Source organism: Hyphobacterium vulgare (assembly GCF_042643335.1).
Classification (GTDB): domain Bacteria; phylum Pseudomonadota; class Alphaproteobacteria; order Caulobacterales; family Maricaulaceae; genus Hyphobacterium; species Hyphobacterium vulgare.
This window is the reverse complement of sequence record NZ_JBHRSV010000006.1, coordinates 1-48,805: the sequence shown is the minus strand read 5'-3', so window position 1 is coordinate 48,805 and position 48,805 is coordinate 1. Positions and strand designations below refer to the sequence as shown.

Here is a 48,805-nt window from a genome sequence, read left to right as displayed (position 1 = left end):
GACAGTCGCTCTCCCCTCGGGGGAGAGGGCCGGGGTGAGGGGTGGTTTTGAAGATAACCCCTCAACCGCCCTGCGGGCACCTTCTCCCCCGAGGGGAGAAGGAAATGCCTGATATGCGCTGAACGCTTCAGGTCCCCATTTTCATGGGGACCCCAGCCGAACGACGAGACCCCGGTCTTCGCTTCGCGAAACCGGGGAGCGTCGGAGTCCGTTTTCCTCCCCCGTTCACGGGGGAGGTGTCAGCGCAGCTGACGGAGGGGGGAATCCCCCCCTCGCCCCCGAGCAAGTCCGGGGCACTCCCCCCGCAAGCGGGGGGAGAAAACGAAGATTGCGGCCTAAGCGCCCTTCTCCAGATCCTTCGACCACTGACCCAGAGCGGCGAGGCCGTTCATTCGGGCGCGGTGGTTGAAGGCGGCCTGACCGGCCTTCACGTCGCCGGTCTTGCCCCACGCCTTCAGCGGCGCGGCCTGCAACGCGCGGCCATAGGAGAAGGTCAGCGGCCAGGGCAGGTCGTAGGCGGCGTTCATGGCGTTGAGGTGCGCGGTCGCCTGTTCGTCGGACTGGCCGCCCGAGAGGAAGGCGATGCCCGGCACGGCGGCCGGCACGCAATTCGACAGGCATTGCACCGTCATGTCGGCGACTTCCTCGACCGTGGCCTGGTCGGCGGATTTCTGGCCGGAAATGATCATGTTCGGCTTCAGGATCGTGCCTTCGAGCACGACGCCTTGCGCGAACAGCTCCTCATAGAGGCGCTTCAGCGTGTATTCGGTGACTTCGTAGCAGCGCTCGATCGTGTGGTCGCCGTCCATCAGGACTTCCGGCTCGACGATCGGGACGATGTTCGCTTCCTGGCACAGCGCGGCATAGCGGGCGAGCGCGTGCATGTTGACGTTGATGCCGTATTGCGACGGGATGGAGTCATCGCCCTCGCGGCCGATATCGATCACGGCGCGCCATTTCGCGAAGCGCGCACCCAGCTCGTAATATTCGTTGAGACGGTCGCGCAAACCGTCGAGGCCCTCGGTGATGGTCTCGCCCGGCGCGCCGGCCAGCGGCTTGGCGCCGGTATCGACCTTGATCCCCGGAATCGAACCGGCATCGGTGATCAGCTTGACCAGCGGCGTGCCGTCCGCGGCGTTCTGGCGGATCGTCTCGTCATAGAGGATGACGCCGGAAATGTGCTGCGACATGGCCGGCTCGGTGCGGAACAGCATTTCGCGCCAGTCGCGGCGCTTTTCGGCGCTGGATTCCAGACCGATGGAATCGAAGCGCTTCTTGATCGTGCCGGTCGATTCGTCGGCGGCGAGAATGCCCTTGCCCGGGGCGACCATGCCCAGAGCGGTTTCGTTCAGCTGATCGAGATCCATGCCCGTTCCCCCGGTTTGAAGTGCGCCGTTTGTGGCGGCTCTATTCCGTTTCGTAAAGCACCACGACGCCCGGCAGCGTCTTGCCTTCCATCCATTCGAGGAAGGCGCCGCCCGCGGTGGAGATGAAGGTGAAATCGCGCGACACGCCCGCGGCGTTGAGCGCGGCGACCGTGTCACCGCCGCCGGCCACGGCGATGAGGCCGTTTTCCTTGACCCGCTTGGCGACATAGCGCGCGGCCTCGACCGTCGCGGTGTCGAAGGGTTTCGTTTCGAACGCGCCCAGCGGACCATTCCAGATGACGGTTTTGGAGGCATCCACCGAATCGGCGAGCGCATCCACGGTTTCCGGACCCGCATCGAGAATCATCCAGCCGGCGGGAACCTCGCCTGACGGGACGGTGCGGCTGTCGGCGTTCTCGGCGAATTCCTGCGCGATGACGACATCGACCGGCAGGATGATCTCGCAGCCCGCCTCTTCCGCGCCGCGCAGGATGGAGCGCGCGGTGTCGGCGAAGTCCGGTTCGTAAAGGCTCTTGCCGACGCCGTGACCTTGCGCGGCGAGGAAGGTGTTGGCCATGGCACCGCCGATGAAGAGGCGGTCGACCTTCTTCACCAGATTGGCAAGCAATTCGATCTTGGTGGAGACCTTCGCCCCGCCGACCACGGCGAGCACCGGGCGTTTCGGGTCTTCCAGCGCCTGAACCAGATGGTCGATCTCGCGCTCCATCGCCAGACCGGCATAGGCGGGCAGGTATTCCGCGACACCGGCCGTCGAGGCGTGGGCACGGTGCGCGGCGGAAAAGGCGTCGTTGACGTAGAGATCGCCCAGTTCGGCGAGCGCCTTCGCGAAGTTCGGGTCGCCCGTCTTGCCGCCATCGGGGCGGCGTTCCTCGCCCTTGTGGAAGCGGGTGTTCTCCAGAAGCAGAACCTGGCCCGGCTCCATCGCGGCGATGGCCGCGGCGGCATCCTCGCCGGTGCAGTCATTGCAGAAGCCGACCGGGGCGCCCATCAGCTCGGCGAGCGCGTCGGCGACCGGGGCAAGGCTCTCTTCCGGCACGACCTTGCCTTCCGGGCGGCCGAAATGCGCCAGCAGGATCACTTTCGCCTTGCGGCGCTTGAGGTGTTCGATGGTCGGCAGGGCGGCCGAGAGCCGGGTCGTGTCGGTGACCTGTCCGGCCTTCATCGGCACGTTGAAGTCGACGCGCACAAGGACACGCCTGTTCTCGACGTCGGTTTCCTCGATGCGGCGGAGCTTGCCCGGAACGGCCATGTCGAACCTCGTCGGTGTCGCTTAAAGGAAACGTCCCATCGCCGCCGCCGTGTCGATCATGCGGCAGGCGAAGCCCCACTCATTGTCATACCAGGTCATGACGCGGGCGAGACGGCCGCCGATGACATTGGTCTTGTCGATCGCGCAGATCGAGGAGCGCGGGTCGTGATTGTAGTCGATCGAAACGAGCGGGATCGAATCATAGCCGAGAATGCCCTTCATCGGGCCGTCAGCGGCGGCGCGGATCGCAGCGTTGATTTCCTCGGCGCTGGTGTCGCGGGCGGTCGCGACCACCATGTCGATCAGCGAGACATTCGGGGTGGGGACGCGCACGGCGGCGCCGTCGAGCTTGCCCTTCAGTTCCGGCAGGACGTCGCCGACGGCCTTGGCCGCGCCGGTCGTGGTCGGGATCATCGACATGGCGGCCGCGCGGGCGCGGTGCAAATCCTTGTGATTGCGGTCCAGCGTCGGCTGGTCGCCGGTATAGGCGTGGATCGTGGTGACGTGGCCGCGCTCGATGCCGACGGCGTCATTGACGACCTTGGCCACCGGGGCGAGGCCGTTGGTGGTGCAGGACGCGTTCGACACAACGATGTCGTCCGCCGTCAGCGTGTGGTGATTGACGCCGTAGACGATGGTCTTGTCGGCATTCTTGGCCGGGGCGGAGACGAGGACGCGTTTGGCGCCCGACTTCTCGATATGCGCCATCGACTCGGCCTTGGAATTGAACTTGCCGGTGCATTCCAGGACGATGTCGATGCCGAGATCGCCCCAGGGCAGCTGGGACGGGTCGCGGTTGGAGACTTTCTGGATCCGGCCGAAGCCGCAATCGATCCAGTCGTCGCCGACCGTGATTTCGCCCGGGAAACGGCCATGAACACTGTCGTATTTCAGCAGGTGCGCGTTGGTTTCCGGGGTCGAGGAGTCGTTGATCGCGACGACTTCGACATCACCGGAACGCTGTTCCTCGTAAACCGCACGCAGTGCCAGACGGCCAATGCGGCCAAACCCCGTGATTGCGACGCGAACGGCCATGCCCGGACTCCTTCAAAGGCTAGCAGCGGTGTTTCGCGGCGCCGTTTAGCCGCTATCGTTCCCGGCGTCCACCGGCGCCCATTGCCGCGAGGCAGCGCTCCAGCGACTCCTGCCAGTGCGGCAGGACGACACCATATTCCTGCCGCGCGCGGGCGAGGTCCAGCCGCGTATCGGCCGGGCGCGGAGCGCGGGTCGGGAAGTCGGCGGTGGTGATCGCGTCGACCGGCGTCGACAGACCGGCACCGCGGAGCACCGCCACCGCGAAGCCGTGCCAGCTGGTATCGCCCTCGGCCGCAACATGAAGCAGACCGCCCGGTGCGCCGGACCGCAGCGCCTGACCCAGCGCCAGAAGTGCGTCGGCCAGCGCCCCCGCCTCGGTCGGGCGGCCGAACTGGTCGGCGACGACGGTCAGACGGTCGCGTTCGGTCCCAAGACGAAGCATGGTGCGTACGAAATTCGAGCCTTCGGGCGCGTAGACCCAGGACGTCCGCGCCACCAGCGCGCCGGGATGGGCGGCGCGCACGGCGGCCTCGCCCTCGGCCTTGGTCTGTCCGTAGACATTGACCGGGCAGACCGCATCGGTCTCGGTGTAGAGCGCGCCCTTCTTCCCGTCGAAGACATAGTCCGTGGACACATGGATGAAGGGGATGTTCGCGGCCGCCGCGGCCCGGGCCAGCGCCGCCGGTCCGCTCACATTGACCGCTCGGGCGGCCTCCGGCTCGTCCTCGGCGCGGTCGACGGCGGTGTAGGCGGCGGCATTGATCACCAGATCTGGACGCATACCGCCAACGAGATCGCCGAGACCCGTCGGGTTTGCGAGATCGATCTGCGGCCGTCCGGCAGCGACCATCGTTATACCCGACCGGTCTCCGCGTTCGAGCAGGGCACGGGCCAGCTGGCCCTTGAGGCCGATGACGAGAATCTTCATGCCCCGTCCCGTTCGAAATCGGCCGGGGCGTCGGCCAGCGCGGGATGTTTCAGATCCTTGCCCGCCAGCAGAGCCTCGCCTTCCGTCACCGGCCAGTCGATGCCCAGCGCCGGGTCATTCCACTTGATGCCGGCATCGCATTCCGGGGAATAGGGAGCGTCGACCTTGTAGGCGATCTGGGTGCCCGGCTCGAGCGCGCAGAAGCCGTGCGCAAAGCCGCGCGGCACCCAGAGCTGCAGCCCGTTTTCGACCGACAGGACGATGCTGGCCGAGCGGCCATAGGTCGGCGAGCCGTGGCGGATATCGACGATGGCATCGAACAGGGAGCCGGCCGAACAGCGCACCAGCTTGCCCTGGGCAGCCGGCGGGCGCTGGTAATGCAGGCCGCGGACGACGCCGCGCACGAGCGAGCGCGACGCATTGTCCTGCACGAATATTGTGTCAACGCCGGTGTGTTCGCGAAATCGTTTCGCCGACCAGGTTTCCTCAAACCAGCCGCGATCGTCGTGAAACCGGTGCGGTTTCAGAATGTAAGCGTCGGAAAACGGCGCGAGCGGCTGGGCGAGGACAGGCGTGTTCATGCCCTTTCGCTAGCGCTCCGGGCCTGCGCTGTCGAGACTTCGCAGCGGCGCGAGAGACTTGTCACGCGGGACCCGGGCTGTCAGAACCGCCTTAACACACTGGTGAACGCTGTAATCGGGTTTCAGGCATGAAGGTTCTTGTACTCGGCGGTGACGGCTTCTGTGGTTGGCCGACCGCGCTCCACCTGTCCAATCAGGGTCATGACGTCGTCATCGTGGACAATCTGTCCCGCCGCAAGATCGATATCGAGCTTGAGGTCGAGTCGCTGACTCCGATCCAGCCGATGTCGAAACGCCTTGAGGCCTGGAAGGAGGCGTCGGGCAAGGAGATCCGCTTTGTCGATCTCAATATCGGCAAGGACTACCAGGAACTGGTCGATCTGATCGTGGCGGAAGCGCCTGATTCCATCGTCCACTTCGCCGAGCAGCGCGCCGCGCCCTATTCGATGAAGTCGGCGCGCCACAAGCGCTACACGGTCGACAACAATCTCAACGCCACGAATGACGTGCTGGCCGCGATCGTGGAAACCGGCCGCGACATCCATCTCGTCCATCTCGGCACGATGGGCGTCTACGGATACGGCACGGCGGGGATGAAAATCCCGGAAGGCTATCTGAAGGTGAAGGTCGACACGTCGGAAGGCCCGAAGGAACAGGAAATCCTGTACCCGGCCAATCCCGGCTCGATCTATCACATGACGAAGACGCAGGATCAGCTCTTCTTCCATTTCTACAACAAGAATGACGGTGTGAAGATCACCGACCTGCACCAGGGGATCGTGTGGGGTACGCAGACCGAGGAAACCCGCAGGGACGAGCGGTTGATCAACCGGTTCGACTATGACGGCGATTACGGCACGGTGCTGAACCGCTTCCTGATGCAGGCCGCCGTCGGCCACCCGCTGACCGTACACGGCACGGGCGGGCAGACCCGCGCCTTCATCCACATCCAGGACACGGTGCGCTGCATCCAGCTGGCGGTCGAAAACCCGCCGAAGCGCGGCGAGAAGGTCCGCATCATGAACCAGATGACCGAGACGCACCGCGTCCGCGACCTGGCGAAGATGATCGCCGACATGACCGGTGCGGAGATCGCCAACCTGCCCAATCCGCGCAACGAGGCCGATGAAAACGACCTTCACGTGGAAAACGACACCTTCCTGTCGATGGGTCTGAAGCCGATCACGCTGGAGGCCGGCCTGATGGAAGAGGTCACCGAGATCGCGCGCAAATACGCCGACCGCTGCGACCGCTCGAAGGTTCCGTGCGTGTCCTACTGGAACGAGACCCGCAAGGCGGACCAGACGCCGCCGCCGCTGAAAGCGGTCTCCTGACGCTTGGAAAGGCCGGTCCCGCGACCGGCCTTTTTCGTCAGAGCGCACCCTCTCTGGGCCAGCCGGGCGAATGCGGATCGCCATGTCCGCGTTCCGGGCTGATGAAGGCCACGGCCTCGCGGATCTGTTCGGCCGACGGTTCCAGATGGCAGAAGAAGGCGAGCTGTTCGATAAAGCGCTCCGGACGCACCAGCGCCTTTTCGTAGCTCGCCATCGCCAGCGGTGCCGGCGGCCGGGCGATCAGCTCTTGCGCCTTTCCATAGAGCCACAACACGTCATTCAGGGCTTCGGCCACCAACTGGCCGGTCAGCATGTGGATGCGCGCCGCCGCTGCGGCGGGATCGCGGAAGACGGAGATCAGGCGCGGCGAGGGAAGGGTTTCGAGGACATCGCGGGCATAGAGCGCGCCATGCGGGTCTTTCCAGCCCCAGGGCCGGCCCTCGGCGGCACGCGCCGCGATAACCGGACGCATGCGCTCGAGGGCGGCGGCGTAATCGGGGTGATTCACATCGCCGAGATAGGCGATATTGCCGCGTGCGGCCTGGATGTCGAGGTCCTCGTTATTTCCCCGCCCCTGACGCGCGCCCATGTCCATGCCGATGATGCGCAGCACGCCGGCCACCATCGAGGTGCCGCCGCGTGGTGCGCCGAAGACCAGCACGCCGGAGGCCGGTTCGTCAGCCGCCGGGGTCAGAATGTCGAGCGGTTCGGAGCGTTCATACATCAGTTCGCCTCCCGCAGGCGGTCACCGAGCCGGTTCATGAAATCGAGACAGGCGGCGAGCTGGTCGATGGCGAGGAATTCGTCGGGCTGGTGCGCCTGGGTGATCGAACCGGGACCACAGACGACGGTGGGAATACCGGCGTGCTGGAACTGGCCGGCCTCGGAGCCGAAGGAGACGGTGCGCGTCGCGTTGTCGCCGGTGAGCTGGCGGGCCAGACGTTCGGCCGGGCTGTCGGCGTCGGGGCGAAGCGCGGGAACGTCGCTGCGCTGATGAACGTGGACGCAGGCACCCGGCGCATGGCGGCGCATCTCGGCCTCGACCACCTTCGCCCGTTCGCGCAGGGCACGGCCGACCGCGTGGGCATCGTCCCAGGGCGCGGGGCGCATCAGGCTTTCAAACCAGGCTTCGCGCGCGAGGATATTCGTGGCGGTGCCACCGCCCATCTGACCGATCGTGATCGTGCCGTAGGGCGGGTCGAAGGGTGAATCCGCCGGGGCGGCATCGCGCCAGCGCGCTGCTTCGTCGTGGAGAAATTGCATCAGCGGAACGGCGTGCGTGACCGCGCAGGCGCCATCCTCGACCCGCGAGGAATGCGCTTCCTTGCCGGTGATCTCGACCCGGACCGAATAGAGTCCCTTGTGCCCGGTCACGACTTTCATTTCCGTCGGCTCGCCGACAATGCAGGCTGACGGCTTCGGTCCGTTCGCGACGATCCGGTCGATCATTGCCGGCGCGCCGAGACAGCCGACCTCCTCGTCATAGGAGAAGGCGAAGTGAACGGGGCGCTTCAGATCGCCCTTCGCGAAGTCTTCCGCCGCGACGAGGGCGCAGGCGATGAAGCCCTTCATGTCGCAGGTGCCGCGCCCGTAAAGCAGGCCGGAACGCTCTTCCATGGCAAAGGGATCGCTCGACCAGTTCTGGCCGTCCACCGGCACGACGTCGGTATGGCCGGACAGAACGACGCCGCCGTCGACATCGGGCCCGAGAATGGCGTGGAGGTTGGCCTTGGAGCCGTCGGCATTGGAGACGCGCTCGCATCGCGCGCCGAGCGCGATCAGCCGGGCCTCGACATCGGCGATGAAGGTGAGGTTGGAATTGCGCGATGTCGTGTCGTGCGCGATCAGTTCGCCGAGCAGTCGTCGTGCGGCGTCGATCTTGTCCGTGGCTGCCATTGGCCTGTCTCCTTCACCAAAGCGCATGGCATGGCGGCCCGATGCTGACAACCGCGGCCGTGCGTTAGCAATCGGGAAACCGTGCTTGCTCACGCGGAATTAAACCGCCGAGGCGTAAAGGCGTCGATGGTGAACGGAGTCCTTCGGGCGTCATGGGCATTTTGCGAAAATTGTCGGCTTTTGTGCGCAGCCGGTCCGGCAATGTCGCGACCGCCTTCTGCATCCTGCTGGCGCCATTGACGGTACTGGCCGGAGGGGCCGTCGACTTCAACCAGGCCATGAATGCCCGCGCGCGCCTGTCCGAGGCGCTCGATGCCGCCGGCCTGGCCGTCGCTACGCGGCCCGAACTGAGTGCCGCGGAAGCCGAACGGGTCGCGCTCGACTTCATCCGGGCGAATTATCCGGTGCGCGATGTCGGCGAGGTGCAGAACCTTTCCGTCTCCCTCGACAACGTCACCGGAACGGTCCGGATATCGGGTGAATCGGAAATCGAGACGGCGCTGCTCGGCCTGATCGGCATGAACACGATCACCGTTGGGTGGGAAACCGAAATCCAGCAGGCGCGCCAGAATCTCGAACTCGTCATGGTGCTCGACAATACCGGCTCGATGTCCGGCCAGAAACTGGCCTCGCTTCGCAGCGCCGCCCTGACCCTGACCGATGCCCTGCACGCCAGCGCGGTGGAGCCTGACCGTCTTCGTATCGGCCTTGTTCCGTTCGCGGCAACAGTGAATGTCGGCACCGTGAACGCTCGCGCATGGTGGCTGGATCCGGATGGCCGCTCGCCCGTGCACGGCGAATGGATGGGACCGGATCCGCATCCGTCGCACTGGGAATTGTTCGACGAGATGAGAAACACGAGCTGGGGCGGCTGCGTCGAGGCGCGTCCGATCCCGTTCGATGTCGACGATACCGAACCGAACAGCGCCGACCCGGCGACCCTCTTCGTGCCCTATCTGGCACCGGACGAACCCGATATCGGGGGATACCGCAACGATTATCTCTCCGACGACCGGGGGCTGACGGGCGTGATCGAACGCCTGAGAGGTCTGCTCAAATATGAAGGCGGCCGGCCTTCGGACGGCTCCCCCAACCGGAGCTGCACCTCCCGCCCGATCACGCCGCTGACTTCGTCCCGCCGCACGATCGACACGGCGCTGAATGCGATGCAGGCAAATGGCAACACGAATGTCGCGATGGGGATCGGCTGGGGCGTGCGCGTGCTGTCGCCGCAGGCTCCGTTCACCGAGGGGCGGGCCTATGGCGACCGCGACACGATCAAGGCGATGATCATCCTGACCGACGGCGAAAACGTCATGTCGGGCGGCAATGGCGCGATGATGAGTGAATACGCCGCCTATGGTTACGCCGCCGACGGACGCCTTGGGGTACGCTCGGCCTCCGGCACGGTGCTGAGCCGGGCGGTGGACGAGCGGACGGCCGAAGCCTGCCGCGTCGCCCGCGAAAGCGGCATCCGGGTCTACGCGATCACCTTTCAGGTACGCGACAACCGGACGCGCGATCTGATGCGCGGCTGCGCCAGCAATCCGGCGCTGTATTTCGACAGCCCTGACAATGAAACGCTGCAAGACGTCTTCGAACTGATCGCAGGCGATCTGACCAATCTGCGTATCGCGCGATAACGTTTCAGGCACATCTAAAATTAACTTCCAATAAACTGCGTTTCCACACCCGGTTTTAACTGGCTGCACCTAGCATGCAGGCCGAAAAGGTAAATTTTTTCCTGAGGCCGACATGCGTGGATTTGATAAAATTCGAACCTTCCTTGCAGATGCCAGCGGGAATGTTGCGACGATTTTCTCGATCGCGCTGGCACCGCTGACGCTGATGGCGGGCGGCGCTGTGGACTTCAACCAGGCGATGGGCGCCCGTGCGCGTCTCGCCGAGGCGCTGGATTCTGCCGCGCTGGCGGTTGGCAGTCAGCCCGGTCTCGACGAGGACAGGGCCGAAGCAATGGTGATGGATTACATCACCGCAAACTACCCGGATCGCGATCCCGGTTCGGTGCAGAATGTCCAGGTGTCGATCGATGAACGCAACGGCATCGTCCGGGTTTCGGGTGAATCCCAGGTCCAGACCACGATGCTCGGCCTGATGGGCATGGACGCGATCACCGTCGACTGGATGAGCGAAGTTATGCGCGCGCGCATGAATCTCGAACTCGTCATGGTGCTCGACAATACCGGTTCGATGTCCGGCTCGAAAATCCGGGCCCTGCGCGATGCCGCCGAGGTGCTGACCGAAACCCTGTTCGACAATGCGTCCGACAGGGATGCCCTGAGCATCGGCCTCGTACCCTTCGCTGCAACCGTGAATGTCGGCACCCAGTTCGCGCGGGCCTGGTGGCTCGATCCCGAGGGCGAGGCGCCGCATCACGGCTCATGGATGGCCGGCGAGGCCGGAGACCGCAACAACGGTCACGGCAATGACGCCGATGGCTGCGATGACGGCAATCCGGGTCTCGGACAGGGCCGCGGCCGGGGCGGCGGTCAGCGCGACCCGGACAGCGACGCGTGCAACAACGAGGCGCTGCCGACGCATTGGGATCTGTTCGACGATCTGCGCAACACGAGCTGGGCCGGCTGTGTCGAAGCCCGCCCGATGCCCTACGACATCGAGGACGAAGCGCCCTCCGCCAACAATCCCGAGACGCTGTTCGTGCCCTATTTCGCGCCGGACGAGCCGGACGGGTACTGGAATGACTATCTCGACGACGGCCTGTCTCGGCGCGACCTGCGTGACATGGACGTATGGGACGTGCTGGGTCAGACGAGCCATTACAGCAATGGCCGGCCGTCGGGCGGCAATCCGAACCGGGCCTGCACGACCCAGCCGGTCACGCCGATGACGAATGACGAACGCACGATCCTCAATGCGATCCGTTCGATGGGTGCCAGCGGCAACACGAATATCCCGAACGGGATTGCCTGGGGCACGCGTCTGTTGTCGCCGCAGGAACCCTTCACCGAGGGCGCGCCCTTCGGCGACCGCGAGACGATCAAGGCGATGGTCATCCTGACCGACGGCGAGAACGTGATCTCGGGCGGCAATGGCGAGCTGATGAGCGATTACAATGCCTATGGCTATGCCGCCCAGGGCCGCCTTGGCGTTCGCACCTCCTCGGGCCGCCGCCTGTCGGAAGCGCTGGACGACCGCACGCTCGCCGCCTGCGCCTATGCCCGCCAGCAAGGCATAAGGGTCTATACGATCACCTTCCAGGTGAATTCGTCCTCGACCCGCCAGATGATGGAAGAATGCGCCAGCCATCCGAGCCTCTATTTCGACAGCCCGTCGAGCGAGGCGTTGCGCAATGCATTCGAACTGATCGCCGGCGACCTCAGCAATCTGCGCATTTCGCGCTGACCGCTTAGACGCCCGTTAGGGACATCCCGAAGAACCGCGTGCGGAACCCCCGTACGCGGTTCTTTCATGCCCGGCCGGAGGAGGCGGGGCATGGTCGGAACCTTTGTGAACCGGTTTGCGGCGCGCACGCATGGCAATGTCGCCATGGTGTTCGCACTGATGCTGCTTCCGATGACGCTGTTGTCGGGTGCGGCGGTCGATTTCCATCAGGCGATGAATGCCCGTGCCCGGCTGGCCGAGGCGCTGGATGCCGCCGCGCTGGCGGTCGGGGCCTCGCCCTACATCTCCGAGACGACGGCCGAACAGCTCGCCGCGGATTTCATCACGGCGAATTTCCCGGCACGGACGATCGGCCGCGTGGGATCGATCCAGGTCGTGTTCGATACGGCAGCGGACGCGGTCCGGGTTTCCGGCGAGGCGATCGTCGATACCGGTTTTCTCCGCCTGATGGGGATCAAGACGCTCACGGTCGACTGGGAAAGCGAGGTGGTACGGGCAAGGCAGAACCTCGAACTCGTCATGGTGCTCGACAATACCGGCTCGATGTCGGGGTCGAAGATCACGGCGCTGCGCGACGCGGCACGGCTGATGACGTCGATCCTGTTCGAAAACGCATCGGATTCCGACCGGCTCGCCATCGGGTTGGTGCCGTTTTCCTCGACGGTGAATGTCGGCACCCAGTTCGCGCGCGACTGGTGGCTTGATCCCGATGCTCAGAACCCCGATCACGCGGCGCACTTCTCCCCCGCAGCCAATCGGTGGGATCTGTTTGACACGCTGCAGGGGGCGAGCTGGCGGGGCTGTGTCGAAGCACGCCGGGTGCCGCTCGACATCGAGGATGCCGAACCCGACCCGGCCGATCCGGCGACGCTCTTCCTGCCCTATTTCGCGCCGGACGAACCAAGCGGATATTCGAACTTCGCCAACAGCTATCTGTCGGACCAGACCTCGTCGACGAATCTGCTCTACCGGCAGACCAATACCGCGAAATACTGGGGCCGCGATCCGAGCGGCGACGGACCGAACTGGGGGTGCACGGCGCGGCCGATCACGCCGCTGACCTCCCAGCGCTCGACGATCGACACCGCGATCAACGCGATGATCGCGAGCGGCACGACAAACATTCCGATCGGTGTGTCCTGGGGAGTGCGGGTGCTGTCGCCGCAGGCTCCGTTTACCGAGGGCGCCCCGTTCAGCGATCGCGACACGATCAAGGCGATGGTGATCCTGACCGATGGCGAGAACGTGTTGAACGGCCGGTCGAACATCAATTATTCGGATTATTCCGGATACGGATTTGTCCGCGAGGGCCGTCTGGGCGTCGTCACGTCAAGCGACAGCGCGCTGTCGAACGCGCTCGACGATCGTACGGCGGCGGCGTGTGCCTATGCCCGCGAACAAGGCATACGGGTCTATACCATCACCTTCCAGGTCAGTTCGACCTCGACGCGCGACATGATGCGGGATTGCGCCACGCATCCGAGCCTGTATTTCGACAGCCCGTCGAACGAGGCGCTGCGCAACGCCTTCGAACTGATTGCCGGCGATCTGACCAATCTGCGCCTGTCACAATAAAGCTCCTGTTTCCTCCCCCGTTTACGGGGGAGGTGTCGGCGCAGCCGACGGAGGGGGGAATAGCCCCCCCTCACCCCTTCGGGGCACTCCCCCCGCAAGCGGGGGAGAAACACAATTGCGGAACTTGCGGCGCCTCAGCCTTCCGGGCAGTTCGCGTCTTCGCGCGTGGGCAGGCACAGCAGTTCCATGCGGAAATAGAGCGCCTGGTTCGGGCCGATCGGTCCGCCCGGCGTGCCGCGCGGGCCGTAGGCGAGATCGGACGGGATGAAGAGTTCCCATTCCTCGCCGGTGCGCATCAGACCGAGGGCTTCGACCCAGCCTGCGATCAGGCGGTTGGACGGGAAATCCTCCGGCGCCTCTCGCTCATAGGAAGAGTCGAAGCCGTCGCCATTCGGGAACAGGCCTTCATAGTGGACGCGCACGATCTCGCCGGCTTCGGGCGAGGCGGCCTCTTCACCGGCGGCGCGCAGAACGCGCAGGCGCAGGCCCGACGGCAGGGCATAGACGCAGGGTCGCTCATCGATGGCTTCAAGCCAGAGTTCGGAATTGAGCTGGTTGCGGTCGCCCTGCGACGGGGCACCATTGAACTCGGCCTCGGGCGTGCCGGCATAGGCGTCCTCGAACTGCGTCAGGTCGCAGGATCGCGCGGCGACGAGGACCGACGCCGCGTCTTCGGGATTGCCGGGCACGGGCTGGGCCGGAGCGGCCGAGCAGGCAGCGGCGGTCAGGGTAATGGCGGCAAGGGCGATACGGCGCATGATTTTGACTCCGGGTCGTGAACGGTTCGGCCCGAGGTCTAGCGCAGACCGCCCGCCGCGCGGAAGACCTATTCGCTTTCGTCTGCGGCCCCGGCCGGTTGCATCATGCCGAGAATGGCCGGCCAGTTCGGCTCGAAATAGGCGAAGGCCGCATCCCAGGCCTCACCCTCACCCCAGCCGTCATGGCGGATGGTGACGCGGGTCTGTGCCTCGTTCAGCGGTTCGAAGCGGATGGTCAGATGGGTCAGGTGCGGCCGGACCTCCTCCATGTAGGGCGGCAGGGCCCAGGTGATCGACAGCAGTCGCTGGTCCTGCATCGCCAGGATGTGCGTGCCCTCGCTGCCGCGCATGCCCTCCGGCGCGTCGGGCAGGAACCAGATCTCGTAGCGGCCGCCCGGCTCCGGTTCGATCAGCGCGGCCGGCGCGAAGAAGGACAGGCCTTCCTCGGTCGTCCACATCTCCCAGGCCTCGGCAACCGGCCGGTCGACCACGGCTTCGGCCTCGATGGCGCGTTCGGATCGGATCGGGGCGGCCTGGATCAGAACCGACAGAGCCAATTCAGTCAGCATCGGTCTGTCCTTCGGCCACGGTCCTCATGCGATCGAGTACATACGGCCAGGCGCGCTCGAAATAGGTCTCCGCCTCGGCCCAGCCGGGGCCGGTCCCATACCCGTCATTGACGAGCGTCACGCGCGTGTGCGTCTCGTCGACCGGTTCGAACCGCAAGGTCACATGCGTATAATAGGCCCGGGTTTCCGGCAGGCTGGGCGGCGAGCGCCAAAGGAAGGAAAGCATCCGTCCGGCTTCGAGCGCGAGCAGGATGGCTCCGTCCGACCCCTGCTCGCCCTCCGGGGCGTCGGGAAGCATGATGATCTCGTAGCGACCGAGCGGGGCAAGGTCGACGCGGGCGCCGGGCGCGAAAAAGGACAGCCCCTCGGGCGTGGTCCACATCGCCCACAATTCTTCCGCCGGAGCTTCGATGACGGTTTCGGCGTTGACCTGTCCGTCGATGACGAAGCCGGGCTGCTGAACGGAAGCAATGAGGAGGATCGTCAGCATGATGCGGCCCCTACTTCAGTTTCGAGGCGGTGAAGGCCGCAGCAAAGGCCGCCGGCAAGGTCGGCAGCGAAGACACGACACCTGACCCGATCGTCGGCCCGGCCGGCAGGACGGACCAGCCCGGCAGGATGGCGTATTGCCCGACGATCACAACGCAAAGCGCAAGGCCAACATGAATTGCGGCCTTCACCCATCCCTCGGACTTCATCGCTGTCAGGATAAGCCACGCCGCAGCCAGCGCATAAAGCGCGAATCCACTCAGCATCGGCACGAAGCCGGACGCGTCGTCTGCAGCTCGCAGCATGTCGCCGAGGCCCTCGCCATACATCGGGACGATCATGAATTGGGCGGTCACGCCGCTCAGCAGGAAGCAGACAATAAAGAAGACTACAAACGTCGCGCCGAGGCGCAGCGGATTGAACATTGGGACCCTCCTCCCCGTTTCGCGGGGCTTGTCATCCGCCCCGAACCGCCCCATCTAGACAGTGTCTAGTTATACGAGTCAAGACGGATTGCGATGCGCACCGATCACGACACCCTCACCAAGCCGCAAGGCCGCTATCACCATGGCGATCTCAGGAGCGCGCTTCTGCGCGCGACGGAGACGCTGATCGCCGAGCACGGCACCGGGGCGGTGTCGCTGCGTGAGGTCGCGCGCATCGCCGGCGTCAGCCACGGCGCTCCAGCCCACCATTTTGGTAACAAGGACGGCCTGATGCTCGCCTTCGCGCAGGACGGCTGGGACCGGATGATCGAGGCGATCCTCACTGCGGTAGAAGCCGATCGTCCGGGCGACGGCCCCGCCTTTCTGGTCAGCGTCGGGAAGGCCTATGTCCGGTTCGCGATGGCCAATCCCGGCCAGTTCGACGTGATGTTCCGCCGCGACCTCTACGATCTGAGAGACCGGGGCTATCTCGGCGCAGGCGACAGCGCCTGGGTCTTCCTGGAAGACACGATCCAGCGCTGCATCGATGAAGGCTTCGCGCCGCCCGGCGCCGCCCAGACATTCACCATCATCGCCTGGTCTATGGTCCACGGTCTGGCAGCGTTATGGAATTCCGGCCGCGTCCGCTCCCGCTTCGAAAAACTCGACCCCGACCGTATGAACGAGCAGGTCAATGAGGCGCTGACCACGATGATGTTCCCGGGACGGCCCGCATAAAAAGAGAACGGGCCCCGGAGTTCCGGAGCCCGCCTCAATGCACTCGCCGGGCGAAGCGCCTATTCGGCCGCTTCGTTCGGCAGGATGGTCACGCGGAATTCGGCATCCGGATCGAGCCAGGTCCGGGCCGCGTCCACGATCTCGTCGCGCGTGATCGACTGGTAGTCCGCCGTGATCGACCGGATCCGCTCGAGCTGGGAGGGGTCCTCGAAAGACCCGCTGAGCCAGCCGAGCCAGGTCGCATTGCTTTCCTGGGCTTCCTCGATCTGTTCGAGCAGAGGCTGGCGGGCGCGGTTCATCTCGTCGTCGTCGATCTCGCCATTGCGCATGTCGGCGGCGAGATCCTCGATCGCGGCATAAACCGCGTCGGCATTTTCCGGACGGATGTCGACGCCGACCCAGAGATAGCCATAGCCCGGATAGACATCGGATTCGTAGTTCGAGTTGAACGCGGAGTAGGTGAAGCCTTCGGCCTCGCGCAGGCGTTCGGTCAGCTTGAGGTCCAGCACCTGGCGCAGCATGCGGATGACGCGGGAGCGATGCGCGTCGTCATCGCTGACCGTCGGCCAATAGACATTGACCATCGACTGATAGTCCTGACCGTTGTGGCGCAGCACGACCGGCTCGGCGGTCGGCTCCGGGAAGGTCACGGTCCGGTTTTCCTCGTATTCCGGCCAGCTGCCGTCACGTTCGGGAAGCGCGCCGAAGGTTTCCGCGATGGCGTCGATGGCCGCGTCGATGTCGATGTCGCCGACCATGGTGATCTCGATCGGCGCGCGCGCCAGCGCATCGTTGAGATAGGCCTGGGCGTCCTCGATCGTCACCGCGTCGAGTTCTTCCTCGGAGGGGTAGCCGTAGCGATTGTCACCGCCACGCAGCAGGCGCGCGACTTCGAGCTGAAGCAGGCCGGACGGGGAGGAGCGCAGATTGCGGCGCACTTCCGGCGCCACTGCGCGGTATTGCGCCATGCCTTCCGGGCGCCAGCCCGGGTCGGTGATGAAGGCCGCCATCAGCTGCATTTGCAGCTGGAGATCGGTCGGGGTGGTCGTGCCGCCCATGACGAAGGCGTCCTCGCCGACACCGAAACCACCGCCGACACTGCGGCCCGCAAGGACGCGCTGCAACTCGTCGGAGGAATGCTGGCCGAGACCCGAGGACTGGAAGATGGCGGAGGCGACCGTGTCGACGACTTCGCCATCCGCACGCGGTTCCAGTTCACCGCGGCCGAAGCGGAGCGAAACACGGATGACATCGTCCTCGAAGTCGGTCGGCTTCAGAGTCACGCGCACGCCGTTTTCGAAAATGAGCCGGGTCAGGCCGAGGTCCTCGACCTCGGCGCGCTGGACGACCGTGCCCGGCGCACCGAAATCGGTGTAGGCGAACTCGCTCGCGCCGGTGTCTTCAGGCGCTTCGACATCGACGGCTGCGCTGTCCTGCCAGGCTGATGCGACGGCCGCCTCGGCATTCTCGATCTGAAGCGAGGTGGCAAGGAAGACCTGCGGCTCGATGCCGGCCCACTGGGCGTCGAACGCCGCGTTGACGGCTTCGACCGTCATGTCGTCGACGCGGTTGTTGAACCGCTCGAGCGCGGCCGCCGGCGTGCCGAAGACATTGCCGTAGCGCCAGGACGTCCAGATGCCGCCCGCCAGATCGGAGTTGTCGCGCGTGCCGGCCTGGTCGGCGGCGTTCTGCAGCGAAGTCCGCATGTTGGAGATCTGCTCGTTCAGCTCACCCTGGGTGAAGCCGAACTCGCGGGCGCGGCGCAGTTCCTGTTCGAGGATGGCGAGCGCCTCCTGCCAGCGGTCGGGCTGGGAGACGCCGAGCATGCTGGCACGGGTCGCGAAATCGTATTCGCCTTCGGAATAGCCGACATTGGCCTGGATCAACGGCGACGTGCCGGAACTGATGATCGACGAGAGGCGGCGTTCCAGCATCGCATTACCGAGCGCTCGCAGGCCGTTCTCGAAGCGGGCATCGGCGGTGTCGGGCTCGCGCTCGCCGGGACGGATCGCATCGATCGTGACGATGGTGTAGATTTCCGGATCGTGGAAATAGCCGGTGTCGAAGCCGCGATCGGGATCGACCTCGCCCGCCACCGGGTCGGTGCGGGCGTCTTCAGGCTGCTGCCAGTCCGCGAAGGTCTCCTCGATCTTCGCTTCCATGACGTCGAGATCGACATCTCCGACGACGACGAACATGGCCCGTTCAGGCGTGTAGAAATTCTCGTAATAGTCGACGAAACGCTCGCGCGGCGCCGTCTCGATGACTTCGGGTGTGCCGATCGCATCGCGCTGCGCCATGAGTGATCCGGGATAGCGGAATTCGGCGAGCTCGTTGTTCCACCGGCGCAGCGGCGTATTGCGGAACCGCTCCTCGGACAGGATGACATTGCGCTCGCGGTCGATCGCATCGGAATCGAGCAGCAGATTGGACGCGGTTTCGCGCATCAGCATCATGCCGGTGTCGACCAGCTCCTCGTTCGTGTCCGGCAGGTTCAGCATGTAGATGACGTATTCGCGGTTGGTGCCGGCATTGGTATCCGGACCGAATTCGAGACCGTAGCGCTCGAGCAGGCGAACCATCTCGCCTTCCGGCACATTCTCCGAGCCATTGAAGGCCATGTGTTCGAGGAAGTGGGCGAGACCGCGCTGATCGTCGGCCTCGTTCATCGAACCGGCATTGAAGGCCATGCGAAGCACCGCCGTGTTGGACGGTGTTTCATTGCGCATGATCGCATAGCGCATGCCGTTTTCCAGCTGGCCGTAGCGAACCGCGGGATCGGCCGGAAGGTCGCTGGCGTCATGCGCGAAAACGGCCTCGGAGCCGGCCGTCGCCTGCGCGCGCGAGGCATCGGTCCCATCGCCGGTGTCTGCCGGCGTGCACGCGCCGAGCGCGCTCGCCAATGCGACGGCGGATAGCCAGCCAAGAATGCTCGAAGCCCGTGCGAAAGCCGTGGTCATACCGGATCAACCCCTGATGTATCTGACAGCAGGGGGAACCTAACGTCCCGCGCGGTAATGTCTAAGTGAAATTCCGGTCAGGCTTTCGGCGCGGCAGGGGCCGGATCGACGATCAGAACATCCTTCGGGTCATCATGTTCGGCCACCCAGTGACCCTGTGCGACCTCGATCAGCTTCGGGCGGTATTGCTCGGCATGCGGATCGTCCACCAGTTTCGACTTCATGAAGCGGAGCTGGGCCCGCGGGTCCATCGGCGACGGCAGGTCGCCATCGAGCTTCACGCGCTCACGCGAGCGCTCGATCTTCGGATCCGGGATCGGTACGGCTGAAATCAGCGCCTGGGTATAGGGATGGCGGGCGTCGTCATAGATGTCCTTGCGGTCGGCCATTTCGACCACACGCCCGAGATAGAGGACCATGACGCGATGGGAAATCTCGCGGACGACCGAAAGGTCGTGCGAGATGAACATCATCGACAGCCCCATGTCGCGCTGAAGCTGCTTCAGAAGATCAATGATCTGCGCCTGGATCGACACGTCGAGCGCGGACACCGCCTCGTCGCAGACGACCAGTTTCGGACCGAGAATCATCGCGCGGGCGATGCCGACGCGCTGGTTCTGCCCACCCGACAATTCGTGCGGGTAGCGGTTGATCATGTCGGGGTCGAGCCCGACCTTGCGCATCATGCCGCGCACCGCGTCCTGACGCGCCGACTTGCGCATGTCGGGGCGGAAGACCTGCAGCGGTTCGGCAATCGACGCGCCGATCGACATGCGCGGGTTGAGCGAGGCGAGCGGGTCCTGAAAAACGATCTGCAAATCCTTGCGGGCATTGCGCATCTTCTTCGGGTTCAGACCGAGCAGGTCCTTGCCGAGCCAGGCGACGCTGCCGGCCTTCGCCGGAACGAGGCGCAGAATGGCGCGGGCGAGCGTGGACTTGCCGCAGCCCGATTCACCGACCACGCCCACGGTTTCGCCCGGGAAGAGGTCGAAGCTGACACCATCGACGGCCTTGAGCGGCTTCGATTGGGGAAACAGGCCGCCCGACACGCGGACCGGGAACCACACCCTCACATCATTGACACTGAGCAAGGGCTCCCGCGCTGCGTCGCGGTCGAGCGGCGCGAGGCCTTCGTGCCCCGGCTTGTCGGGCTGGTCGATGCGGGGCATCGCGTCGAGCAGCATCTGCGTGTAGGGGTCCTTCGGCGCGGCAAAAATGTCTTCGGCGGCACCGCTTTCGACATAGACGCCATCCTTCATCACCTCGACGCGGTCGGCCATGCGCGCGACCACACCCATGTCGTGGGTGATCAGCGCGATCGCGGCACCGGTCTCGCGCTTGAGTTCGTCCATGATGTCGAGCACCTGGGCCTGCACCGTCACGTCGAGTGCGGTGGTCGGCTCATCGGCGATCAGCAGGTCGGGCTCGCACAGCATCGACATCGCGATCATGACGCGCTGCCGCATGCCGCCGGACAATTCGTGCGGATACTGTTTCAGCCGCCGGGCGGCCTCGGGAATGCGGACGCGCTCGAGCCATTCCAGCGAGCGCCGCTGCGCGGCATCGCCGGACAGACCCATATGGCGTTGCAGCACCTCGTTCATCTGCGCGCCGATCCGCATGTGCGGGGTCAGCGAGGTGAGCGGATCCTGAAAGATCATGGTCATCGACTTGCCGCGGACCTTGTTCAGCTTGCCGCGCGGCAGGTTCAGGATTTCGTTCCCGCGATAGCGGATCGACCCGTCGGCCTTGCCGTTCGAGGACAGCAAGCCCATGGCCGCGAGGAAGGACTGGCTCTTGCCGGACCCCGACTCGCCAACCACGGCGAGGCATTCGCCGGGATTGATGTGCAGGCTGATTCCACGCACGGCGTGGACCTCGCCATCCGGCGTGTCGAACCGGACATTGAGGTTGTCGACGGCGAGAATGGGGGCGTTCTGGGTGTCGGATTTCACGCGGACCGGCCTCGTCTTCGAAGTAAGGCGACAATAACGGGAGTGCGTGCATACACCATCCCCATTCGCATGAGGACTGCCTGCACACAGAGCAATCGCAGTATCATGCGGGAAACCGGATGATTCGGATTGATGACCCAGAAAGCCCGCCCGCCCGCCGATCCGTCCGCCTACGGCCGTGATCGCATTGCCGAGGAAGCATCGCGGCTGGCTGGCGAGACGGTCTTCACCCTGCATCGCGACGGCTGGGCCTTCATGGAAGGCCCCCTGACCGAACGTCTGGGCCTGGGCGGCGGCATCTGCCTGCTCGATATCGACGACTGGCATGGCCGCCAGCACCCGGAAGACGTCCCGCGATGTGATGCCGCGCTCGCCGCGCTGGCGCCCGGCCGTCCGATGGCCGTCGAATACCGGATCCGGGACGCCAATAACGAATATGTCTGGATCTTTTCGCGCGGCGGCGTCGTCGAAGCCGATGCCGACGGCAACTGGATCCGCATGTCGGGAATCGTTTCCGACATCAGCCGGAGAAAGAATCTCGAATCACAGCTGCACGCCAATGAAGCGCTGGTCCGCGAGGCGCTGATCTCCGGCAAGGGCGGAGTGTGGTCGCTCGATCTCGCCACGATGAGCGGACAGGTCGCCGGTGTCGCCACGTCGATCACGGGGCTCGATTCGGGAACCGGCACGATCACGCTCGAGCAATGGCGCCAGGCGATTCACCCCGACGACCGGGCGCTGTCCTTCGAAAGCTTCGAACACATGATGTCCGGCGAGGTCTCCGAGGTCGAATACCGGATGCTCGGGCGCGACGGGGACTGGTTCTGGGTCCGGAATACCGGCCGGGTCGTCGAAACCGGCTGCGACGGGCAGCCGCGTCGCATGGCCGGCCTGCTCGCCAACATATCCGAGCGCAAGGCGCTCGAACGCCGGGTCGAACAGGTCAATTTCCACCTCGCCGAGGCGCTCAAGGCCGCCGATCTGGCCGCCTGGCGCTACGATCTCGTCAAGCATGTCGCGACGATCCGCGGCGACCTGGCGGCGCGCCTGGGGGTCGACCAGGACAATCCCGTCATCCCGGGACCCGAATGGATGGATCACGTTCACCCCGACGACAAGGGCGATGTCATCCGCAAGACGCTGGCGGTGGCGGAAGGCAAGGCCAATTCGTTCGAGGCGCTCTACCGTGCTCAGGACCGGTCGGGCGAATGGCGCTGGATCCGTTCGACCGGCCGGGTCGTCGACCGGTCTCCCGGCGGCACTGCGCTGATCGCGGCGGGCGTGCTGAAGGACGAGACCCGTCAGATCGCCCTGGAAACCGCCCTCGCGGCAGAGCGCGACCGATTCCGGGCGACCTATGCCGAAACGCCCGCGATGATGCATTCGATCGATCGCGAAGGCCGTCTCGTGAATGTCAGCGACTACTGGCTCGCCCAGATGGGATATGCCCGCGAGGAGGTGATCGGCATGCCCGCTTCGCATTTCCTCGTGGACGAGGACCGGGAGCGCGCGCGCCTGAAGATCCAGCCCGATTTCTGGCGCGACGGGGCGGTCGCGGACGTCCCCTACCGGTTCAGGACGAAGTCGGGGGCGATCATCGACATCCTGCTGAGCGCCGTGACGGAAAATGATGCCAGTGGCGAACCGGTGCTGGCGCACGCCGTGCTGGTCGACGTGACCGAACGCAATGCACTGCACCGCGCACTGGTCGAGGAGAAGGACCGGTTCGAGGCGATCTATCGTGCGACGCCGGCCATGATGCACACAATCGATGCGAGTGGTGCGATCATCCAGGTCTCCGACTACTGGCTTTCCGTCATGGGTTATGACCGCGATGAGGTGATCGGTCGGAAATCCACTGATTTTCTCGACGCCGAGTCGCGGCTCCAGGCCGAAAGACAGAACCTTCCCGACCTGTTCCGCTACGGCAAGAACAACGATGTGCAATACCGCTTCGTCAAAAAGTCCGGGCAGACGATCGATACCTTGCTCAACTCCTTCCTGGAGCGCGACGGCGAGGGCAATCCGATGGCAAGTTACGCGGTCATCACCGATATCTCGGCGCTGCGGCGGGCCTATGACGGGCTGAAGCGATCGAACCGGGAACTCGACCGCTTCGCGGCAGTGGCATCACACGATCTGCAGGAACCGCTGCGCAAGGTCGCTGCCTTCGCCAGTCTCATGCGCCGGCGCTATGCCGACCAGCTGGACGAGGAAGGCCGGCGTTGCCTCGATTTCATGAATGACGGCGCGCAGCGCATGCAGCTGCTGATCGACGACCTGCTCAGCTATTCGCGGCTGGGCAACAAGCCGCTGAGAACCGAGACATTCGACCTCGGCGAGGCGGTGCATGACGCGATCCGCCGCCTCGACGTTCAGATCGAGGAATCCGGGGCACGGATCGAAATCGAATCCACCGGACTGATCGAGGCCGACCGGCCGGTGCTGACGCAGATGATGCAGAACCTGATTTCAAACGCCGTGAAATACCGCGGCGTCCGTCCGCCCCTGGTACGAATCGGCCTGAGCGAATCGGCCGATGGCTGGAAGGTGTTCGTCAGTGACAACGGGATCGGCTTCGACCCGCGGTTCGCGGAGAAGATTTTCGCTCCCTTCCAGCGATTGCACTCCCGAGAGGCTTATCCCGGCACGGGGATCGGCCTGTCGATCGTCCAGCAGGGCATCGAACGCCATGGCGGGCATGTCGAGGTCGAGAGCGTTCCGGGGGAAGGCTCGACCTTCCTGCTGCATCTGCCCCGTCGGATCGACGGCCTGTCCGCGCTGACGGCCTGATCACTCGAAGCGAAGCGCCTCGATCGGGTCGAGCCGCGAGGCGCGATGCGCGGGATAGAAGCCGAAGAACAACCCCACGAAGACGGCCGCTCCGATGGCGATGCCGGCAATCGCCGGGTGGATCGAAACCGGAAAGCCGCCGAGATTGCCGATCCCGTAGGCACCGGCCACGCCGATCGCCATGCCTGCGATTCCGCCGGTGACGCACAGCACGACACTCTCGATCAGGAACTGGTTGCGCACATCGGCGCGGCGCGCCCCGACGGCCAGCCTGAGACCGATTTCCCGCGTCCGCTCCGTGACCGAGACCAGCATGATGTTCATGATGCCGATCCCGCCGACGAGCAGCGAAATGACCGCGGCAGCGGCGAGCAGCACGCCGAGCTGGGTCTCGGTCTCGTTCCGGGCGCGGATGAATTCGGCGAGATTGTTCACCGAGAAATCGTCTTCCGCTCCGGGCTGGATGTTGCGGCGGATGCGCAGCAATTCCTCGAGATCGGCCACGGCGTGGCTGATATTCGTTCCGGGCGCGACTTCGGCGTAAATCGTGAAGACCGGATCGCGCACCCCGAGCTGGTAGCCAAGCAGGCGCGAGCGCGTGGTCGTGATCGGCGCGAAGACCGTATCGTCCTGGTCTGTCCCCCAGCTCGACTGGCCCTTGGGCGCCATGATGCCGATCACCTCCATCTGCACCGTACCGACGCGGACAGTCTGGCCCAGCGGGTCGGCGGCACCGAACAATTCGGTCGCGACCGTGCGGCCGATCATGATGACACGGGCACCCGATCGCACTTCAGCCGGGGTGAAGGCGCGGCCCGACTCCACGAACCAGTCGCGGGCCTCGAAATAGTCGGCATGGACGCCCTGGACGTTGGTGGTCCAGTTCTCGCCGGCCACGACCAGGGGCTGGCTGCCGGACATTTCGCCTGCCACCGCGACAATGCCGGGAATCTCGTTGCGGATTGCCTCGACATCGGCGTCGGTCAGGAAGGTCGCGGTGCCGGCACCGCTGCGGCGGCCGCCGAAGGCGCTGGAGCCGGGCCGGATGACGAGCAGGTTGGCGCCGAAGCTCGCGATGCGTTCCTCCATCGCGCGCTTGGCCCCCTCGGTGACCGAGACCATGGCGATCACCGCGCTGACGCCGATGATGATGCCCAGCATGGCGAGCACGGAGCGGAGCAAATTCACCCGCAGCGCCAGCAGCGCCACGCTGACCGCAGACATGAAATTCATCGCCGGTCCTCCAGCACGCGCCCGTCGCGGAAGACGATCTGCCGCCGGGCGTGGTCGGCAACATCCTGCTCGTGGGTCACAAGGATCACCGTGATCCCCTCAGCATTCAAGCGGTCGAAAATGCCCAGCACCTCGACCGTCGTCTGACTGTCGAGTGCGCCGGTCGGTTCGTCGGCGAGCAGGATGCGCGGATCATTGACCAGCGCCCGCGCGATCGCGACGCGTTGCTGCTGGCCGCCGGACAACTGCGATGGATGGTGATCCATCCGGTCGCCGAGCCCGACCTGGGTCAGACGGGCGCGGGCGCGCTTCTTGCGCTCGGCGGAAGGCAGGCCCGAATAGAGCAGCGGCAGTGCGGCATTGTCTTCGGCGCTGGTCCGGGCGAGCAGGTTGAATTGCTGAAAGACGAAGCCGATCGTGCGGTTGCGGAAGGCGGCCAGCTGGTCCGGACCCATGCTCTCGGTCGCCGCACCGGCGACGCGCAGCGAACCCGAGGTCGGGCGGTCGAGTGCGCCGAGCAGGTTCATGAAGGTCGACTTGCCTGACCCCGATGCCCCCATGATGGCGACATACTCGCCTTCCTCGATCGACAGGCTGACGCCATCAAGCGCGCGCACCTCGCCGCCGCCCATGCGATAGACGCGGGTCAGGTCACGGCATTCGATGAGGGGGGGAGCCACTAGCCGGCTTCCCGGGCACGCGTGACCACTTCCTCGCCGGCTTCGAGCTGGCCGCCGACAATCTCCGTGGTCTGGCCATCGCTGACACCGAGCTGCACGCGGCGCTCCTCAAGCATGCCGTCGGCGCGTTCGACCCAGACACTGCCCGGACGGACTTCGGCGCGCGCCGCGGCGAGTTCCCGGTAGCGGCGCATCTGGTCCGCGGTCAGGACGTCGCGCAGGGCGTCCTCGATCTGGCGCGGAATCGACGCGCGGTCGATCGGCTGGCCGGATGCGGCCTGGGCCTGCATTGCGGTGAAGACGCGGCGCATCGCAGCCTGGGCGTCTTCCTGCTGCTGTTCGGTCATGTCGAGCTGTTCGGCCAGGCGTTCCATCATGCCGCCCCCGCCGCCCGGTCCGCCGCCGCCCGGTCCGCCGCGCCCGCCTTCACCGCCGGTCGGGGCTTCGGCGGCAATCGCCATCGCTTCGAGCGGGCCGGAGGGACGGAAGCGCAGCGCCGAATTCGGCACGGCCAGCACGCCTTCGCGCTCTCCCGTGACGATGTCGAGATTGGCGGTCATGCCCGGCAGCAGGCGTTCGCCGGGATTGTTGGCGGTGACCACGACCGTATAGGTCACGACGTTGTTGGTGTTGGTCGCGGCAAGGCGGATCTGCTCGACCTGCCCCTCATAGGTCTGACCGGGGAAGGCATCGACCGTGAAGCTCACGGCCTGGCCGGTCATGATCTGCCCGATATCGCTCTCGTCGACCTGGGCGTCGATCTGGATCTGCGACAGGTCGCGCGCGATCACGAACAGGATCGGCGCCGACATGCTGGCCGCCACGGTCTGGCCGACATCGACCTGGCGGTCGACGACGACGCCATTGATCGGCGAACGGATGACGGTGCGCTCGACATCGATGTGCGCCCCTTCCAGCGTCGCTTCGCGCTGTTCGACCGTGGAGCGCGCATTGGCGATCTGGGCGAGGGCAACGGCGCGTTCGGACTGCGACGATTCCAGCTGCGCCTGCGCGGCCTGGAGCGCCTGGTCACTGGCAATGCCGCGTTCGTGGAGCAGCGCGATCCGGTCGAACTCCTGCTGCGCGACGCGGAGATTGGCGTCGACACGCTGCAGGGTCGCCTGCTGCAATTGCAGCTGCGCGCGCGCGTTCGACAGCGAGGCCTCGGCTTCGCGCACGCGGGTCTCGAAGCTCTGCGGGTCGATGCGGGCGATGACCTGACCTTCCTCGACGGGCGAGTTGTAGTCGACCATCAGCTCGGCGATCTGGCCGGAGAGCTGGGACCCGACCTGCACCTGGACCAGCGCGCGGACCGTGCCGGTCGCCGACACGGAGCGGCGGATATCAGCCGTCGCGGTGGTCTCGGTCTCGATGACGAGTTCGGAGGCCGGCTCGCCGCGGCCGAAGAAATACCAGCCGGCAACGGCCAGCACGAGCAGGACGGCGAGGCCGATCAACCCATTGCGTAAAGTCATCTATCTTCCAACCGCTTGCGTCATGTCCCGCATGACCCGAACGCGTCCGGCCCGCAAGGTCCGTCGCCCGAACTGCGGATATAGCTGCGATTGGTGCAAAAGGCGAAGCCGGCGTCAGCGGCGCATCGCCGCGCGGGGATGGCCGGAGACTGGTGACAGCGCGACCGGCATGTCCGGCGGCACGCCCTGGCCGAGCCGGTCCTGCTCCATCGCCGCCGGCGATACGGCAAGACCGGCCTCGAAAGCCGTCAGCAATTGACGGTCGCGGCCATAGATGTCGTCGAGATAGCGCACGCGGCCGTACTCGCCGGGCGCGGCGGTGAGATAGAGGATATGGACCTCGACCGGATCGTCGATATTGACCCGCGTGGCCCGTGACCCCGCCGTCACCTCGTCGATCGCGGTGCGGTCCCAGCCTTCCTGCCCTTCGAGGATCCATTCGGCGAGATCGAACGGGTCCTGCACGCGGACGCAGCCGGACGACACGGCGCGCCGGTTGGTGACGTCGAAATCGTCCCGCGCCGGGGTGTCGTGGATGTAGATGTTGTGCCGGTTGGGGAACATGAATTTCACCTCGCCAAGCGCATTGTTGGCACCGGGGCGTTGGCGGACTCGGAAGTCCGAGAGCGACCGGGTCGTCCAGTCGATCGTGTGCGGATCGACGGCATGGCCCGACCGGTCGACGACCTGGTAGCCGGCCCAGCGGGCATAGTCGGGATTGCGCCGGATCGAGCGCAGCGTCCCGCCGCCGAGGCTGGTCGGCGTCTCCCACCAGGGATTGAACACCAGATAGGTCATGGTCGCGGAGAAGGCCGGCGTAGCGGCGCTGGTGCGTCCGGCCATGGCCTCGTGGGTCGAGACCCGGACGCCGTCGGCCCAGGCTTCGAGCCGGTAGTCGGCGACATTCACCCGGATATGCCGCCGACCGAGATCGGCAGGCAGCCAGCGCCAACGCTCCATGTTGATCGCGAGCTGGGCGGCGCGCTCATCGGGCGTGCGGTCGAGCGCCTCTTGCGTCAGCGCGCTGACAATGCCGGTCGGCTCAAGACGCGCGTCGCGCTGGAACCGCCGGACCGCGCGCTCCAGTGCCGCATCGAAGGGACGGCCCGCCGGGACCAGCGCCAGCGCCGGATCGATCTCGGCGAGGCGCTGGCGCAACCGGTCGACGCGCTCGCCCTGGCTTTCAAGGGCCAGGTCGTCGCCGTCACCGATCGGCGCATGGGTCCGCGCCTCGACGCCGAGCAGGATGCGCTCGCGGCGCAGCGCGGCATATTCGGGAAAGGACGGCGCAAGCGCTTCGAGCCCGTGCCGGATCTCGCCGGTCGCGAGCGCCGTGCGCAGATGGTCGACGAGATCGACCGGGGGCTTGTCCAGCGTCCACTCCCGCTCGACCGATCGCGGATCGACGAGGCCGTAATAGAGGTCGCCGGCCAGGGTCAGCCAGGCGTCGGTCGCCAGCCGGTCGCGCAGGCCGGGCGGCAAGTCCGGGTCGGACAGGCGCGCGTGGCCGTAACGCTCGGGCGGCAGACCATGCATCCAGGCCTCGCCGACCGCGGTGACAAGTTCGTCGAAACCGGCCGTCGTCCAGGCCGGCGCATCCTGCCGGTCGGCATAGAATTCCGCCGTGCCGACGGGCGAGAGCTCGCCGCGAATCTGCGCGTGCGCCGCGGAGGTGAGTCCCAGCGCCAGACACAGAACACCAATAACCGGAAACCGCCGCATGACCCCCCTGGTTCGCGATCTGACTTCCCCGAGCGGGCCGCACGTTAACCATATTCGGGACGGAATCGAAGGCGGATTCGAAAGAAATTCGAGCCCCGGCCTGTCCTGGCCATCCAGCGCCTAGTATTCGGTCCGCCAGCGCACCGCGATCGACGCTCCGGCATCGCCCGTCAGGCGCGAGATCAGCGTCACATTCGGGCGGACTTCCCATTCGATACGCGCCGCGGTCTGAGCGGTACCGCCGCCGGATTCGATCTCGAGATAGACGTCGTCGTCGATATAGCGGCCACCGGTCACGATCGGACCGTCCTCGCCGGCCCGCACGGACAGGCGGTCGATGCCGATCGCCGAGCGCAACCGGTCGAACGCCCCGAAACCGCCCACACCGGTCGCGGCACCCGACAGCGTCGAGGCAAGCTGGGCGGCTTCAAGTGGCGAAAGCTCGGAGGCCGAGCGACCGAACAGGATGCGCGACAGGATTTCGTCTTCTGGCAGTTGCGGGGTCGAGGAGAGACGGATTTCCGGGGCGGTCACACGGCCCGTCACCCGGACCTGCGCAGTCAGGCTGTCATCGGTGCGCACGGCGACGATGTCGAGCCGGGCGTCGGCAGGTTCGCCATCGAAGCGGATGCGCCCGCTCTCGAATTCGAACGGCCGGCCGGCGAAATTCACAGTCCCGCTCTGAAGCCGCGCATTGCCGTTCAGACGCGGGGAATCGGCGCGGCCGGTCACATCGATGTCGGCGCCCCACTCGGTATCGAAGCCGGGGCCGCGTACAAAAATCCGCCGGGCGGCGCGAACCCGGTAATCAAGTTCGACCGGTGATGGCTGGCGGCGCGCGACGATGCGATGGCCGGGCGGCGCGTTCACTTCGGTCACGTCAATCTCGACAATGGAGGCGCGGCCACTCTCCGGGATGCGCGCCTCGACCCGGTCGAGCCGGGTTTCCCCGGTCACGAGGATCGTGTCCTCCGGCCGCACGGCGATCGTCACACTGCCCGTTGCCGTGGCCTGAAGGTCGTTGCGGTCGAGCGCCGTGAAATTACGGAATTCGAGCTGGAATTCGCCTTCGGGCCGGCCGCCGGCCAGCGACAATCCTCCACTGCCGGTCAGGGTGCCGCGGTCACCGTCGCTGGCGGTCAGCGTATCGATGTCCAGGCCTTCGCCCGAGAAGGTCGCGGCGATTTCACCGTCACGGATCGACACGCCCTGCCGGATTTCGCGGTAGGCGATAGCATTGCCGTTCAGCGTGCCGGAGAAATCCGGCGCGCCCAGCGTTCCGGTGAAGTGCGCATCGCCAACCACATTGCCCGAGAGCTGGTGGTTCTCGGGCAGGTGAAATGCGGCGAGCGGGCCGATGGCGCCGCTCAGCCTTGCTTCACCTTCGATCGCGGTATCCATCCGGTCGGGGATTTCCGCCAGCGTCGCGAGCGTTCCGAAGTCGGCCTCCATCCGCGCTTCGGCGACCAGATCATTGCCTTCCGCCTCAAGGATCGCGCGGGCCAGTCCGCTGGCCAGCGTGCCCGAAAGGCGGGCGGTCAGGGCGGAGTCCGGGTCCGTCCCCGGCGGGCGCAGGCCCTCACCACGCAGATCGGCCTCGATCTCCGGGCCGGCCGGTGTACGGCGATAGGCGATGCGTCCCGAGATCGTGCCTTCCGCCGGCGTGCGCTCGCGGTAGAGCGACATCAGGCCGATCGGCACATCTGACAGATCAAGCTCGGCATTCGGCGCTTCGCCGCCCTGCCACTGAAGCGCGAAGACACCATTGTTCAGGCGCCAGGCACCGGAAAAGCGCGGGGCCTCGTTCGACGGCATTGCGTAGACAAGCCGGTTCACCGTGGCGAGTTCGACATCGCCCCATTCGCCGGACGGCGAGAAGGATACCGCCATGCCGTCATCACCGCGGAGGAAACGGCCTTCGCCGTTCACCGTCCAGGCCGAGGCGAAAAAGCCCGTCGAGTGCAGCGTGATGTCCATCGCGTCGAGCGTGCCCTCGGCGTCGAGGTGCAGCCGGTCGACGCGGCCATCGGCCCACTGGAAGCCGCGGGCATCGATCGCGATGGAAACCGGCGACCCGCCCGTCTCGCCGAAATCAGCAACGGCGACAACACTGCCGGGACCGTTCTCGTAGCGCCCTTCAACCCGGCCGGCCGGGCCTTCCGGGCCGTAACGGCCCTGCCCGGTCAACCGGACCGGGCCTGCCGTGCCCGACAGGCTGCGCAGCGCCCAGCTTTCGCCAGTCCGCGCGATGGTGCCGGTCAGGTCGAGCTCACCCTGTTCAGTCCCGGCAGTGAAGCGGATATCGGCGCTGAGGTCGTCTGACCCACCGCGTCCGTCGATGACCAGCATGGGGGTCGACATGGCAACGGGCCCTGTCGTGATGCGCTCGCCACCCGCTTCGAGGCGCCAGACGGTCTGACCGTCTTGCGGGGAGGCGGTGACGGTCGCGGTGGTCCCGGCCGCCAGCGAGACCGGACCAAAGACGAGATCGCGCCGGGCGCGGGCCTCCGCATCGGCGCGCCAGGCATTGCCGGACGTAAAATCGATGCGTCCTTCGGCGGTCAGACCCTCGGACCGGACAAGCAGATCCTCAATGCCGTAGCGGCCACCAGCCGTCCGGGTCAGCGTGCCGCGCAGGTCCGCCTGGTCGCCGAGTTGCGCGATGACGTCCGGGCCCGCGAGATTGCGCGCCTGTCCGTCGAGCGAAACGGTCAATGCGCCATCAAAGCCGCCATCGAGTTCAACGCGAGCGCTCGCATTGCCGGACAATCCGTCCAGCAAGCCGCCAAGCCGGGTCAGGCTCAGCTCTCCGGAGAGGCCATAGGCGCGGTCGGCCAGCCGGACATCGCCGGCCGCTTCGGCGCGGTTGCCATTGCCTTCGGCGACGAGGTCTTCAAGGAACCAGTTGCGGCCGTCCGGATCGCGGCGGACGACGCCTTCAAGATGCGGTCTCGGGCCCAGAATGGCGGCTAGACGCGGCTCGGGATAGCCCGCCCCCGCCAGATCCGCGGCGAATTCGATCCGCAGTCCGGAAACCGGTCCTTCGACCGCGGCAAAGCCGGTCAATGTTTCGGCGGAGAAGCCACGATAGGCGACACCTTCCGCCGAGATGTCGCCGTGGATCGAGCGGTCCCCGGAAAGGTCGCCAACGCCGTCGAAGGTCACCCGCGCCGCCTCGAGCGGCTCCCCGCTCCAGCGCGCGATCTGCGCGCCGTCGGTTTCCAGCGTGACGGCCCACGCCGCGCCGGACGGCGTGATTTCGGCATGGGTTGGCCCGGCGTCAGCCACAAGCGACACAAGCTGCGGGCGGCGGCCGGAGAAATCGATGCGCGCCTCGCCCTCGGCGTCACCCCCCAGGATGCGCCGGACCCAGCGGTTCGGCCATTGCTGCGCGCCGAAGCGGACGCGGACACTCAGTTCGGCGTTGGCCCATTGAAGGCGGGCCTCGCCGACTTCCTGCCCGTCGAGCCGGAGGTCGGCATCACCCGATCCCTCGTCCGGCGTTCCGGCGAGATTGGCGTCCATCGCGATGGCATGTCCGGTGATGCCGAGCAGGCTTGCGATCGGACCGTCCGGCGCGCCCTCGACATCGAGGGTGGCCGACATGCGTCCATTCTGCGCCCGGGTGAAGGACGCGGTTGCAACGTCTCCCGGCATATCGACCCGTTCGAAGCGCGCGTCGAAATCCACGGCACCGCGTGCGCCGATATCGAGGCTGGACTGTGCGGTGAAGGCGATCTCCGGTCCGGCAATCCCTTCGCCGAGTTCGAAACGATCAAGGTTGAGGCGGTCGATCCGCGCTTCCGTCAGGGAAAGGCTTCCCCCCGAACCGCCTCCGCCGCCTTGCGGCAGGCGGTCGAGACGGCCGAATCCGGCCTCGAGATCGTGAATGACGATTCCGCCCCCTGTGAGGTAGCGCAGCGGCCGCCAGTCCAGCGATACGTCACGCAGCTCCAGCCAGGTCCCGTCCGCGTCGGTGATCGTCAGTTCGCCGAACCGGAGACGGGACAGGAGATCGCCCTCAAGACCGTCGATTTCGACCCGGCCGATCCCAGGAAGGTCGCGGCCGTCGAGCTGGCCCGCCACCAGAGACGTGCCGACCGGCGTGGCGACGATCAGGCGCAATCCGGCGAGCAGTGCCAGAACACCGCCCAGAATGACGGCGGCCCAGATCAGTCCGGTTCGAAGCGATGGCGTGCGCGCGGCCATGATCAGAAGGCCTGACCGATGGAGATGTAGATGCTGACCGGGTCCTCGCCATCGCGGCGGTCGAGCGGGGTCGCGAGATCGAGCCGGATCGGTCCGAAGCCGGTATAGTAGCGCACACCAATGCCGAAGGCAGCACGCATGGCGCTGATATCGGGCATCGGGTCGGAACCTGCCGCGGCGCTGTCGATAAAGGCGGCAAAGCCGAGCGTGTCCGAACGGCGCCAGCGCACTTCGACACTGGTTTCCACCAGTGATGTGCCGCCGAAGGGCTGGCCAGTCGGACCTGCCGGGCTGAGCGACTGGTATTCAAAGCCGCGAGCGGACCCGCCGCCGCCGGCATAGAAGCGCCGGTCGGCCGGGATTTCGGCGGCATCGACATTGAGGATCGTACCGAGCCTGGCGCGGCCGGCCAGAACGACGTCTTCGGCGAGCGGATAGTAGGCGGTCGCCGCAATCCGGGCCGTGTAGAAGGTGGTGAAGCCGTCGTCGAATACGGCGGCGGGCACGAAATCGCCTTCGAGCGTGAAGCCGGTCTGAGGATCGAGCGGATCGTCGCGGCGATCCCAGATCGCACCGATCGAAGCCGCGGCCAGCTGCAGATCGCCGGCCCGGGTCCGGGTGACGCCGCGGGCTTCCTCGACGCGGGCGGTTTCGATTTCCGCACCCAGTGTCGCCGCCAGCTCGTCGGAAATGGCGCGCCGCAGCCCGGCCCCGAGCGTGAAGGCCTCGCGGTCATAGGCGTCGGTCCGCTCGGCCTCGGCCTCTGCGGTGAGGGTCAGCGTCTGGCCGTAGCGCTGCCAGTTCGGGAATTCGAGCCGCGCGCCCGCCAGGCTGTCGAGGGTTGCGAGACGGGCCGTCAGGGTCAGGGCTTCCGCGCCGCCGAACAGGTTGCGCCGCGCCCATTCGCCTTCGATGCCGGCGCCCTCGGTGGTCGAGTAGCCCGCGCCGAGTTCGAGCTGGTGGCGCGGCGCGGCTTCCAGTTCGACGATGACGGTCCGCGCCTCCTCGCCGTCGACCGTGTCGCCGAGACGGACTTCGGCCCGTTCCACGCCGGGCAGGCCGGAGAGTCGATCGGCGAAGTCGATCAGCGCCTCGGGCGCGGCCGGGTCGCCGGGTACGAATGGGGCAAGGCGGCGCACATAGGACGGGCGCAGAATGGTTTCGCCCGGCATCTCGATCGCGCCGAAACGGGCGAAGGGGCCGGGCTCGATGATGAATTGCCCGCGCGCGGTTGTCGCGGCGTGATCGACGACGATGTCGCGCTCGCGGGTCTCGGCGTCGGGATATCCCTCGGCGCGCAGCGTCACGACCGCCTCGTGCTCGGCGGCGAGGATGGATTGCGCATCGACCGGATCGCCCTCGGACAGCGTGAACGCCGCACGCGTGCGTTCAGCGGCCGGCTGCGTGACCGGACGCGTCAGATCGAGATCGACGCTGGAGAAGGTGAAGCGCGGGCCGGGTTCGACACGGACGGCGGGACGCAGCCTGCCGTCCCCGTCGAGCACGACCGCCGTGGCCGTGCCGGCATAATAGCCGAAGGAGCGCAGCGCCCGCCGGACCCGGGCCGCGGCCTCCTCGGCGCGCTGCCGCGCCTCGCGCGGACCGGCCGGCGCATGGGGAGTTTCGCCGATCACGGCGCGCAGCTGGCTGCGCAAGCTCTCGTCCTCGACATCGCGTATGCGCGCGACCGGCTCGGCCCAGACGGGCGCGGCCAGTCCGGCGGCGAGGAGGATGGCGAGACCGGAAGACTTCATCAGAGGCAAACTATACGCATCCCGGGGAAAAGGGTTTCGTTTTCCGGCCAGCCCATTCCAGACCGGACGGGCGAAATTGCGGCGGTTGGCCGGTATCGCTGCAAGGCAAGGCCGACCCGTCATGCAAAAGGCCGCCCGGCATTGCCGGACGGCCTCACGCTTTCACGCCGGTCGGGCGGTCAGTTGGCTTTTGCCGGAACCGCTGCAGGCTCGAATTGCGGCGCGATGACGAGGTCGCGCGCGAGGCGCAGTTTCGACAGCAGGAGGAGAACCGTGCCGTTATAATCGACGATACGGTTCCAGATGCCCTTGCGCGGCAGGTTGAGCGCCGAGCGCGGGAAGTCGTGGTGATGGCCGTGAAGCGCCTCGCCGCCGGTCAGGAGCGCCAGCGTGTAGGCGAACCATTTCGGCGTCTTCATGTGGCCGAACACGTTCACGCCGAGCGTCGTGGCGTGGAATTGCATGCCGCGGCCGATCACCGCCGAGGCGTGCAGGATGGCGGCCAGAACGAGCGGCCAGCCGAGCAGGGCGAAGACGGCGTAGACCAGTCCGGGCAGGACCAGGTGCACGACGGCCGAAAGCCAGAGATGGTTCCTGTCGGCCCATTCGACGACCTTGAAACGGGACAGCCAGCGCGCCATCGGACGATCCATGTCCTGCTTGTCGCGCCACAATATCCAGCCGATCCAGGCCCAGAACTTGCCTTCCGACGGGTTGTGCGGATCGCCCGGCTCGTCGGCATGGCGGTGGTGCTGGGAGTGATAGTTCACCCAGTCCTTCAGCTTGCCCTGCATGGCGATGATGCAATTGATCGCGACGATGACCTGAACCGGGGTCGAGAGATGACCGGCGCGATGCTGCCAGATCCGGTGCAGCGGGCCGATGCCCATATTGCACACGAAGACGGCGGCGGCCGTCGTCAGGATGGCGAGCGGAGCGTACCACCAGTGCAGGTGGATGCTTTCCAGCGCGAAGCCCAGCACCAGCGCGACCACCAGGGTCAGCACGCCGAGCGCGGGATAGATCACGGCGGAAAAGGCGCTCGTCCAGTCGAGCGTGCGCCAGGAGCGCAATATCTCTTCGGAACGGGCACGGAGGGCGGTTTCAATCGTCATGTAGGCGTTACCTTACGTTACGCGCCAGGCGCGGCAGAACCATCCGCGAAAGCCGGATGCGAGGAAAACTGAATCGGTCGAATCGGCTGAGCGCAAGCATGATCTGCGACATTTGATCAGTTGGTAAACGGAGCGCCGGATGCAAGCCGTTGTTATGCATCGCCTTCGAGGCACAGCTTCCGGATCGCGCGCTTGTCGAGCTTTTCCGTACCCGTCCTGGGCAGTTTCGACGTGCGTATCCAGACGTGGTCGGGCCGCTTGAAAGCAGCCAAATGCGGCTTGAGGAAAGCGAGAATATCGCCGGTTTCGATCTCCGTACCCGGAGCAACGACAATTGCTGCGCCAACGGATTCGCCGAGACGTTCGTCGGGTACGGAGAATACCGCGGCCTCGCGGATTTCGGGGTGGCGCAGGAGCGCGGCCTCGACTTCGAGACAGGCGACATTCTCGCCGCCGCGCACGATCATGTCCTTCAGCCGGTCGACGATGGTCAGGAAGCCCTCGGCGTCGAACGTGCCGAGATCGCCGGTCCTCAGCCAGCCATCCGCGGTCAGTGCCTTGGCGGTCTCCTCGGGCTGACCGAGATAGCCGCGGAAGTTTCCGGGCGTACGGATCCAGACTTCACCGACCTCACCGATCGGGGCGTCGGTGCCGTCTTCCAGGACGACGCGCAATTCGGTCACCGCCGGGATCACCCGTCCGGCCGCGCCGGGACGGGCCTGGTAGTCCGTCATGCCGTTATAGGTGCCGAGCGCGCTCGATTCCGTCAGGCCGTAACCGGAGCTGGACCAGGCGCCGGGGAATTGTTTCGCCAGCTCGGCGACCTGGGCGGCGGGCCGTTTCGCGCCGCCCGAACCGATATCGGTCAGGCTGTCCAGAGAATAGCCGCCTTCCCGCGCCGCCAGCATCAGCTCGTGCGACATGGTCGGGACGCCGACGAAATTGGTGATCTTCTCCGCCTCGATCAGGCGGGCGGCCTCGCTCGGCGACCATTTGTGCATCAGGACGAGCGTCCGTCCCGCGAGCAGGGACAGCATGAAGACGGGGTGCGATCCGGTGACGTGGAACAGCGGCAGGGTCACGAGGATGGACGGGTTCTCGGGAAACAGCTTGGCGCCTTGCGGCGTCGCCTTGGTCGCGGTGACGAGCAAGGCGAAGGAGAGCAGCGTCGACCAGGCAGCGCGATGGGTCAGGATCACGCCCTTGGGATGGCCGGTCGATCCCGACGTGTACATCACGGCGAGATCGTCATCCGGTGCGATCGCCGTGGCTGGCGGCGCGGTGTCGCGGCCGGCCTCGAACACGGCGTCAAAGTGATCGTCGGCGCCATCGAGGGCGCCGCGGGACGCGATCACCGTGAAGCCGAGTTTCGATTTCGACGGCAGGATTCGGGACCCCTGCTCGGGATCGCAGATCACGAATTTCGCGCCGCAATGACCCAGCGCGAAGGCCATTTCCTCCTCGGTCCACCAGCCATTGAGCGGCACGACCACCGCGCCGATCGAGGCAATGCCGAGATAGGCCGCCATCCATTCCGGGGAATTGCGCATGGCGAGGGCGACCATGTCGCCCTTCTTCACGCCGAGCTTCGCGGCCAGCCCGGCCCCGAAGGTGCGGGCATTGCGCGCGAGTTCGGCGAAGCTCCAGCGCTGATCGCCGAGTACCACGCCGGTGCGATCGCCGTGACTTTCGCAGATCGCGATCAGGCCGCGCAGATCGGGCGGCGCATGCTTGTAGACCCGGTGGGGAACGCCTCTGATCTCTTCCACCCCGACCGCGAAGAGCGGTTCGTTCTGGACGATATGCATGACGGCCTTTTCCACCGCTTCGCGCGGCGGGGCCGAACGGCGTTCGGACATCGAATTCCTCCCCGGATTCTCATGTTTTCCGGGATGGTAGTGAACAGTGTTCGCCGATCAAGGAAAACCGGTCTACAGGCCTGCGAAACGGGCGATGTGATAGGTGGCGCCGGCGGCGACCCAGGCCAGCACGAAGAGATAGCCGAACATGAAACCCGTCCAGGCCCAGGAATTCGTCTCGCGCCGCGCCGCCGCCAATGTCGCGAGGCATTGCGGTGCGAAGACATACCAGGCGAGGAAGGCGAGCGCGGTCGGCAACGACCATGCGTTTTGCAGCACGGCGGCGAGGCCCTCGGTGTTTTCCTCCGCCCCTTGCACCGCATAAACCGTGCCGAGCGCCCCGACGGCGACTTCCCGCGCCGCAAGGCCCGGGATCAGCGCGATGGCGATTTCGAGATTGAAACCGATCGGCGCAAGGACGGGTTCGAGAACCGAACCGATCCGCCCGGCAATGGTCTGACGCAGGCCGTCGGCGCCGAGCGGGAAGGTGGTCAGCACCCAGAGGATGACCGAAACCGCAAAGATGATCGTACCGGCACGCTTCAGAAAGGCCGCGACCCGCATCCACAGGCCGAGGAAAAAGTCGCGGGCATTCGGCCATTTGTAGGTCGGCAATTCCATGATGAGGGACTGTGCCGCGCCGCGGGTCACGGTGCGTTTCAGCACGAAGGCGACCAGGACGGCGCTGACCACGCCGGCGAGATAGAGGCCGAACATGACGAGGCCCTGCAGGCCGACGAAGCCCCAGACGGTCTGGTTCGGGATGAAGGCGGCGATCATCAGCGTGTAGACCGGCAGGCGCGCCGAACACGTCATCAGCGGGGCAACGAGAATGGTCGTCAGCCGGTCGCGCTCATTCTCGATCGTGCGCGCCGACATGATGCCGGGAATGGCGCAGGCAAAGCTCGAAAGAAGCGGGATGAAGGCGCGTCCGTTGAGCCCGACGCGCAGCATCAGCTCGTCCATCAGGAAGGCCGCGCGGGTCATGTAGCCCGAGGCCTCGAGAAGCAGGATGAAGGTGAAGAGAATGACGATCTGGGGCAGGAAGACGACCACGCTGCCGACGCCGGCGATGATGCCGTCGACGATCAGGCTCTGCAGCAATCCGTCCGGCAGCGCCGCCGAGACGGCCGCGCCGAGCGATCCGGCGAGCCATTCGATCCCGTCCATGTAGGGCGTCGCCCAGGTGAAGACGGCCTGGAACATCAGGAACAGGATGGCGGCGAGGATGAGCGGCCCGGCGACCGGGTTGAGCACGATGTTGTCGACCGACCGGGTGAAGCTGTTGGCCGCCGGCTCGTGCAGCGTGGCGTCGCGGGCGATGCGCCGCGCGTCGGTCTGAAGCGCCTTCAGGTCCAGCGCCGGGATGGTCAGCGGCGCGTCCGGCACGCCGCGCGTCCATTTCGGCGCTTCCTCGGCGAGCCGCTCCAGCAGCGCGGCCCGGCCCGGGCCTCTGGTCGCCCGAGCGGTGACGACCGGCACGCCGAGTTCGGCCTCGAGTCGGGGCACGTCGAGTTCCAGCCCGTCGCGCTCCGCGAGATCGATCATGTTCAGAACGACAATCATCGGCCGCCCGAACGCCTTCATCTGCAGCACGGTGTGCAAATGCGTGCGCAAGGTCGCGGCATCGATCAGGACGAGGATCGCGTCCGGCGCGGTGACGCCCGGAAGCCGGCCGGAAATCATGTCGACCGCGATCCGTTCGTCGGTCGACCGGGCATTGATCCCGTAGATGCCGGGCAGGTCGATCAGCTCGACCTCGTCGCCCGCGGCGGTGCTGAAAAAGCCCGATCGGGTCTCGACCGTGACACCGGCATAGTTGGCGACCTTGGCGGTGCCGCCGGTGAGGCCGTTGAACAGGGTGGACTTGCCGGAATTCGGCGCGCCGACGAGAGCCAGTCTGAGTGCGGACATCAGCCGATCGAAACCTCGATCGCGGCAGCCTCGTTGCGGCGAAGGGCGATCAGCGTCCGGTTGAGCCGGACACAGACCGGACGGGCCATCAGAGGTCCGAAATGCACGATCTCGACTTCATCATCCTCGGCAAAACCGATCTCGCGGAGCTTGGGCTCAAGCCCGGAATCCCCCGTTGCGAAACCGGTGACGCGCGCGACCTGGCCGCGTGCGAGTTCATCGAGTGTCATGCCCAACCCCGTCGGAAATGGCGCTGAAGATGCAACTCGATTTCAACTGGGTCGGCAAGGGGTCACGTCGTCGCGGCCGCAGTCAGCGCCGCTTCGAGGTCGGCGACGAGGTCGGCGGAATCCTCGAGACCGACCGACAGGCGGACCAGGCCGTCGGATATCCCGGCCTCGGCCCGGGCGGCCTCCGTCATGGACGCATGGGTCATCGAGGCCGGCAGGCTGACGAGGCTTTCCACCCCGCCCAGCGACTGGGCCAGCGTGAACAAAGCGAGCCGCTTCGCGAAGATGCGGGGGTCGAGATCCGGGGCCAGTTCGAGGCTGAGAACGACGCCGAATCCCGATTGCTGGCGCGCGGCGAGTTCATGTCCGGGATGACCGGCCAGTCCGGGATAGTGCACGGCCGCGACGTCCGGGCGAGACGCGAGCCATTGCGCGATGTCGAGCGCGGCGGCCGACTGGGTTCGGGCGCGGACCGGCAGGGTGCGGATGCCGCGCAGCGCCAGGAAGGCATCGAATCCGGCCAGACCCGTCCCCGCGGCATTCGCCCACCAGCGGTGTCGGTCGAGCCGCTTCGGATCGGTTTCGACCAGCACCCCGCCGACCATGTCGGAATGGCCATTGATCAGCTTGGTCGCGGAATGAATGACGCAATCGGCGCCGAGTTCGATCGGGCGCTGGAGTGCCGGCGACAGCAGCGTGTTGTCGACCGCCACGAGCGCGCCCGCCGCCTTTCCGAGCCGGGCGGCCGCGGCAATGTCCGTGATCCGCAGCAGCGGATTGGACGGGGTTTCGAGGATCAGCAGCGCGGCGCCCTTGGCAAGCGCGGCCTCGATCGCACCGGTCTCCCACGAGCGGGCATAGATCACCTCGAACCGGCCGCCCGCGGCGCGGGCATCGAGCAGGCGGCGAGTACCGCCATAGGCATCGACCGGGGCCACAATCCGCGCGCCGTGGGGCAGATCGTTGAGCAGAAGATCGATCGCCGCCATGCCCGAAGCCGTCGCGACCGCGCCCACGCCACCCTCCAGTTCCGCAATGGACTCCTCGAACAAGGCGCGGCCGGGATGGGCGGTGCGGGCATAGTCGAAGTCCGTTACGGTTTCCGGCGTTTCGCGGGCATAAGCCGACGACAGGTGGATCGGGGCGGTGATGGCGCGATGGGCCGGATCGCGGTTGATCCCGGCGCGCGCCGCGCGTGTGTCGAAACCGGTCATGACGGCCGCTCCAGATCGGCGGAAATCAGCGCGTTCATGACCTCGACTTCCTTGAGGAAGGCGTCATGGCCGTAGATCGAGCGGATCACGGTGAGCCGGGAGTCCGGAGTGAGCGATGCGGCCTCTTCCATGTCGGTGAGCGGAACGAGGAGATCGTCCTCGACCGCGACATAGTGAACCGGCACTTTGATCCTCGATGGATCGAGATCGACCGCGTCGAGCGCGCGGGACAAAGCAAGGAAGTGTTCCGGCGCGGTTTTCGCCGCGTATTTCGCGCCGGCGGCTTCGAGCCAAGCGGTGATGCCCCGGGCGTCCCGCGTGCCGGGCGCCGGGTCAAGGAAACGCAGGCGCAATTCGTCCCGGGTCCGGTAGGTGGTCATGGCCAGCCGCCGGGCGAGATCGAGCGCGCCCGGACCGTTGCCGTGCTTCAGGCCGAATTCGGCGATCTCCCGCTGAATCGACCGCCAGGCCGTGGCCAGAGGATCGGCGCGGTGCGCGGCGCTGATGCAGGTCACGCCCGAGACCCGTTCCGGAGCGGCCAGCGAGATGGCGAGGCCGATGCTGCCGCCATAGGAGGCCCCGACAATGTGAAAGCGGCCGATCTCCCATCCCGCGATCAGGCCGAGGATCGCCTTTGCCTGTTCCCCGGCTGAGGGGAAGCCGGCTTCGCCGGTGTCGAGGAAGTCGGCGGAGATCAGGCGATGGCACGCCGGATCGAGCGCGCCGCCCGGCCCGGCCACGCCGGGCCACCAGCCGCCCGCGCCGGTCAGATTCTTGCCCGAGGAGATGCCGCCGAGCACCAGCACGGCCGGCGCTCCCTCGGGGCCTTCGATCCGGCCTTCGATCGCGCGAGCCCGACTCACCGCCCGCACCGCGCCGCGATCACGGCCCTGATGTCGGACAGGACCGAGGAGGCGGTCGCCTCGCGGCCGGCTCCGCGTCCGGTCAGCAGGATGGTGTCGCCGCCCTCGCAGGAAATCCGCACCGCATTCTCCTCGTCTCGCACATCGCCCAGCGGATCGCCCGGCGCGCGCGGCGTCAAGCTGACGCTGGCCTCGACCCCGGCATTCGTCGCCCGCAGGATCGCGATCTGGCGCAGTCGGTAGCCGCAGGCGGCGGCCTCGCGAACGCGGCCGGGCGTGCCGGCGTCGATCGCTTCAAGCGTGACGGAATCGGGATCGCGGCCGAAGGCGGCGCGGGCGATCAGCGTCAGCTTGGCGGCCGCGTCGCGGCCTTCGAGATCGGCGGACGGGTCGGCCTCGGCGAAGCCCAGTGCCTGGGCCGCGCGGATCGCGGTGTCCAGACCCGCCCCTTCGGCGAGCCGGTCGAGCACGAAGTTCGACGTGCCGTTTACGACGCCGGCCACCGCCAGGATGGCGCGTCCCTCGCCGCGGACGCGCGACACGGTTTCCAGTACGGGCAACTCGCCGCCGACGGCGGCAGAGAAGCGCAGGATCTGGCCGCGCTCGCGGGCGCGCACCGCGACGTCGGGGCGGCGTGCGATCACCGCCTTGTTCGCAGAGACGATGTCGGCCCCGGACTGAAGCGCCAGCTCCAGAAGACGTTCGGCCAGTTCACCGTCCGGCAGGCAGTCGATCACGAGGCGCGGACCTGCCGCAAACACGCTTTCGGCCTCGGTAAAGAAGCGGCCCGGCGCGCGGCCCTTGCGGTGGCGCGAGACGAGGATGGCTTCGACGGTCACATCGCCGGCCAGCGATTGGCGAATACCGTCCAGCACACCGCCCCCCACTGTGCCGCAGCCGAGCAGCACGGCGCGCAGCGGCCGTTCGGGAAGGACGCGCGGAAACGGCGTCGGGGACGCCGGCGAGGAAACAAGAAGAGAAAGAGACATCGGTCGGATTCCGCATGTTGAGCGAAAGCGATACGACACGCCGATGGCAGCGATCCGGCCCCTCGAGGGGACCGGACGGGCGCGGTTTCCCCGCCCAACGCCGCTTTAGCCGCACTTCTTCCGCGCCCGCAAGCTGACAATCAAATCGGCGCACATCAGCGTATAAATATATTGTTATGTGATGTAAACCCGGTTCGTAAGTGGCGCTGACGTCTTCCCTCTCCCTTCAGGGAGAGGGTCAGGGTGAGGGGTCTTTTCCGTTGGGCTCAATGGAAGCAGAAGACCCCTCATCCGGCGCTTCGCGCCACCTTCTCCCTGAAGGGAGAAGAGAAAAGTACCGGGCACGCGCCCCACCCTCCTCAATTCCGAAAACCTTCGCTCAGCGCCGAAAAATCGCTGCGCAATTTCGAATTCGCGGAGATGGCGGCCGGAAAGACGGGTTCAGTCCAGAGCGTTCCACGAACCCGAAGAGGTCGAACATGCTCTCCTCCCTGATCCTGGCGGCTGCCCTGCAATTCGCCGCCGAAACCCCCGCCGCCCAAGACGTCACCATCGACCGGGCGGCGCTCGCCACCCCGGCCGGCGCGGCCGAGGCCTATGACCGGCTGCACGAGACCGCCCGCGCGGTGTGCCAGGCCGACAATGCCCCCGGCATCTGGTCGGAATACCGCGTCCGGGTCTGCACCGCCGACACGATGGATCGTGCCATCGCGGATCTGAACGCCCCCCAGCTCGTCCAGCTCCATGCCGAGCGGACTCATGCAGGTCAGCCCGCGATCCCGCGGCTCTACGCCGAGCGGGACTGACGCCCCAGAGCCGGCCTGCCGTCCGCCAACCCTGAGCGGCGAACGGCAGGCCGGCGCAATTTTCTGGCACACTTTCCGGCGAGGGGAGTAAATTGCCCGGAATGGAAACCGCCGACCTGATCGAGATCGCGCTGCGCGCCGGCGCCACCGCCCTGTGTGTGCTCACCGGGGCGGGCCTGCTCATGAGCGGCCGGTCGAACACGGCCCGGCTCGGCGCGCTGTTCGCGTTCGGCGCGGGGGCGTATCTGATCTGCCATCCGCCCTATCTGCTGGATGCGCTGGGCGCGGCACGGTTCGCGATCCTGCCGCTCGGCGATCTCGAAAGCGTCTTCTTCTACTGGTTTGCGCTGTCGCTGTTCAACGACCGCTTCTGCTGGCGTATCCATTGCCTCTGGCCGGTCCTGCCGGTCGGGCTTTCGCACCTGCTCGTCCGGGTGATGCCCGGCACGCTTCCGGCCGCCGCGGCGGAACTGATCGGCGCCGGATTCATCCTCTTCTTCATGGCGCACACGATCACGCTGGCGATCCGGCATCTCGCCGATGATCTGGTGGTCCACCGGCGCGGCTTCCGCGTCTTCTTCAGCCTGGCCGTCGGACTGCTGTCGATCACCATGGTGGTGATGAAGCTGACCGACGCGCCGGACACCGTCCTGGTCCTCTATTCGCGGGTCGAGGCGATCGTGGCCTTCCTGCTGGCCCTGGCCTTCGGGCTGTGGGCGCTGAAAGCCCGCGAGGAGATTTTCGCACCGCCGCAGGCCGCGACGCCGATCGGCGAGGCGCAAAGCGTGATCGCGGGCATCGCGCCGGAAGACCGGCCGGTCATCGCCCGGCTGCAGGCAGAGATGTCCGGCGGGCGGTACCGCCAGCCCGGCCTGACGGTCGGCGAGCTGGCGACGATTGTCGGCACGACCGAACACCGCTTGCGCCGGCTGATCAATCAGGGGCTCGGCTATCGCAATTTTTCCAGCTTCCTCAACGAGGCACGGATCGCTGACGCCAAGACCATCCTGTCCGATCCCGAGGAGTCGCGGCGGCAGATCGTCCAGGTCGCCTTCGATCTCGGCTATGGCTCGATCGCGAGTTTCAACCGCGCCTTCCGCGACGCGACCGGGATGAGCCCGACCGTGTTCCGCCGCCGGGAATTGTCGCGCGCCTGAACCGGACAGGATCCGGCATTGCGTGTGCCGCGTCGCCCCCTAGATTGGGCAGGGCTTCGGAGGCGGCATCATGGACGGATTTCTCGGGCAGGCACTGGTCTTCCTGATCGCGGGCGTGATCGCCGTGCCGATCGCCAACCGGCTCGGTCTGGGCTCGGTGCTCGGCTATCTGCTGGCCGGCATCGCCCTGTCGCCGATCCTGCCCGCGATCGGGATCGACGCCGAGACCCTGCTCCACTTCGCCGAATTCGGCGTGGTGATGATGCTGTTCATCATCGGACTGGAATTGTCGCCCAAACTGCTGTGGCAGATGCGGACCCGGCTGCTCGGTCTCGGCGGCGCCCAGGTAATCGTCACCGCAGCGCTGATCGCGCTCGCCTGCCTCGCCCTCGGGCTGGAATGGCGCGCCTCGATCGCGGTCGGCCTGATCCTGTCCCTGTCCTCGACCGCCATCGTTCTGAAGACGCTCGAGGAAAAATCCCTGATGAAGACCGAAGGCGGGCGGGCCAGCTTCGCCATCCTGCTGTTCCAGGACGTTTCGGTCATCCCGATCCTCGCCCTTTTGCCGCTTCTGATGGTGCCCGGCGGTTTTGCGAGCGAAGAGGTTCATTCCGGCACCGCGATCTCGCACCTGGCCGGCTGGATGCAGGGCGGGATCATCATCGGCGCGGTCGCGGCGGTGATCCTGGCCGGTCGCTACGCGGTGCGTCCGCTGTTGCGCGTCATCGCCAACACGCGGCTGCGCGAAATGTTCACCGCTTCGGCGCTGCTGATCGTGATCGCAATCTCGTGGCTGATGTCGATGGTCGGTCTGTCGCCGGCGCTCGGCGCCTTCCTCGCCGGCGTCGTGCTGGCCGACAGCGAGTTCCGCCACGAGCTGGAAAGCGACATCGACCCGTTCAAGGGACTGTTGCTCGGCCTGTTCTTCATCACGGTCGGAGCCGGGGTCGATTTCCGCGTGCTGGCGTCCGAACCGGCGGTCATCGCGGGAATCGCAGCGGGGCTGATCGCCTTGAAGATCGCAGTGATATTCGCCATCGCGCTGGCCTTCAAACTGCCCCCGACCGATCGCTGGCTGGCCGCGCTTGGCCTGGCGCAGGCGGGCGAGTTCGGCTTCGTGCTGCTGGCCTTCGCCACCGGAAATGACGTGCTGTCAGAGGTGCTGGCGACGCGCCTGACGCTCGCGATCACGCTGTCCATGCTGGTCACGCCGCTGCTCTTCATCGCCTGGCAGCGATTCCTGAGACCAAGGTTCCAGCAGCACGCGCCTGTCGAACAGCGCGAGGCTGACACGATCGACGAGGAGGGCGTGGCGATCATTGCCGGGCTCGGACGCTTCGGCCAGATCGTGCAGCGCATGCTGACCGCGAGCGGGTTTTCGACCGTGGTTCTGGATCACTCCGCGCCGCAGATCGAGCTTCTGAAGACATTCGGTGTCAAGGCCTATTACGGCGATGCGTCGCGGCCGGAATTGCTGCACGCGGCGGGGCTGGGGAAGGCGAAGGTCGTGGTGGTCACTCTGGCCGACGTGGACAAGTCGATCGCCATCATCGATCACGTGAAGAAGCTGCATCCCGAGACAGTGGTGATCGCGCGGGCGACCGACCGTGTCAGCAATTACCGCCTGTGCGAGGCCGGGGCGGACGTGGTGATCCGCGAGACCTTCTTCTCCTCGCTCGAAGCCGCCGGCCACGCGCTCGAGGCGCTCGGCATCTCAAGCGACCAGGCCGAGCGGATGAAGGCGCGGTTCCGCGAGCATGACGAGGCGGGCCTGGCCGATCTGTTCGAGCACTGGAAGGACAATCCGGACGTGTTCCGGAACCAGAATTATATCAGCCGGGCGCGGTCGCTGACCCAGACGCTGGGCGAGGTGTTGTCAAAGGACCGGCTCGATCACGAAAGGGGCGACGACCCCGTCCGCCGGGACTGACGCCAGGCGAAGACAAGGATGAGCGGCACGATCCAAGGGGCGACCCGCTCGAACGGATCGCCCGGCAGGGCGGCCAGTTGTGCCGGCCAGCTGTCGCCGCCGATCTGACCCCAGGCATAGAAGAAGACCGTCGTGAAGAAGCCCGCCGTGATCGCCAGCAGGATGGCGGCACCGGCCGGTTCGCGCCCGGCGACCCGGGCAAACAGGATCGGTCCGAAGGCCGCTCCCAGCGCCGACCAGGAAAACAGCACGCGGTCGAAAATCGTCGCCGGCAGCGTCATGGCCAGGATGACGGCCAGCACGCACAATACGGTCATCACGATGCGCGAGATCAGCACTTCGCGGCCCGGCATCGCCTTGGCCACGCCCATGTCGTGGGCGACGGCGGCCGAAGTCGCGATCAGCAGGCTGTCGACGGTCGACATGACGGCGGACAGGACGGCCGCGATGATCAGGCCGGCGAGCACGGTCGGGAACAGCTGTGCGGCGAGGGTGTAGAACAGCGCTTCGCCCTCCTGGCCAGCGCCGAGCAGGGCCCGGCCCGACAGCGCCAGCGTCGACATGCCGGCATAGACGATGACGGCCCAGCTGATGGCGATGACGAAGCCGCGCTTGCGGGCCGCATCGTCCTTCACGGCCATGAGGCGGGCGATCAGGTGCGGCTGGCCGAATGTACCCAGGCCGATCGCGGCAATCCCCATCGCAAAACCGAGGAAGAGGAAGACTCCCCGCTCGCCGGTCCAGGACAGGTAGGCCGAGGGTTCGCGGGCGGCGAGGGTCTCGAACACGCCCGCCGGACCGCCCGCCGCGATCAGCGCGGTCAGCGGCAGTGCAACCGCAATCAGCGCCATCAGCGCGCCCTGAATGGTGTCGGTCACGCTGACGGCCCAGAAACCGCCCATCAGCGAATAGATCAGGATCACCGCCGCGCCGATGGCGACGCTCTCGAAATGCCCGAGGCCGAACTGGCTCTCGAAGGCGATGGCGGCGGCACCGAATTGCGCCGCGATGTAGAAGATGAAGCAGAACAGGACGAGGAGCGCGCTCCACAGCGCGATCGCCTTGCGCATGATCCCGCCCGTGCCGGCCGCCATGTAGTCGGTCATGGTGACGTGGCCGCGCGCCTCGGTCTCGGCGCGGATGCGCGGTCCCAGCCAGACCCAGACGACGACATAGCCGGCGAGGATTCCGGGCACCATCCACAGCGCCGAAATGCCGGCGGCATAGACGAAGCCGGAAAAGCCGAGCAGCACCCAGGCCGAGGAGGTCGAGGCGGCATAGGAGAGGCCTGCCACCCAGGGGCCGAGGCCGCGGCCGCCGAGGAAGAAGTCGCTCTCGCTCCTGTTGCGGTTCGCGGCCCAGAGGCCGACGCCGAGCAGCATCAGCTTGTAGGCCGCGAGCGTGCCCAGAATGATCCAGTTGTCCATGGCCCTCTCCCCGTTGCCGCGACACTAGCGGGGAGTCGCGCGGAGAGGCAAAGGGGGTCGTTCGTCTTTCCCGCGAAGGCGGGAAGGTGGATTCTCGTTTGAAGTGCAACAGGTGGTCTGAGAAGGCCTCTGCGGGGGTTCTGTAGTCAAGGCATTTGCGCGGGGTGTTGT

At 66.4% G+C, this 48,805-nt stretch carries 36 protein-coding genes and 1 pseudogene; 9 read left to right on the top strand and 28 right to left on the bottom strand.

The features are described 5' to 3' along the window. Positions 1–335: 335 nt before the first annotated feature. Genes ACFOOR_RS06210 through rfbC form a run of 5 tightly spaced genes read right to left on the bottom strand, consistent with a single transcriptional unit; the run spans position 336 to position 5,181 of the window. The gene (locus ACFOOR_RS06210) at positions 336–1,367 is read right to left on the bottom strand and encodes a class I fructose-bisphosphate aldolase (protein ID WP_343165511.1); all 1,032 of its coding nucleotides are present in this window, start codon (positions 1,365–1,367) and stop codon (positions 336–338) included. 40 nt (positions 1,368–1,407) lie between these two features. Beyond that, positions 1,408–2,637, bottom strand: coding sequence for a phosphoglycerate kinase (locus ACFOOR_RS06205; protein ID WP_343165512.1), 1,230 nt, complete (start codon positions 2,635–2,637; stop codon positions 1,408–1,410). A gap of 21 nt (positions 2,638–2,658) precedes the next feature. Beyond that, entirely contained in the window at positions 2,659–3,672 is a 1,014-nt protein-coding gene (gene gap / locus ACFOOR_RS06200; RefSeq protein WP_343165513.1) for a type I glyceraldehyde-3-phosphate dehydrogenase, read from the bottom strand. 52 nt (positions 3,673–3,724) lie between these two features. Beyond that, positions 3,725–4,600 carry a dTDP-4-dehydrorhamnose reductase gene (gene rfbD, locus ACFOOR_RS06195; RefSeq protein ID WP_343165514.1) on the bottom strand — a complete coding sequence of 292 codons (876 nt, stop codon included), beginning with the start codon at positions 4,598–4,600 and terminating at the stop codon, positions 3,725–3,727. Then, a complete protein-coding gene (rfbC, locus tag ACFOOR_RS06190) occupies positions 4,597–5,181 on the bottom strand; it encodes a dTDP-4-dehydrorhamnose 3,5-epimerase (RefSeq protein ID WP_343165515.1) in 585 nt (194 codons plus the stop codon). The genes rfbD and rfbC overlap by 4 nt, the downstream gene beginning before the upstream one ends. A 128-nt stretch (positions 5,182–5,309) precedes the next feature. Here rfbC and ACFOOR_RS06185 point away from each other — a divergent pair, with 128 nt between their 5' ends. Beyond that, positions 5,310–6,515, top strand: coding sequence for an NAD-dependent epimerase/dehydratase family protein (locus tag ACFOOR_RS06185; protein ID WP_343165516.1), 1,206 nt, complete (start codon positions 5,310–5,312; stop codon positions 6,513–6,515). 37 nt (positions 6,516–6,552) lie between these two features. On the opposite strand, the gene ACFOOR_RS06180 is transcribed toward ACFOOR_RS06185, so the two are convergent. Further along, on the bottom strand, positions 6,553–7,239 hold the full coding sequence (locus tag ACFOOR_RS06180) for a hypothetical protein (RefSeq protein ID WP_343165517.1): 687 nt from the start codon (positions 7,237–7,239) through the stop codon (positions 6,553–6,555). Beyond that, the gene (gene argE / locus ACFOOR_RS06175; RefSeq protein ID WP_343165518.1) at positions 7,239–8,411 is read right to left on the bottom strand and encodes an acetylornithine deacetylase; all 1,173 of its coding nucleotides are present in this window, start codon (positions 8,409–8,411) and stop codon (positions 7,239–7,241) included. Before argE ends, ACFOOR_RS06180 begins: the two co-directional genes overlap by 1 nt. A 152-nt stretch (positions 8,412–8,563) precedes the next feature. On the opposite strand from argE, the gene ACFOOR_RS06170 reads away from it, so the two are divergent. The 3 genes from ACFOOR_RS06170 to ACFOOR_RS06160 all read left to right on the top strand — a co-directional run bounded on the left by ACFOOR_RS06170 (position 8,564) and on the right by ACFOOR_RS06160 (position 13,370). Further along, positions 8,564–10,054 (top strand): TadE/TadG family type IV pilus assembly protein, encoded by a 1,491-nt coding sequence (locus ACFOOR_RS06170; protein WP_343165519.1) that lies wholly within the window; start codon positions 8,564–8,566, stop codon positions 10,052–10,054. Positions 10,055–10,166: 112 nt separating this feature from the next. After that, entirely contained in the window at positions 10,167–11,795 is a 1,629-nt protein-coding gene (locus tag ACFOOR_RS06165; RefSeq protein WP_343165520.1) for a TadE/TadG family type IV pilus assembly protein, read from the top strand. A 90-nt stretch (positions 11,796–11,885) separates the two neighbouring features. Continuing rightward, positions 11,886–13,370: a pilus assembly protein gene (locus ACFOOR_RS06160; RefSeq protein WP_343165521.1), complete on the top strand. Its 1,485-nt coding sequence runs from the start codon at positions 11,886–11,888 to the stop codon at positions 13,368–13,370. 134 nt (positions 13,371–13,504) lie between these two features. Here ACFOOR_RS06160 and ACFOOR_RS06155 read toward each other — a convergent pair whose 3' ends face one another. From ACFOOR_RS06155 to ACFOOR_RS06140, 4 genes are all read right to left on the bottom strand, one after another. Then, positions 13,505–14,128 carry an FKBP-type peptidyl-prolyl cis-trans isomerase gene (locus ACFOOR_RS06155; protein WP_343165522.1) on the bottom strand — a complete coding sequence of 208 codons (624 nt, stop codon included), beginning with the start codon at positions 14,126–14,128 and terminating at the stop codon, positions 13,505–13,507. A gap of 68 nt (positions 14,129–14,196) precedes the next feature. Beyond that, positions 14,197–14,697 carry an SRPBCC family protein gene (locus ACFOOR_RS06150; RefSeq protein WP_343165523.1) on the bottom strand — a complete coding sequence of 167 codons (501 nt, stop codon included), beginning with the start codon at positions 14,695–14,697 and terminating at the stop codon, positions 14,197–14,199. After that, positions 14,687–15,187, bottom strand: coding sequence for an SRPBCC family protein (locus ACFOOR_RS06145; protein ID WP_343165524.1), 501 nt, complete (start codon positions 15,185–15,187; stop codon positions 14,687–14,689). The genes ACFOOR_RS06150 and ACFOOR_RS06145 overlap by 11 nt, the downstream gene beginning before the upstream one ends. A 10-nt stretch (positions 15,188–15,197) precedes the next feature. Next, complete coding sequence (locus tag ACFOOR_RS06140; RefSeq protein ID WP_343165525.1) at positions 15,198–15,611, bottom strand: hypothetical protein; 414 nt, start codon at positions 15,609–15,611, stop codon at positions 15,198–15,200. Positions 15,612–15,704: 93 nt separating this feature from the next. Here ACFOOR_RS06140 and ACFOOR_RS06135 point away from each other — a divergent pair, with 93 nt between their 5' ends. Further along, entirely contained in the window at positions 15,705–16,349 is a 645-nt protein-coding gene (locus ACFOOR_RS06135) for a TetR/AcrR family transcriptional regulator (protein ID WP_343165526.1), read from the top strand. 59 nt (positions 16,350–16,408) lie between these two features. On the opposite strand, the gene ACFOOR_RS06130 is transcribed toward ACFOOR_RS06135, so the two are convergent. Then, on the bottom strand, positions 16,409–19,309 hold the full coding sequence (locus ACFOOR_RS06130) for a M16 family metallopeptidase (RefSeq protein ID WP_343165527.1): 2,901 nt from the start codon (positions 19,307–19,309) through the stop codon (positions 16,409–16,411). A 77-nt stretch (positions 19,310–19,386) separates the two neighbouring features. Next, positions 19,387–21,264 (bottom strand): ABC transporter ATP-binding protein, encoded by a 1,878-nt coding sequence (locus ACFOOR_RS06125; protein WP_343165528.1) that lies wholly within the window; start codon positions 21,262–21,264, stop codon positions 19,387–19,389. A 132-nt stretch (positions 21,265–21,396) separates the two neighbouring features. Between ACFOOR_RS06125 and ACFOOR_RS06120 the strand changes: the two genes are divergently transcribed. Next, on the top strand, positions 21,397–24,057 hold the full coding sequence (locus ACFOOR_RS06120) for a PAS domain-containing protein (protein WP_343165529.1): 2,661 nt from the start codon (positions 21,397–21,399) through the stop codon (positions 24,055–24,057). On the opposite strand, the gene ACFOOR_RS06115 is transcribed toward ACFOOR_RS06120, so the two are convergent. The 13 genes from ACFOOR_RS06115 to ACFOOR_RS06055 all read right to left on the bottom strand — a co-directional run bounded on the left by ACFOOR_RS06115 (position 24,058) and on the right by ACFOOR_RS06055 (position 43,314). Beyond that, a complete protein-coding gene (locus ACFOOR_RS06115; RefSeq protein ID WP_343165530.1) occupies positions 24,058–25,290 on the bottom strand; it encodes an ABC transporter permease in 1,233 nt (410 codons plus the stop codon). Next, positions 25,287–25,970 carry an ABC transporter ATP-binding protein gene (locus ACFOOR_RS06110; protein WP_343165531.1) on the bottom strand — a complete coding sequence of 228 codons (684 nt, stop codon included), beginning with the start codon at positions 25,968–25,970 and terminating at the stop codon, positions 25,287–25,289. Before ACFOOR_RS06110 ends, ACFOOR_RS06115 begins: the two co-directional genes overlap by 4 nt. Beyond that, positions 25,970–27,445, bottom strand: coding sequence for an efflux RND transporter periplasmic adaptor subunit (locus ACFOOR_RS06105; protein WP_343165532.1), 1,476 nt, complete (start codon positions 27,443–27,445; stop codon positions 25,970–25,972). The genes ACFOOR_RS06110 and ACFOOR_RS06105 overlap by 1 nt, the downstream gene beginning before the upstream one ends. 114 nt (positions 27,446–27,559) lie before the next feature. Then, positions 27,560–29,167, bottom strand: coding sequence for a L,D-transpeptidase family protein (locus tag ACFOOR_RS06100; protein WP_343165533.1), 1,608 nt, complete (start codon positions 29,165–29,167; stop codon positions 27,560–27,562). 120 nt (positions 29,168–29,287) lie between these two features. Further along, a complete protein-coding gene (locus ACFOOR_RS06095) occupies positions 29,288–33,376 on the bottom strand; it encodes a translocation/assembly module TamB domain-containing protein (RefSeq protein ID WP_343165534.1) in 4,089 nt (1,362 codons plus the stop codon). A gap of 2 nt (positions 33,377–33,378) precedes the next feature. Continuing rightward, positions 33,379–35,130, bottom strand: coding sequence for an autotransporter assembly complex protein TamA (locus tag ACFOOR_RS06090; RefSeq protein WP_343165535.1), 1,752 nt, complete (start codon positions 35,128–35,130; stop codon positions 33,379–33,381). Positions 35,131–35,309: 179 nt separating this feature from the next. Then, complete coding sequence (locus ACFOOR_RS06085; RefSeq protein ID WP_343165536.1) at positions 35,310–36,245, bottom strand: fatty acid desaturase; 936 nt, start codon at positions 36,243–36,245, stop codon at positions 35,310–35,312. Between the two features lie 152 nt (positions 36,246–36,397). Further along, positions 36,398–38,104, bottom strand: coding sequence for a class I adenylate-forming enzyme family protein (locus ACFOOR_RS06080; RefSeq protein ID WP_343165537.1), 1,707 nt, complete (start codon positions 38,102–38,104; stop codon positions 36,398–36,400). A 72-nt stretch (positions 38,105–38,176) separates the two neighbouring features. Then, the gene (gene feoB / locus ACFOOR_RS06075; protein ID WP_343165538.1) at positions 38,177–40,018 is read right to left on the bottom strand and encodes a ferrous iron transport protein B; all 1,842 of its coding nucleotides are present in this window, start codon (positions 40,016–40,018) and stop codon (positions 38,177–38,179) included. Next, positions 40,018–40,248 (bottom strand): FeoA family protein, encoded by a 231-nt coding sequence (locus tag ACFOOR_RS06070; protein WP_343165539.1) that lies wholly within the window; start codon positions 40,246–40,248, stop codon positions 40,018–40,020. Before ACFOOR_RS06070 ends, feoB begins: the two co-directional genes overlap by 1 nt. Positions 40,249–40,310: 62 nt before the next feature. Beyond that, positions 40,311–41,462 (bottom strand): trans-sulfuration enzyme family protein, encoded by a 1,152-nt coding sequence (locus ACFOOR_RS06065; RefSeq protein ID WP_343165540.1) that lies wholly within the window; start codon positions 41,460–41,462, stop codon positions 40,311–40,313. After that, positions 41,459–42,325: an alpha/beta fold hydrolase gene (locus tag ACFOOR_RS06060; RefSeq protein WP_343165541.1), complete on the bottom strand. Its 867-nt coding sequence runs from the start codon at positions 42,323–42,325 to the stop codon at positions 41,459–41,461. The genes ACFOOR_RS06065 and ACFOOR_RS06060 overlap by 4 nt, the downstream gene beginning before the upstream one ends. Continuing rightward, on the bottom strand, positions 42,322–43,314 hold the full coding sequence (locus ACFOOR_RS06055) for a homoserine dehydrogenase (RefSeq protein ID WP_343165542.1): 993 nt from the start codon (positions 43,312–43,314) through the stop codon (positions 42,322–42,324). The genes ACFOOR_RS06060 and ACFOOR_RS06055 overlap by 4 nt, the downstream gene beginning before the upstream one ends. Positions 43,315–43,793: 479 nt before the next feature. Between ACFOOR_RS06055 and ACFOOR_RS06050 the strand changes: the two genes are divergently transcribed. The 3 genes from ACFOOR_RS06050 to ACFOOR_RS06040 all read left to right on the top strand — a co-directional run bounded on the left by ACFOOR_RS06050 (position 43,794) and on the right by ACFOOR_RS06040 (position 47,207). Continuing rightward, entirely contained in the window at positions 43,794–44,120 is a 327-nt protein-coding gene (locus tag ACFOOR_RS06050) for a UrcA family protein (RefSeq protein ID WP_343165543.1), read from the top strand. A 101-nt stretch (positions 44,121–44,221) separates the two neighbouring features. Continuing rightward, the gene (locus ACFOOR_RS06045) at positions 44,222–45,277 is read left to right on the top strand and encodes a helix-turn-helix domain-containing protein (protein WP_343165544.1); all 1,056 of its coding nucleotides are present in this window, start codon (positions 44,222–44,224) and stop codon (positions 45,275–45,277) included. Between the two features lie 70 nt (positions 45,278–45,347). Continuing rightward, positions 45,348–47,207 carry a monovalent cation:proton antiporter-2 (CPA2) family protein gene (locus ACFOOR_RS06040; protein ID WP_343165545.1) on the top strand — a complete coding sequence of 620 codons (1,860 nt, stop codon included), beginning with the start codon at positions 45,348–45,350 and terminating at the stop codon, positions 47,205–47,207. Here ACFOOR_RS06040 and ACFOOR_RS06035 read toward each other — a convergent pair. Beyond that, positions 47,171–48,634 (bottom strand): sodium/proline symporter, encoded by a 1,464-nt coding sequence (locus tag ACFOOR_RS06035; protein ID WP_343165546.1) that lies wholly within the window; start codon positions 48,632–48,634, stop codon positions 47,171–47,173. The genes ACFOOR_RS06040 and ACFOOR_RS06035 overlap by 37 nt on opposite strands. Before the next feature lie 67 nt (positions 48,635–48,701). Next, positions 48,702–48,805: pseudogene (locus ACFOOR_RS15260) on the bottom strand (IS30 family transposase); the annotation flags it as partial.

Bases quoted from the DNA above. Each gene is read 5' to 3' on its own strand.
- ACFOOR_RS06140 (WP_343165525.1), bottom strand. From the start codon at position 15,611: ATGTTCAATCCGCTGCGCCTCGGCGCGACGTTTGTAGTCTTCTTTATT.
- ACFOOR_RS06135 (WP_343165526.1), top strand. From the start codon at position 15,705: ATGCGCACCGATCACGACACCCTCACCAAGCCGCAAGGCCGCTATCAC.
- ACFOOR_RS06120 (WP_343165529.1), top strand. From the start codon at position 21,397: ATGACCCAGAAAGCCCGCCCGCCCGCCGATCCGTCCGCCTACGGCCGT.
- ACFOOR_RS06150 (WP_343165523.1), bottom strand. From the start codon at position 14,697: ATGCTGACTGAATTGGCTCTGTCGGTTCTGATCCAGGCCGCCCCGATC.
- ACFOOR_RS06205 (WP_343165512.1), bottom strand. From the start codon at position 2,637: ATGGCCGTTCCGGGCAAGCTCCGCCGCATCGAGGAAACCGACGTCGAG.
- ACFOOR_RS06185 (WP_343165516.1), top strand. From the start codon at position 5,310: ATGAAGGTTCTTGTACTCGGCGGTGACGGCTTCTGTGGTTGGCCGACC.
- ACFOOR_RS06040 (WP_343165545.1), top strand. From the start codon at position 45,348: ATGGACGGATTTCTCGGGCAGGCACTGGTCTTCCTGATCGCGGGCGTG.
- ACFOOR_RS06065 (WP_343165540.1), bottom strand. From the start codon at position 41,462: ATGACCGGTTTCGACACACGCGCGGCGCGCGCCGGGATCAACCGCGAT.
- ACFOOR_RS06100 (WP_343165533.1), bottom strand. From the start codon at position 29,167: ATGCGGCGGTTTCCGGTTATTGGTGTTCTGTGTCTGGCGCTGGGACTC.
- ACFOOR_RS06130 (WP_343165527.1), bottom strand. From the start codon at position 19,309: ATGACCACGGCTTTCGCACGGGCTTCGAGCATTCTTGGCTGGCTATCC.
- ACFOOR_RS06055 (WP_343165542.1), bottom strand. From the start codon at position 43,314: ATGTCTCTTTCTCTTCTTGTTTCCTCGCCGGCGTCCCCGACGCCGTTT.
- ACFOOR_RS06145 (WP_343165524.1), bottom strand. From the start codon at position 15,187: ATGCTGACGATCCTCCTCATTGCTTCCGTTCAGCAGCCCGGCTTCGTC.
- ACFOOR_RS06160 (WP_343165521.1), top strand. From the start codon at position 11,886: ATGGTCGGAACCTTTGTGAACCGGTTTGCGGCGCGCACGCATGGCAAT.
- ACFOOR_RS06165 (WP_343165520.1), top strand. From the start codon at position 10,167: ATGCGTGGATTTGATAAAATTCGAACCTTCCTTGCAGATGCCAGCGGG.
- ACFOOR_RS06180 (WP_343165517.1), bottom strand. From the start codon at position 7,239: ATGTATGAACGCTCCGAACCGCTCGACATTCTGACCCCGGCGGCTGAC.
- ACFOOR_RS06090 (WP_343165535.1), bottom strand. From the start codon at position 35,130: ATGAAGTCTTCCGGTCTCGCCATCCTCCTCGCCGCCGGACTGGCCGCG.
- ACFOOR_RS06210 (WP_343165511.1), bottom strand. From the start codon at position 1,367: ATGGATCTCGATCAGCTGAACGAAACCGCTCTGGGCATGGTCGCCCCG.
- ACFOOR_RS06070 (WP_343165539.1), bottom strand. From the start codon at position 40,248: ATGACACTCGATGAACTCGCACGCGGCCAGGTCGCGCGCGTCACCGGT.
- argE (WP_343165518.1), bottom strand. From the start codon at position 8,411: ATGGCAGCCACGGACAAGATCGACGCCGCACGACGACTGCTCGGCGAA.
- rfbC (WP_343165515.1), bottom strand. From the start codon at position 5,181: ATGAACACGCCTGTCCTCGCCCAGCCGCTCGCGCCGTTTTCCGACGCT.
- feoB (WP_343165538.1), bottom strand. From the start codon at position 40,018: ATGTCCGCACTCAGACTGGCTCTCGTCGGCGCGCCGAATTCCGGCAAG.
- ACFOOR_RS06170 (WP_343165519.1), top strand. From the start codon at position 8,564: ATGGGCATTTTGCGAAAATTGTCGGCTTTTGTGCGCAGCCGGTCCGGC.
- gap (WP_343165513.1), bottom strand. From the start codon at position 3,672: ATGGCCGTTCGCGTCGCAATCACGGGGTTTGGCCGCATTGGCCGTCTG.
- rfbD (WP_343165514.1), bottom strand. From the start codon at position 4,600: ATGAAGATTCTCGTCATCGGCCTCAAGGGCCAGCTGGCCCGTGCCCTG.
- ACFOOR_RS06155 (WP_343165522.1), bottom strand. From the start codon at position 14,128: ATGCGCCGTATCGCCCTTGCCGCCATTACCCTGACCGCCGCTGCCTGC.
- ACFOOR_RS06095 (WP_343165534.1), bottom strand. From the start codon at position 33,376: ATGGCCGCGCGCACGCCATCGCTTCGAACCGGACTGATCTGGGCCGCC.
- ACFOOR_RS06035 (WP_343165546.1), bottom strand. From the start codon at position 48,634: ATGGACAACTGGATCATTCTGGGCACGCTCGCGGCCTACAAGCTGATG.
- ACFOOR_RS06080 (WP_343165537.1), bottom strand. From the start codon at position 38,104: ATGTCCGAACGCCGTTCGGCCCCGCCGCGCGAAGCGGTGGAAAAGGCC.
- ACFOOR_RS06045 (WP_343165544.1), top strand. From the start codon at position 44,222: ATGGAAACCGCCGACCTGATCGAGATCGCGCTGCGCGCCGGCGCCACC.
- ACFOOR_RS06050 (WP_343165543.1), top strand. From the start codon at position 43,794: ATGCTCTCCTCCCTGATCCTGGCGGCTGCCCTGCAATTCGCCGCCGAA.
- ACFOOR_RS06115 (WP_343165530.1), bottom strand. From the start codon at position 25,290: ATGAATTTCATGTCTGCGGTCAGCGTGGCGCTGCTGGCGCTGCGGGTG.
- ACFOOR_RS06085 (WP_343165536.1), bottom strand. From the start codon at position 36,245: ATGACGATTGAAACCGCCCTCCGTGCCCGTTCCGAAGAGATATTGCGC.
- ACFOOR_RS06105 (WP_343165532.1), bottom strand. From the start codon at position 27,445: ATGACTTTACGCAATGGGTTGATCGGCCTCGCCGTCCTGCTCGTGCTG.